The organism is Sphingobium sp. SA916 (assembly GCF_002894065.1).
Classification (GTDB): Bacteria; Pseudomonadota; Alphaproteobacteria; order Sphingomonadales; family Sphingomonadaceae; genus Sphingobium; species Sphingobium fuliginis.
This window is the reverse complement of sequence record NZ_LXYF01000096.1, coordinates 57522-114834: the sequence shown is the minus strand read 5'-3', so window position 1 is coordinate 114834 and position 57313 is coordinate 57522. Positions and strand designations below refer to the sequence as shown.

General features: G+C 64.8%; 48 protein-coding genes (2 of these 48 only partly in view). 26 read left to right on the top strand and 22 right to left on the bottom strand.

From position 1 onward, the window contains the following. The 3 genes from A8G00_RS23625 to A8G00_RS23615 form a co-directional block, all read right to left on the bottom strand. A protein-coding gene (locus A8G00_RS23625) for a TonB-dependent siderophore receptor (RefSeq protein WP_103001861.1) crosses the window boundary here: on the bottom strand, positions 1–1469 show its 5' portion. Its footprint begins 1105 nt before the window's first position; 1469 of the gene's 2574 nt are visible here — the first part of the coding sequence; its start codon is at positions 1467–1469; its stop codon lies beyond the left edge, outside the window. Between the two features lie 259 nt (positions 1470–1728). Continuing rightward, on the bottom strand, positions 1729–3066 hold the full coding sequence (locus tag A8G00_RS23620) for an LLM class flavin-dependent oxidoreductase (protein ID WP_048576877.1): 1338 nt from the start codon (positions 3064–3066) through the stop codon (positions 1729–1731). Between the two features lie 80 nt (positions 3067–3146). Then, a complete protein-coding gene (locus A8G00_RS23615; RefSeq protein ID WP_192832861.1) occupies positions 3147–3716 on the bottom strand; it encodes a hypothetical protein in 570 nt (189 codons plus the stop codon). A 322-nt stretch (positions 3717–4038) separates the two neighbouring features. Here A8G00_RS23615 and A8G00_RS23610 point away from each other — a divergent pair, with 322 nt between their 5' ends. Genes A8G00_RS23610 through A8G00_RS23600 form a run of 3 tightly spaced genes read left to right on the top strand, consistent with a single transcriptional unit; the run spans position 4039 to position 8505 of the window. Continuing rightward, positions 4039–4902, top strand: coding sequence for a TauD/TfdA family dioxygenase (locus A8G00_RS23610; RefSeq protein ID WP_103001860.1), 864 nt, complete (start codon positions 4039–4041; stop codon positions 4900–4902). Between the two features lie 50 nt (positions 4903–4952). Beyond that, complete coding sequence (locus A8G00_RS23605) at positions 4953–5963, top strand: ABC transporter substrate-binding protein (RefSeq protein ID WP_103001859.1); 1011 nt, start codon at positions 4953–4955, stop codon at positions 5961–5963. A 31-nt stretch (positions 5964–5994) separates the two neighbouring features. Further along, complete coding sequence (locus A8G00_RS23600) at positions 5995–8505, top strand: TonB-dependent siderophore receptor (protein ID WP_103001858.1); 2511 nt, start codon at positions 5995–5997, stop codon at positions 8503–8505. A gap of 19 nt (positions 8506–8524) precedes the next feature. Here A8G00_RS23600 and A8G00_RS23595 read toward each other — a convergent pair whose 3' ends face one another. The 5 genes from A8G00_RS23595 to A8G00_RS23575 all read right to left on the bottom strand — a co-directional run bounded on the left by A8G00_RS23595 (position 8525) and on the right by A8G00_RS23575 (position 15952). Beyond that, positions 8525–9943, bottom strand: a complete 1419-nt coding sequence (locus A8G00_RS23595; protein WP_103001872.1) for an efflux transporter outer membrane subunit — start codon at positions 9941–9943, stop codon at positions 8525–8527. 11 nt (positions 9944–9954) lie between these two features. Beyond that, on the bottom strand, positions 9955–13152 hold the full coding sequence (locus tag A8G00_RS23590; RefSeq protein ID WP_103001857.1) for an efflux RND transporter permease subunit: 3198 nt from the start codon (positions 13150–13152) through the stop codon (positions 9955–9957). 211 nt (positions 13153–13363) lie between these two features. After that, positions 13364–14614 (bottom strand): efflux RND transporter periplasmic adaptor subunit, encoded by a 1251-nt coding sequence (locus tag A8G00_RS23585; RefSeq protein WP_103001856.1) that lies wholly within the window; start codon positions 14612–14614, stop codon positions 13364–13366. 4 nt (positions 14615–14618) lie between these two features. Then, positions 14619–14996 (bottom strand): hypothetical protein, encoded by a 378-nt coding sequence (locus tag A8G00_RS23580; protein WP_048576882.1) that lies wholly within the window; start codon positions 14994–14996, stop codon positions 14619–14621. A gap of 347 nt (positions 14997–15343) precedes the next feature. Next, positions 15344–15952 carry a TetR/AcrR family transcriptional regulator gene (locus A8G00_RS23575; RefSeq protein WP_025549485.1) on the bottom strand — a complete coding sequence of 203 codons (609 nt, stop codon included), beginning with the start codon at positions 15950–15952 and terminating at the stop codon, positions 15344–15346. Between the two features lie 100 nt (positions 15953–16052). Here A8G00_RS23575 and A8G00_RS23570 point away from each other — a divergent pair, with 100 nt between their 5' ends. Next, complete coding sequence (locus tag A8G00_RS23570; protein WP_103001855.1) at positions 16053–16949, top strand: LysR family transcriptional regulator; 897 nt, start codon at positions 16053–16055, stop codon at positions 16947–16949. A gap of 129 nt (positions 16950–17078) precedes the next feature. Here A8G00_RS23570 and A8G00_RS23565 read toward each other — a convergent pair whose 3' ends face one another. Further along, complete coding sequence (locus tag A8G00_RS23565; protein ID WP_103001854.1) at positions 17079–17540, bottom strand: MarR family winged helix-turn-helix transcriptional regulator; 462 nt, start codon at positions 17538–17540, stop codon at positions 17079–17081. Positions 17541–17648: 108 nt separating this feature from the next. Here A8G00_RS23565 and hmgA point away from each other — a divergent pair, with 108 nt between their 5' ends. From hmgA to fdhD, 9 genes are all read left to right on the top strand, one after another. Next, positions 17649–18959, top strand: a complete 1311-nt coding sequence (gene hmgA, locus A8G00_RS23560) for a homogentisate 1,2-dioxygenase (RefSeq protein ID WP_103001853.1) — start codon at positions 17649–17651, stop codon at positions 18957–18959. Next, positions 18956–20257, top strand: a complete 1302-nt coding sequence (gene fahA / locus A8G00_RS23555) for a fumarylacetoacetase (protein WP_103001852.1) — start codon at positions 18956–18958, stop codon at positions 20255–20257. Before hmgA ends, fahA begins: the two co-directional genes overlap by 4 nt. Next, entirely contained in the window at positions 20254–20898 is a 645-nt protein-coding gene (gene maiA, locus A8G00_RS23550) for a maleylacetoacetate isomerase (protein WP_103001851.1), read from the top strand. Before fahA ends, maiA begins: the two co-directional genes overlap by 4 nt. Beyond that, positions 20895–21260: a Rieske (2Fe-2S) protein gene (locus tag A8G00_RS23545; RefSeq protein ID WP_099186540.1), complete on the top strand. Its 366-nt coding sequence runs from the start codon at positions 20895–20897 to the stop codon at positions 21258–21260. The genes maiA and A8G00_RS23545 overlap by 4 nt, the downstream gene beginning before the upstream one ends. A gap of 87 nt (positions 21261–21347) precedes the next feature. Then, on the top strand, positions 21348–21815 hold the full coding sequence (locus A8G00_RS23540) for a formate dehydrogenase subunit gamma (RefSeq protein WP_103001850.1): 468 nt from the start codon (positions 21348–21350) through the stop codon (positions 21813–21815). Beyond that, entirely contained in the window at positions 21812–23392 is a 1581-nt protein-coding gene (locus A8G00_RS23535; protein ID WP_103001849.1) for an NADH-quinone oxidoreductase subunit NuoF, read from the top strand. Before A8G00_RS23540 ends, A8G00_RS23535 begins: the two co-directional genes overlap by 4 nt. Next, complete coding sequence (gene fdhF, locus A8G00_RS23530; protein ID WP_103001848.1) at positions 23389–26235, top strand: formate dehydrogenase subunit alpha; 2847 nt, start codon at positions 23389–23391, stop codon at positions 26233–26235. The genes A8G00_RS23535 and fdhF overlap by 4 nt, the downstream gene beginning before the upstream one ends. A 10-nt stretch (positions 26236–26245) precedes the next feature. Beyond that, positions 26246–26482 (top strand): formate dehydrogenase subunit delta, encoded by a 237-nt coding sequence (locus A8G00_RS23525; protein ID WP_061936078.1) that lies wholly within the window; start codon positions 26246–26248, stop codon positions 26480–26482. Then, a complete protein-coding gene (gene fdhD / locus A8G00_RS23520) occupies positions 26479–27288 on the top strand; it encodes a formate dehydrogenase accessory sulfurtransferase FdhD (RefSeq protein WP_103001847.1) in 810 nt (269 codons plus the stop codon). Before A8G00_RS23525 ends, fdhD begins: the two co-directional genes overlap by 4 nt. A gap of 66 nt (positions 27289–27354) precedes the next feature. On the opposite strand, the gene A8G00_RS23515 is transcribed toward fdhD, so the two are convergent. The 5 genes from A8G00_RS23515 to A8G00_RS23495 all read right to left on the bottom strand — a co-directional run bounded on the left by A8G00_RS23515 (position 27355) and on the right by A8G00_RS23495 (position 33467). Then, positions 27355–28923, bottom strand: coding sequence for a DUF4139 domain-containing protein (locus A8G00_RS23515; protein ID WP_103001846.1), 1569 nt, complete (start codon positions 28921–28923; stop codon positions 27355–27357). A gap of 8 nt (positions 28924–28931) precedes the next feature. Continuing rightward, positions 28932–30422: a DUF4139 domain-containing protein gene (locus A8G00_RS23510; protein ID WP_103001871.1), complete on the bottom strand. Its 1491-nt coding sequence runs from the start codon at positions 30420–30422 to the stop codon at positions 28932–28934. Positions 30423–30644: 222 nt separating this feature from the next. Then, positions 30645–32039, bottom strand: coding sequence for an NAD(P)(+) transhydrogenase (Re/Si-specific) subunit beta (locus A8G00_RS23505; RefSeq protein WP_103001845.1), 1395 nt, complete (start codon positions 32037–32039; stop codon positions 30645–30647). Position 32040: 1 nt separating this feature from the next. Next, positions 32041–32331: an NAD(P) transhydrogenase subunit alpha gene (locus A8G00_RS23500; protein WP_025549500.1), complete on the bottom strand. Its 291-nt coding sequence runs from the start codon at positions 32329–32331 to the stop codon at positions 32041–32043. Further along, positions 32328–33467, bottom strand: a complete 1140-nt coding sequence (locus A8G00_RS23495; protein WP_103001870.1) for an NAD(P) transhydrogenase subunit alpha — start codon at positions 33465–33467, stop codon at positions 32328–32330. Before A8G00_RS23495 ends, A8G00_RS23500 begins: the two co-directional genes overlap by 4 nt. Before the next feature lie 223 nt (positions 33468–33690). Between A8G00_RS23495 and A8G00_RS23490 the strand changes: the two genes are divergently transcribed. Together A8G00_RS23490 and A8G00_RS23485 are read left to right on the top strand one after the other, a co-directional pair. After that, on the top strand, positions 33691–34386 hold the full coding sequence (locus A8G00_RS23490) for an FCD domain-containing protein (protein WP_025549502.1): 696 nt from the start codon (positions 33691–33693) through the stop codon (positions 34384–34386). Between the two features lie 90 nt (positions 34387–34476). Then, positions 34477–35061 (top strand): TetR/AcrR family transcriptional regulator, encoded by a 585-nt coding sequence (locus A8G00_RS23485; RefSeq protein ID WP_025549503.1) that lies wholly within the window; start codon positions 34477–34479, stop codon positions 35059–35061. 32 nt (positions 35062–35093) lie between these two features. On the opposite strand, the gene A8G00_RS23480 is transcribed toward A8G00_RS23485, so the two are convergent. Further along, positions 35094–35804 (bottom strand): helix-turn-helix domain-containing protein, encoded by a 711-nt coding sequence (locus A8G00_RS23480; RefSeq protein WP_103001844.1) that lies wholly within the window; start codon positions 35802–35804, stop codon positions 35094–35096. Positions 35805–35951: 147 nt separating this feature from the next. Here A8G00_RS23480 and A8G00_RS23475 point away from each other — a divergent pair, with 147 nt between their 5' ends. Continuing rightward, entirely contained in the window at positions 35952–37685 is a 1734-nt protein-coding gene (locus A8G00_RS23475) for an acyl-CoA dehydrogenase family protein (RefSeq protein ID WP_048576896.1), read from the top strand. 14 nt (positions 37686–37699) lie between these two features. Then, entirely contained in the window at positions 37700–39013 is a 1314-nt protein-coding gene (locus A8G00_RS25830; protein ID WP_301182324.1) for a 3-hydroxyacyl-CoA dehydrogenase NAD-binding domain-containing protein, read from the top strand. A gap of 620 nt (positions 39014–39633) precedes the next feature. On the opposite strand, the gene A8G00_RS23460 is transcribed toward A8G00_RS25830, so the two are convergent. Further along, complete coding sequence (locus A8G00_RS23460) at positions 39634–40533, bottom strand: ArdC family protein (protein WP_103001842.1); 900 nt, start codon at positions 40531–40533, stop codon at positions 39634–39636. Between the two features lie 426 nt (positions 40534–40959). On the opposite strand from A8G00_RS23460, the gene A8G00_RS23455 reads away from it, so the two are divergent. Next, positions 40960–42060, top strand: a complete 1101-nt coding sequence (locus A8G00_RS23455) for an endonuclease NucS domain-containing protein (RefSeq protein ID WP_103001841.1) — start codon at positions 40960–40962, stop codon at positions 42058–42060. Here A8G00_RS23455 and A8G00_RS23450 read toward each other — a convergent pair. Further along, positions 42054–43199 carry a helix-turn-helix transcriptional regulator gene (locus A8G00_RS23450; RefSeq protein ID WP_103001840.1) on the bottom strand — a complete coding sequence of 382 codons (1146 nt, stop codon included), beginning with the start codon at positions 43197–43199 and terminating at the stop codon, positions 42054–42056. The genes A8G00_RS23455 and A8G00_RS23450 overlap by 7 nt on opposite strands. Before the next feature lie 194 nt (positions 43200–43393). Between A8G00_RS23450 and A8G00_RS23445 the strand changes: the two genes are divergently transcribed. From A8G00_RS23445 to A8G00_RS23430, 4 genes are all read left to right on the top strand, one after another. Continuing rightward, on the top strand, positions 43394–43966 hold the full coding sequence (locus tag A8G00_RS23445; RefSeq protein ID WP_103001839.1) for a hypothetical protein: 573 nt from the start codon (positions 43394–43396) through the stop codon (positions 43964–43966). A gap of 78 nt (positions 43967–44044) precedes the next feature. Next, positions 44045–44797 (top strand): hypothetical protein, encoded by a 753-nt coding sequence (locus tag A8G00_RS23440; protein ID WP_103001838.1) that lies wholly within the window; start codon positions 44045–44047, stop codon positions 44795–44797. A gap of 40 nt (positions 44798–44837) precedes the next feature. Then, positions 44838–45257: a hypothetical protein gene (locus A8G00_RS23435; protein WP_089220689.1), complete on the top strand. Its 420-nt coding sequence runs from the start codon at positions 44838–44840 to the stop codon at positions 45255–45257. Positions 45258–45539: 282 nt separating this feature from the next. Then, entirely contained in the window at positions 45540–45728 is a 189-nt protein-coding gene (locus A8G00_RS23430; RefSeq protein WP_015458414.1) for a hypothetical protein, read from the top strand. A gap of 565 nt (positions 45729–46293) precedes the next feature. Here the strand turns inward: A8G00_RS23430 and A8G00_RS23425 are convergent. The 4 genes from A8G00_RS23425 to A8G00_RS23410 all read right to left on the bottom strand — a co-directional run bounded on the left by A8G00_RS23425 (position 46294) and on the right by A8G00_RS23410 (position 51726). Beyond that, on the bottom strand, positions 46294–47778 hold the full coding sequence (locus A8G00_RS23425) for a relaxase/mobilization nuclease domain-containing protein (protein ID WP_103001837.1): 1485 nt from the start codon (positions 47776–47778) through the stop codon (positions 46294–46296). Between the two features lie 9 nt (positions 47779–47787). Next, on the bottom strand, positions 47788–48318 hold the full coding sequence (mobC, locus tag A8G00_RS23420) for a plasmid mobilization relaxosome protein MobC (RefSeq protein ID WP_103001836.1): 531 nt from the start codon (positions 48316–48318) through the stop codon (positions 47788–47790). 538 nt (positions 48319–48856) lie between these two features. Beyond that, positions 48857–51241 carry a type IV secretory system conjugative DNA transfer family protein gene (locus A8G00_RS23415; protein WP_103001835.1) on the bottom strand — a complete coding sequence of 795 codons (2385 nt, stop codon included), beginning with the start codon at positions 51239–51241 and terminating at the stop codon, positions 48857–48859. Further along, a complete protein-coding gene (locus A8G00_RS23410; RefSeq protein WP_103001834.1) occupies positions 51241–51726 on the bottom strand; it encodes a hypothetical protein in 486 nt (161 codons plus the stop codon). Before A8G00_RS23410 ends, A8G00_RS23415 begins: the two co-directional genes overlap by 1 nt. 182 nt (positions 51727–51908) lie before the next feature. Here A8G00_RS23410 and A8G00_RS23405 point away from each other — a divergent pair, with 182 nt between their 5' ends. Next, a complete protein-coding gene (locus tag A8G00_RS23405; RefSeq protein WP_253258080.1) occupies positions 51909–52319 on the top strand; it encodes a hypothetical protein in 411 nt (136 codons plus the stop codon). Positions 52320–52362: 43 nt separating this feature from the next. On the opposite strand, the gene A8G00_RS23400 is transcribed toward A8G00_RS23405, so the two are convergent. Beyond that, positions 52363–52656, bottom strand: coding sequence for a hypothetical protein (locus A8G00_RS23400; protein ID WP_216365661.1), 294 nt, complete (start codon positions 52654–52656; stop codon positions 52363–52365). Positions 52657–53052: 396 nt separating this feature from the next. Here A8G00_RS23400 and A8G00_RS23395 point away from each other — a divergent pair, with 396 nt between their 5' ends. The 3 genes in view from A8G00_RS23395 to A8G00_RS23385 are tightly spaced (at most 49 nt apart) and all read left to right on the top strand, a layout consistent with a single transcriptional unit that may run on beyond the window. Further along, positions 53053–53370: a HigA family addiction module antitoxin gene (locus A8G00_RS23395; protein ID WP_103001832.1), complete on the top strand. Its 318-nt coding sequence runs from the start codon at positions 53053–53055 to the stop codon at positions 53368–53370. Between the two features lie 49 nt (positions 53371–53419). Continuing rightward, positions 53420–55558: a site-specific DNA-methyltransferase gene (locus A8G00_RS23390; protein WP_172451963.1), complete on the top strand. Its 2139-nt coding sequence runs from the start codon at positions 53420–53422 to the stop codon at positions 55556–55558. Continuing rightward, positions 55558–57313, top strand: partial view of a DEAD/DEAH box helicase family protein gene (locus tag A8G00_RS23385; RefSeq protein WP_103001831.1) — the 5' portion only. Its footprint extends 1178 nt past the window's final position; the window shows 1756 of its 2934 coding nt (coding positions 1–1756); the start codon lies at positions 55558–55560; its stop codon lies off the right edge, out of view. Before A8G00_RS23390 ends, A8G00_RS23385 begins: the two co-directional genes overlap by 1 nt.

Below are 57313 nucleotides of genomic sequence, written 5' to 3'. Positions count from 1 at the left end.
GGAAAGCCGTTGGAGCCGACCGGATGCGTGACGAGGAAGGTCGAACCGTCGGCGCGCCGCACCGTCTGGGACGCATAGATGCCCTGCGTATAGGACGCCGCGTCGCCCGCGCCGATCAGGAAGCTCTCGCGCCGATATTCGAAGCCGCCTGCAATGTTGAGCGGGCTGGCAAGGCCGATCTCCAGCGGATAGCTGAGGTCCAGATTGGCGTTCAGCTCGCGCTGCTCCAGCGACCCGTCATAGAAGTCGGTCGGTGAATCCGGCCCCAGCGACGGGTTGAACGTGTCGCTGATATAATATTTGATCCGGTTCTGGCCGTAACCGATGCTGGCGTCATAATGCAGTCCGCCGATTTCGCCCTTATAGCCGCCGACAGCGGAAATGTCCGTATTGGTGCTGCGGAACCGCGGCGTGAAGCCATTGGGAAAGATATTGGCGTCATTCCAGGTCCGCCCATCGGCATTCCATGTCCCATCGGCATTGCGGTCGAGATAATAGAGCGAAATCGACTTGCCGAAGGTGAAGGGACTGCCGGCCGGCCCTGTCGTCGTCACGGCGATCGGACGCCGATAGTTGAAGTCGATGACCTGATCCGAATAGCCGTAATTGCCGAAGAAATAGAGCGCGTCGTCGCCCAGCGGCAGTTCTGCGTTGACGAAGAAGCGATAGGCTTCGGTGTCGGGACTGCCGAACTTTGTCACCGGCTGCTTGACGTCATAGCCCAGCGTTTCCAGAACCACCGCGTCCGGACGCTGTACGGCGCGATTGGTGTCATGGGCGTTGATATATTCGCCGGTCAGGTTGATGAAGCCGCCTTCATTGCCCAGCTTCAATCCCCAATTGCCCGACAACTGGATGTCGCGCCCGTCGCCCTCATAATATTCGCCATAGCGCGCGTTGAGGCTCAGCCCTTCCGCATTGCTCTTCAGCGCGAAGTTGATGACGCCGGCAATCGCGTCCGATCCATATTGGGCGGCGGCGCCGTCGCGCAACACCTCGATCCGCTGGACCGCCGCGCCGGGAATCTGCGACAGGTCGGCGCTCTGCGACCCGGCGGCGAGCGACCCGCCGCTCACCTGCACCAGCGCGGAACGGTGGACGCGCTTGCCGTTGATCAGCACCAGCGTCTCGTCCGGCGGCAGGCCGCGCAACGTCGGCGGCCGGACGAAGGCCGATCCGTCGAACAGCGCGTTGCGCTGAAGGTTGAAGGAGGGAACCAGATTCTTGATCGCGGCCTTGATGTCGCTGGTCGCTTGCGATGCCAGATCGTCGGCGCTGAAGACGTCCACCGGCACGGCGGATTCGCTGACCGTGCGATCCGTCCGGCGCGTACCCGTGACGATGATCGCGTCGCGTTCACTCGCGGCCGCCGCCGCCGCATTGTCGGCGGGCTGCGCCTGCGCGCCTTGGGCAAGCGCCACCGCCGCCAGGGCCACGCCGGCCCCGGCCCAGATTTTCACCGAATGCATGAAGTCCCCCTGCTTATAATTTGTCGCGTGATCCGCGCGGGCGGGACATGGCTTCGGCCCCATCCCTGCGCTGAATTATCTACTATATCGGTAGATTATTGAGGCAATCGAGTTTTCGTCATAGATGGAACGGTGCGGAATATAGGGCGATTTCCGAACGATCGATCCCGCTCCGTTCGCGATCCGACCGGCGGCAAGGGGGAGCGACCTTGCCGCTCTCCTCCGTCAAAGCCCGGCCCGCCCGTCGGCCCGCGGGCGATCAGGCGGCGCTCTTTTCGGCCGCTTTGCTGCTGTAGCGATTGTCCGGCTGGGCTAGGCCCAGATGTTCGCGGAAGGTGGTGCCTTCATATTCGGTGCGGAACAGCCCGCGCGCCTGCAGGATCGGGATCACCCTGTCGACGAACAGGTCGAGCTGCCCGGGCAGCGGCTCGAACACGACGAAGCCGTCGGCGGCGCCGCTTTCGAACCATTGCTGCAACCGGTCGGCAACGGTCTCGGGCGATCCGACGAAGGCGCCGCGCGGCGTCGCCAGCCTTTCGGCCACTTGCCGCAGGGTCAGCTTTTCGGCGCGCACCAATGCCAATATCCGCAACGTCGCGCTCTGCTGGCTATTGATGCCGATATGCTCGACGTCTGGAAAGGGCGCGTCCAGATCATATTGGCGGAAATCATGATCGTTGAAGGTCCGCGACAGGAAGCCAAGGCCGGTATCGATCGATTCCAGCGACGCCAGTTCGCGATAACGCGCCTCCGCATCCTCGTCCGTCTCTCCGACGATCGGGGCGATTCCCGGCAGGATGAACAGTTGGTGCGGATCGCGGCCGAAACCCTTGGCCCGCGCCTTCACATCGGCATAATAGGCCCGGCCCGCCTCCTCGTCCTCGGCATGGGTGAAGATGACCTCCGCCCGCTTCGCCGCGAAATTGCGCCCGTCGTCCGAAGCGCCCGCCTGGAAGATGACCGGCTGGCCCTGCGGCGTCCGCTTGATGTTGAGCGGCCCGCGCACCTGGAAGAACTCGCCCTTGTGGTCCAGCCGGTGGAGCCGCTCCGGATCGACGAACTGGCCGCTTTCCTTGTCCGCGACATGGGCGTCCTCCTCCCAGCTGTCCCACAGGCCCTGGACCACGTCCAGATATTCCCCGGCGATGCGGTAGCGCACGGCATGGGGCGGATGCTCGGTCTTGCTGAAATTGGCGGCGGTATCGCCCAGCCAGGACGTCACGATGTTCCATCCCGCCCGGCCGCCGCTCAGATGGTCGAGCGAGGCGAACTGGCGCGCGACGTTGAACGGCTCGGAATAGCTGACCGTCAGCGTCCCCACCAGCCCGATGCGGGATGTGGTCGCCGCCAGCGCGGACAGGATGGTGATCGGCTCGAAGCGGTTGAGATAATGCGGACTGGACTTCTCCGTGATCGACAGGCTGTCCGCGACGAAGAGGAAATCGAACTTGCCGCGTTCGGCGGTGGCCGCCTGCTTCTGGTAAAAGGCCAGGCTGGTGCTGGCATTGACGTCGCGGCCGGGGTGCCGCCAGTCGTTCCAGGTGCGGCCGACGCCGTGCAGGATGAAGCCGAGCTTGATATGACGGTGCTGGGACATGATCGGTTCTCGCTCAATGATTGGCGCGGACCGGTCTATTATTCCGCCCATCGGCCGACCAACGCATAATGGTCGCCCATTTATCGATTCTGCAAAACCATTGAGCGCGGCTCGTAATTGGGCAGCGACGGCAAATATGCCGGATGCGGCAACTCCCCGGCGCACGGTTCCAGCTTCGCCAACACTGTCCACAGCCACAGCGCATCGTTCGCCGCGCGATGGCGGGCCGGGCAAAGCCGGTCCGCATGCCGCTGCGCCGCGAATATGTCCTCGCTCGTCACCGCCAGCGCGTCGAGGATGGCGGAGACATGCTCGATCGGACGGGCGCTTTCCCGGCCGGCGGCCTTCGCCAGCATATCCCACCAATAACCGTCGATGCCGCTGTCCGCGACAAGGCGCCGACCGCCGACCGCCCGGTCGAGTTCGGCGAAGACCCGATCGGCCGGCATGCCCTCCTGCTCCAGCTGCTCCGGGCTTATGCCGTGCAGGTCCAGCGCTTCCCGCGTCCAGTCCCATGCGCGCCAGTCGGTCAGGGGACGGATCAGCCAGGACCGGGCGCCTTTCGCATCGGCTATTCCGACCTCGATGGGAAAGGACCGGCCATGACGGGGAAGGCAGCTCGCTTCGAAATCGATCGTCACATAATCCATCGGCGCGATCTCCGTTATTCCGGCAATTGCCACGATCCCGACCGGATGTGGCGGCGCTCCTTCCGTTTCGATCTACAGGCTTCGGACAGCGAACAGTTATTTTCTCTGCCCGAAGAACCATGAATGATTGGAATAGGAGGACCGATCAATTGTTCCGCCAAGGCAATGATATTGAACGACCCGTATTTCCACATGGATGAGTATTGCCAATAATATTCGTATATTCAAAGCATGCCGACCAATCATCATAACCGGACGGCGCATCCATCCCTTAGCAATGGTCCTGCACGGAAATCGTCCGGCGACCTTGAAAGGTGATGATATGTCCTCCGCAGCAGCAGATATTCTGGACCGCGCCGATGGGATCATCGGCATCCGCCCCCTGCAACCGACCATCGGCGCCGAAATCGACGGCGTCGATCTCAGTAGGCCGCTTTCCCCCGGACAGCGCGACGCGATCCGCGCCGCCCTGTTGCGCTACAAGGTCGTGTTCTTCCGCGACCAGCCGCTGACCAATGAACAGCATGCCGCCTTCGCCGCGGCCTTCGGCCCGCTCTACACCCATCCCAGCACCACCGCCGATTCCAGGATCGCGCCCATCCACAAGATCGCGGCGGCCGACGCGGCCCGATATGAAAAGCGCATCCATCGGGACGTAAGGCCGGGCGACGCCTATCACAGCGACACGAGCTGGCGGCTGGTGCCGACCTGGGGCGCCGTGCTGCGCGCCGTCACCCTGCCCGATGTCGGCGGGGACACCATCTGGGTCGACGCGCATCTCGCCTATGAAGGGCTGTCGGACGACATCAAGGCGCGGCTGGAGGGGCTGCACGTCACCCATGACTTCCGGGAAGCTCTGGTCGGCGCCGGGCACGACTATCCGATCGTCGCGCATCCCGTCGTGCGCACCCATCGCGAAACCGGGCAGAAGATCCTCTGGGTCAACTATACCCAGCGGCCGCAGATATTGGGCGTGGAACTGGCGGAGAGCCGCGAATTGCTGGAGGAGATCGTCCGGCAATATAAGCGGCCCGAATATCAGGTCCGCTTTTCCTGGCGTCCCAACTCGGTCGCCTTCTGGGACAATCGGGCGGCGGTTCACTATGCCGTGCGCAACTATGGCGATTTCCCGCGCGTGCTGGAACGCATCCTGATCGCGGACGAACCGCTCTACGCGAACCTCTGATCCTTGGCGGGCCGGTTGCGGCTGCCGCCGCCGCCGGTCCCGGAGACGCCATGACGCGCACCATCCTCTCCCGGCGCAGGGTTCTTCCCTGGATCGTCCTCTTCGCCCTGATCGCGCTCGCCGCCATCGGCTTCGCCTCGCTCCGCCCGCATGGCGGGGGCGATCCGGGCCGCCCCGTCCTGAAGATCGGGGATCAGCGCGGCGGCGCGCAGGCGTTGATGCGCGCCGCCGGCGAACTGGACGATCTGCCCTACCGGATCGAATGGGCGCAGTTTCCGGCGGCCTCTCCCTTGCTGGAGGCGCTGGCGGCGGGCGCGATCGATGTGGGGGGCGTCGGCGCTCCGCCCTTCGCCTTCGCTTATGCCGGCGGCGCGAAGATCAAGGCGGTCTTCGCCTATCGTCCGCAGGGCCCCGGCGTTGGCCGCGCCTCCGCCATCGTCGTGCCGAAGGACTCGCCGGTCCGGTCCGTGGCGCAGCTCAAGGGGCGCAAGCTTGCCACCGTGCGCGGTTCGGCCGGGCAGGATCTGGCGCTCCGCCTGATCGAACAAGCGGGCCTTGCGTCGTCCGATGTCCGCTGGACCTATCTCGACAACGGCGCGGCCAAGGCGGCGCTGGAAAGCGGCGCGATCGACGCCTGGTCGACCTGGGGCAGCTATGTCGGCATCGCTGTCATGGAAAATGGCGACCGGGTGCTGGCCGATGCCAGCGGCCTTCCCGCCCAGACGGGTTTCTTTGCGGCATCGGAGTCCGCGATCCACGGCAAGCGGCCGATATTGGCCGATTTCCTGGCGCGGCTGAGTCGGGCGCGGCGCTGGGCGGCGGCGCATCCCGACGCCTTCGCCCGGACGCTGGCGCAGGAGACCGGCCTGCCCTTCAAGGTCGCCCGCTTCTCCATCACCGCCTATATCGGCACGGCGGAACCGATAAACGATGCTCTGGTTCGCGAACAGGCCGAAATCTTTGCCCGTTACCGCCGCGCCGGCATCATCCCCGCGCTGCCCGACATTCGCGGCGCCTATGACCCGTCTTTCAACGCCACGACCCTGGCCCGGCGGGACTGACGCCCTCTTTTTTCATTTCGAAGGATCTCCGATGAAAAGCCTGCTTCTCGCCGGCGCCGCACTTTCCGGCGCCGTCCTTCCATCCTTCGCCGCCGCGCAGGAGCTTGCCGCCGCCGACGATGCGGAAGCCGCCGGATCGGCCATCGTCGTCACCGGCACGCGCCGGGGCGGGGGACGGACGGTGGCGGACAGCCCCGTGCCCATCGACGTCATCAGTCCCCAGGAATTGCAGGCCACCGGCCGCACGGGCCTCAAGGAAGTGCTGGGCAACATCATCCCCTCCCTCACCATGCCGGCGCTGGGCGGCGGCGGCACCTCCGCCAGCGTGCGCCCCATCTCCATCCGGGGCCTGTCGGGCGACTATCTGCTGGTGCTGGTCAATGGCAAGCGGCGGCACACGACCGCGCTCATCAATAACCTTTCGCGCATATCGGGCGGTTCCACCCCCGTCGACATCGACCTCATCCCCACCAACGCCGTGGGCCGGATCGAGGTGCTGCGCGACGGCGCCGCCGCCCAATATGGGTCGGACGCGATTTCCGGCGTCATCAACATCCTGCTGGACGACGCGCCGGAGGGCGGCTCCTTCTCAGCCACCGCCGGGCAGCTTTACGAAAAGGGCGGCGCACTGGTGCAGCAGGGGCTAAGCTACGGCACCCGCATCGGCGGCGACGGCTTCGTCCGCATCGCCGTGGAGGGGAAGTATCACGACCGCGCCGACAGCTCCGCCGAACCTGTGCCCTATGTCTATCCTTTCGTGAACGGCGCCCCGGACCCGCGCGAGGCCCATGCGGATCATCTGATCGCGGGCGGCTATGGCCGGTCCAACCGGGACAAGATCGTCAACGGATCGGTCAACGCCGAACTGCCCCTCGGCGCGCTGACCGCCTACAGCTTTTCCACCCTCAGCTATCGCGACATCGATGACAAGCGCGGCGCGATCTTCCCGGCGACCACCGGCTATGGCGGGCAGGCGAATGTGCAGGGCCAGACATCCCTTCCCGGCCTCTATCCCTCCGGCTTCCAGGCGCGCCGGCGCATCGAGGAATGGGACTGGCAATCCGCCATCGGCCTGCGCGGCGATCTGACGGCAGGCTGGTCGTTCGACCTCTCCACCAGCTATGGGCGCGACCATGTGAAGCTGGGCGCCGAAGGCACTCTCAACCCTTCGCTCGGCCCGTCCAGCCCGACAAGCTTCTTCATGGGCAAGCAGATACAGGACCTCTGGGTCAACAATCTGGAATTCACCCGCGGCTACGACATAGGCACGGCCCGTCCGCTCGACGTGGCCATCGGGTTCGAGCATCGCTGGGAGAAGTTCCGCAACCGCGCGGGGGAGCCGGACAGCTACCGCGACGGCGGCTATGTGATCCCCGCCGACGGAACGCCCTTCGGCAACGCCTATGGCGGGCGGTCGCCATCGCCGGGACTGGTTTCCTTCACCGGAACCTCCCCGGCGGACGAGGCGACGCTCAGCCGCAACAACATCGCCGCCTATGTCGACCTGTCGACCGACCTGACGCCCGGCTGGTTCGTCGGCGTCGCCGGACGCTTCGAACATTATGACGACAGCGCGGGCGACACGGTGTCGGGCAAATTCTCGACCCGTTACGAATTCGCGCCCGGCCTTGCCGTCCGTGGCGGCGTCAACACCGGCTTCCGCGCTCCCTCGCTGGCGCAGGGCGGCTTTTCGACCACGCAGAACACGGCGACGATCATCGGCAATAACCGGGTCAGCACCACATCGAAATTCCTGCCGGTCGGCAGCATCGCCGCGCAGGCGCTGGGCGCCACCCCGCTCAAGCCGGAAAAGTCGCTCAACTACACGGCGGGCCTGTCCTTTGAGCGCGGACCGTTCCGCCTCACCGTCGACGCCTATCAGATCGCGGTGGACGACCGCATCGTCAAGACCGAATTCCTCGGCACGGCGGCCAATGGAGGCGCGGCCATCCGCGCCATCCTGGTCGCCAACGGCATCGACGATGTCGACAGCGCCCAATTCTTCGCCAACGCCATCGACACCCGCACGCGCGGCATCGACGTCGTGACGGAATATACGCTGCGCACCGGCGCGCTCGGCAGTTTCCGCCTGAACGCGGCCTACAGCTATAACCGCACGAAGATCACCCATGTCGTCGACACGCCGCCGGAACTCGCCTCGCTCAACGTCACCCTGTTCGGGCGCCAGGCGCAGCGCGACCTCGTCGCCGCGACCCCGCGCACGAAGCTGGTGCTGACGAACGACTGGTCGCTGGGCCGCCTGCATGCGCTGGCGCGGCTGACCCGCTTCGGCCGCTATGTGGAATCGAGCAATGTCGCGACCGGCGACCGGCGCTTCGGCGCGAAATGGATCGCGGACCTCGATGTCGGCTATGACATCAGCGATCGGCTGACGCTGTCGGTCGGCGCGAACAATCTGTTCGACGTCTATCCCGACCGCCATGGCGTGATCGCCTATGACGGATCGGGCGCCTACGGCAATTTCGCGCCGTTCGGGCTGAGCGGCGGCTTCTATTATGGGCGCGTTTCGGCGCGCTTCTGACCGCCGCCGCGCTGCGGGCTCAACTGCTGGTCCAGCCGCCGCCCAGCGCCCTGAACAGGTCGACCTGGGCGAAGGCCACCGCCCGGTTGGCGGTCGCCAGATCGCTCTCCGCCGCCGCCAGCGTCCGCTGCGCATCCAGCACGGTCAGGAAATCGATCTGCCCCTCCCGCTGCCGGGCAAGGCTGATGCGGGCCGCCCGCCCGGCAGCCTCCCGCGCGGCCTTCAGCGTATCGCGGCGCTCCAGCGCATGGGCATAGACGGACAGCGCCGTCTCGGTTTCCTCCAGCGCCTGCAGCACCGTGCCGTCGAACGCCGCGAGCGACCCGTCGGCATCGGCCCTTGCCGCCGCGATCCTTGCGCGATTGGCTTGGCTGTTGGGGAAGGCCCAGTTGATCAGCGGCCCCAGCAGCCAGCGGAACGGCCCGCCGCCGAAAATATCGCCGCCGCCCACCGCCGTCGTGCCGATCGATCCGCCCAGCGTGATGCGCGGATAAAGGTCCGCCGTCGCCACCCCGATCCGCGCCGTGTCGGCGGCCAACCGCTGCTCGGCGGCCCGCACGTCCGGACGCCGGGCCAGCAGGGCGCGCCCGTCCCCCACCGGTATGGGCTGGCTGAGGCCGGGCGTCGTCTTCTGGTCCTGCACGGGCGCGGGCAGCTCCTGCGGCGTGCGCCCCGTCAGCGTCGCCAGCCGGAACAGCGCGCTGTCCCGGTCGGCGATCAGGCTGGGGATGATCGCCGCCTGCTGGTCGCGCAGCGCCGTCACGCGGATCACGTCCAGCCGGTCCGACCGGCCCACCTCGAACCGCGCATTGGTGATGCGGATGCTGTTGTCGAGCAGCGCCACCGTCTGCCGCGCCACGGCGATCCGCTCCGCCGAACTGGTCGCGTCGACATAGGCGCGCACCGTGTCCGCGACCACCGCCACGCGCACCGCGTCGGCATCGGCCGACGCGGCGTTCACGTCGCCCTTCGCCGCCTCGATGCTGCGCTTCACCCGCCCGAACAGATCGACCTCATAGGCGACGTTCAACCCCGCATCGACGGTCCAGTTCTCGCGGTCGGCCCCCGGCAGCGTCTGCGCCGCCGACGCCCGGCCATAGCTGGGCGAACCGCTCAGGGTCGTCTGCGGCAGCCTGTCGGAACGGGCGCCGCGCAACTGGGCGCGGGCCTTTTCCAGCCGGGCGACGGCCACGCGGATGTCGCTATTGGCCTTCAGCGCGTCCTGCACCAGCCCGTCCAGCACCGGATCGCTGTAGAGCCGCCACCAATGCTCGTCGGCCTGCGCCGTGCTGACTGCTGTGCTGGCCGCCGGACCGGCCGCGCCGATAAAGGCCCCGGCAGCAGCGGTCGGGGTAGCCGGGGCCTTATAGTCCGGCCCTGCGGCGCAAGCGGTCAGGGCCGACGCGCCGAGCAGAAGGGGGAGGAGTGTCTTGATCATCATGCCGTTCCTTATTCGGCGGGTTGCAGCGCGGCGGGGGCCTGACCCTTGCCCTTGCGGGAAAAGCGGTCGCCCAATGCGCGGCACACGACATAGAAAGTGGGGGTGAAGAGCAGGCCGAACGCCGTCACGCCGGTCATCCCGAAGAAGACGGCCGTGCCCAAGGCCTGCCGCAGCTCCGCGCCCGCCCCGCTCGCGATCACCAGCGGCACCGCGCCCAGGATGAAGGCGAAGCTGGTCATCAGGATCGGACGCAGACGGGTCTGCGCTGCCTGAACGGCGGCATCCACCGGCGAAAGTCCCTGTTCCTCCTCCGCCTGCTTGGCGAACTCGACCACCAGGATCGCGTTCTTCGCCGCCAGGGCGATCAGCACGACCAGCCCGATCTGCGTCAGGATATTATTGTCCATGCCCCGCAAATTCACGCCCAGCATGGCCGCGAACAGGCACATCGGCACGATCAGGATGATCGACAGCGGCAGCGTCAGGCTTTCATATTGCGCCGCCAACACCAGGAAGACGAAGAACACCGCCATGGCGAAGACGACGCCCGCCGTATTGCCGGCGATCACCTGCTGATAGGCGACGCCCGTCCATTCCTTGCCATAACCGGCGGGCAGGGTGGAATCGGCCAGCTTCTCCATCGTCGTCAGCGACTGGCCCGAACTGTATCCGGGCGCGGTATCGCCGTCGATCTCCACCGCCGGCAGCAGGTTGTAGCGCACCACGCGATAGGGACCGGTCTTGTCCCTGAAGGTCGAGACGGAACCGATGGGCACCATCTGCCCGCTGTTCGACCGGGTCTTCAGATTGGCGATGTCCGCCACCGTGCCGCGATGGTCGGCATCGGCCTGTGCGGTCACGCGATAGGTGCGCCCCAGCAGGTTGAAGTCGTTGACGAAGGCGGAGCCCAGATAGACCTGCATCGCTTCGAACACGCGCTCCGGCGGCACGCCCAGCAGATCGGCCTTGCGCCGGTCCACATCGGCATAGACGCGGGGCGTGCCGACATCGAACAGCGTATAGACCATGTTGAGTCCGGGCGTCTGGTTCGCCTTGGCGATGAAGTCCTGGGCTTGCCTGTTCAGCCCGGCATAGCCATGATCCTCGCGGTCCTGCACCATCAGGCGGTATCCGCCCGCCGAACCGATGCCCTGGATGAGCGGCGGCGGCACGAGCAGGATGCGGGCCTTGTCATAACCGGCGACGGCCTTGTTCGCCTGCTCCATGATCCCGGCATAGGTGACGCCTTCTTGCCGACGCTCGGCGAAGGTCTTGAACGGGAAGTAGATGGCGGCGCTGTTGGGCGCCTGCGTCTGCGAAGGGCCATGGAAACCGGCGAACATCACCGCGCCGCGCAGCCCCTTGACCGGCAGGATCTTCGCCGCGACCTCCCGCGTCACCTTGTCGGTGCGTTCCAGCGACGCGCCGGAGGGGAGTTGCACGACTGCGAGGAAATAGCCCTGATCCTGCGCGGGGATGAAGCCGCCGGGCGTCACCCAGAACAGGGCGATGGTGGCGGCGATCAGCCCCGAATAGGTCAGCAGCATCTTCTTGGGCCGCGCGACGAGGAAGCGGGTGAGGCGGGCATAGCCAGCGCTCAGCCGGTCGAAGCCGCGATTGAAGCGGTCGGCCGCCTGCCCGGCCAATTGGCGCCAGCGCGGCGCATTGTCCAGATCATGCGCGCCATTTTGGGCATGGGGCTTCGACTTCAGCAACAGCGCCGCCGCCGCCGGAGACAGAGTGAGCGAGAGGATCAGCGAAATGATCGTCGCGGTCGAAATGGTGACGGCGAACTGCTGGTAGAAAGCGCCCGAAATGCCGGTGATGAACAAAGTCGGCACGAACACCGCGCACAGGACGAGGACGATGGCGATCAGCGCCGTGGACACCTCATCCATGGAGACGCGGGCGGCCTCCAGCGGCGACATGCCATGCTCGATATTGCGCTCGACATTCTCGACCACGACGATGGCGTCGTCGACGACGATGCCGATGGCCAGCACCAGCCCGAACAGCGACAGATTGTTCAGCGAATAGCCCAGCCCCGCCAGAATCGCCGCCGTGCCGATCAGCGAGACCGGAATGGCGATGATCGGGATGACCGCCGCGCGCCAGTTCTGGAGGAAGACCAGAATGACGAGCACGACCAGGATCACCGCTTCGAACAGCGTGTGATAGACGGCGTCGATGGACTGGGCGATGAATTCGGTCGGATTGTAGATGACGCTATATTCCAGCCCCTTGGGGAAGCGCTTGGAAAGCTGCTCCATCTCCGCCTTCACCTTCTCCGCCGCGTCCAGCGCGTTGGAGCCGGGGCGCTGCATCGTCGCGATGACGACGGTCGGCTTGTTCGACAGATAGGTGTTGATGCCATAATCCTGCGCGCCCAGCTCGACGCGGGCGACGTCGCCCACCCGGACCTGACGGCCGTCCGCATCGGTGCGGATGACGATGTCCGCGAACTGCTGCGGCTCGGTCAGGCGGCCCTGCATCTCGACGCCAAGCTGGAAGGCTTCACCGCGATCATAAGGGGGCTGGCCGATGGAACCGGCGGAAACCTGCACATTCTGGGCGCGCAGGGCCTGCACGATCTCGCCCGCCGTCAGGTTGAGCGCGGCGGCGCGGTCGGGGTCGATCCAGATGCGCATCGCATAGTCGCGCGATCCGAAAAGCTGCACGTCGCCCACGCCGTCCAGCCGCGCCAGCCGGTCGCGCACCTGCGTCAGCGCATAGTTGGAGATATAATCGCGGTCGAACGTCCCGTCCGGCGACTGGAGGTTCACGACCATCAGGAATTCCGGGGTGGTCTTGCGCGTGACGACGCCCAGCCGCTGTACCTCTTCGGGCAGGCGCGGGATGGCGACGGCGACGCGGTTCTGGACCAGCACCTGCGCAGCGTCCAGATCGGTGCCGACCTTGAAGGTGACGGTGATCGTGACCTTGCCGTCGCCGGTCGACTGGCTGCTTTGGTAGAGCATGTCGTCGACGCCGTTGATTTCCTGCTCGATCGGCGCGGCGACGGTGGACGCGACGGTTTCGGCGGACGCGCCGGGATATTGGGCGGAGACCGTGACCGTGGGCGGCACGATGTCGGGATATTGCGAGACGGGCAGACCGACAAAGGCGATCGCGCCGACCACGGTGATGATCACCGCGATCACGGCGGCAAAGATCGGCCGGTCGATGAAGAAACGGGAGAGGCGCATCGGACGAATTCCTCGATGGCGTGAAAAGGGGTTCGCGATCCGGGGAGCGCGCGTTTCAGCTTGATTTCCTACCTCTGCCTCCGTTCGCCCTGAGCTTGTCGAAGCCTGCCCTGAGCGCCTGCCTTGCAGGCAGTCGAAGGGGGCTTCACTTCTCTTCAAGGAAAAGTGCAGGGCTTCGACAGGTTCAGCCCGAACGGGGAGGGGTGATGCCTTAGCGAGCGAAGGTCGCCTGAGCCGCGATGGGAGCTGCGCTATCCACCGCCGCAACCGGCGCCGGAGCCGCCTTGATCGCCGCCGGCTTCGTCGCGACCTTCGCGCCCGGCATGGCCGCCTGAATGTTCGACACGATCACCCGGTCGCCGGGCGTCAGCCCCGCGCGGATGATGCGCAGCCCGTCCACCACCGGACCCAGCTCCACCGGCTTCGCCGCGACGCTGTCGTCCCGCCCGACCACCAGCACGGTCTTGCGCGCCTGATCGGACTGGATCGCCTCATCCGGCACCAGCAAGGCATTGACCTTGCCGCCATTGGCCAGCCGCATATTGCCGAACAGCCCCGGCGTCAGGAACATGTCCGGATTGTCGAACACGGCCCGCACCCGGATCGTCCCCGAACGCGGGTCAAGCCCGTTGTCGGTGAAGTCCAGCCGCCCCTTGTGCCGATAATCCGCTTCATCCTGCAACCGCACCTCGACCGCGCCGCCAGCGCCCCTGTCGCGCTGCGACTTCAGGTACAGCGCCTCGGACGCGTCGAAGTTGAAGTAAATGGGATCGAGCTTGTTGACCGTCGTCAGCAATGTCGCGCCCGCCCCCTCGCCCGCCGAGACGAGATTGCCGATATCGACCCGCCGGTCCGAAACCCGCCCCGAAATCGGCGCGCGGACCTGCGTGAACTCGACATCCAACGCCCGCTGCCGTTCCCGCGCCTGCGCCCCCGCCAGCGCGGCCTGCGCCGCCTGCAACCGCGACCGGAGCGAGTCCACTTCACTCGCGGAAACCGCCTCGTCCCCCGTCAGACGCTGGACGCGGCTATAATCGTTCTGCGCCAGCAGCAAGGCGCTGCGGGCGCTCGCCGTGCTGGCCTTCGCCTCCGCCAGAGCCGCCAGGAAAGGCCGCTGGTCGATGGTGAAGAGCAGTTGCCCCGCCTTCACATAATCGCCGTCCCTGAAGTGGATCGCCGTCACCGACCCCGACACGCGGGGACGAATCTCGACCGTCTGGCTGGGCGCGAAGCGTCCGACATAATCGTCCCACTGCGTCACCGCGCGGGTCAGCGGGGCGGAGACGCCCACGGTGACCAGCGGGGTGGCGGCGGCCTGCGCCTCGGGCCTGTCGATCAGCTTCCACGTCACGCCGCCCAGGATGGCGAGCGCGATCACGCCCAGCGAAACATGGCGCTTTCGCCAGCGGGCGAGGGGGGTGGCCGACCTGGTGTCGACGTCGATGGGGGTGTGCATGTTCATGGTGTCAGCTCCGGGAACCTTGGAAGCGCCGTTGCGCGCTGATGCTGGCCAGCAATGTTTCGAGCTGGCCCTCGTTGAATCCGGCCTTCAAAAAGGCCTTCAGGAAGGAAGGACGGACCGCATAGCCGCGATGCCAGGCGTCGACCGCCAGACGGCGCAGGCTCTCCAGCCGCGTGTTGGCAAGGCGCGGATTGGCCCGCTCCCCAAATATCCAGCTTTTCACCCGGTCCCAGCGGTCCGGCGCGCGCAGCGACGACAGGCCGTCCCCCCGCGCAAGCTGGATGATCTGCCATTCGACGGGCGCGAAACCGGCGTTCGCCGCCCTTTTGACGCCAATCGCTCCGCCATCTTCGGCCAGCGTGGCAAGTTGCAGAAATGCCATGGCAATTCCCCTGTGCATGACGCGCAACCGGGAATCGGGCCGACGCATCGTCGTCCGCTGCGAGCCATCCCGGCCGAACGTGGAAAAAAACCTCTCCGCCGCGCGACCGGCGGGCCGCGCGTCGAACAATGGAATGATGGTCAGGTCGCGCCGCCCTGTTGGGCTGGTCGCGTCAGGTCGTCAGCGACGACAGGGTTTGAGAAACGTCCGCATCATGTGACCCCTTTTGGAGAGCAGGTCTATTCAATACTGACTGGTATATAATGCGGTGCAGCAGCAGGGTCAACAGGCTTTTTATACCGTTTGGTAATTTTTCGGTATGGAATTCCGGAAAGCCCGGTTTTCCGTCACTTCCCCGGCCAGACGGCCAGCGTCGTCTCCACCAGTTGCTCCAGCAGTTCGCGCGACATCCCCGCGCTCGCATGCACGGCCATGCCCTGCACCACGGCGGTCAGATAGGTGGCCAGCGCCTTCGGCTCGATCGTGTCGGGAAAGTCGCCTTCCTCCCGCGCCCGTTCCAGCCGCGCCACCAGGGCCGCGTCGGAGGAGGCGCGGCGGGCGATGACCTCGTCGCGGATCGACTCGGCCTGCGTGGCGCAGGCGACCGCGCTGATCACGCCCAGGCAGCCATGCGGATCGGTCGTCCCGGTCTGGATCGCCAGCGACCCGCGCAGCAGCCGTTCGGCCACGCCCTTTGCGGTGGGTTCGTCCAGCGCGGACTTGATGTAGCACAGCTTGTCGCGCTCATAGAGGTCGAGCGCCTTGCGGAACAGCGATTCCTTGTTGCCGAAACAGGCGTAGAGGCTGGGCTTGGTGATGCCCATCGCCTCGGTCAGTTCCGCCATGGACGCGCCTTCATAGCCGCGCCGCCAAAAGACGGTCAGCGCGGCACTGAGCGCTTCTTCGGGATCGAACTCCCTCGGGCGTCCCCTCGCTGTCTGAGTCTGTGTTTCCATACCGAGCGGTATATAGTGAGAGTTGCGCCCATCGTCCAGACCCGGCTTCTACGGAGCGCCACTTTGCCCTATCAGCCGGAAAAAAGAGAGCAAAGCGCGCATGCAGACCCGCCTTCTTCAATATTTCCTGGCCCTGGAGAGGGAAGGGCATTTCGCCCGCGCCGCCGCCGCCTGCCATGTCTCGCAACCCACGCTCTCGGCCGGCATTTCCGCGCTGGAGGCGCAACTCGGCAAGCGCCTGATCCAGCGCAACCGCCGCTACGCCGGGCTGACCGAGGAGGGCCGGGCGATCCTCCCCTGGGCGCAGCAGCTTGTCGCGGCGGCGGACAATCTGATGCAGGCGGCGGCGGTCGCCAAGGGCCCCTTGCAGGGCGAATTGCGCCTGGGCGCGATCCCGGCCGCCATGCCCGCCGTCGGCCCGCTGGTGGAGGCGCTGCTGGAGCGGCATCCCGGCCTCAACATCTCGGTCCGGGCGCTGACCTCGCGCCAGATCGAGCGGGAACTCACCGCCTTCGAACTGGACGCGGGCCTTACCTATCTGGATTTCGAACCGCCCTCCCACATGCTGGCCGCCCCCCTTTATGTCGAGCGCTACATGCTGGTGGCGGCGCGGGGCGTGCTGGACGAAAAGCGCCCGCCGGACTGGGAGGATGTGGCCGCCCTGCCGCTGTGCCTGCTCCATCAGGGCATGCAGAACCGGCGCATATTGGACGCCCGGCTGGGCGAGCGTGGCCTCGCGCTGCGCCCGGTGGTGACGGCGGACAGCTATGTCGCCCTGTTCGCGCTGGTGCGGCAGGGGCGGCTCTGCTCCATCGTGCCGGACAGCCATGCGATGCTGCTCGACGGTCTGGACTGGGTGCGCACCTTCGCGCTGCCGGACGCGGAGGAGGGGAGCCGGATCGGCGTGATCGTTTCCGACCGCGCCCCGCTGGGCCCGCTGGCGCAAGCGGTCCTGACCGTGGCGCGGGATATTTCAGGACGGAGCGAGGCGGTTTAAGGAGCGCCCCCACTCCCCGTCATGCTGAACTCCTTTCAGCATCCATTGGGCCTCCCAAGCGGAGCGTTCTGAAAGGCCCCGCCCTGAACCTCAAGTGGACGCATCTCACTGAGGCGATGGGTAAAAGGACTATCCTCTCTCCTCCTCCCTTTCCCCCAACACAATCGCATCGATCCGCCGCAACATGGCGACGAACGCCTCCACCTCCTCCGCACTGAAATGCGAGAATATCCCGCTCTCCAGCTCCAGCGCCCTGGGCGCGATGGCCCCATGCAACCGCCGCCCTTCCTCCGTCAGCGCCAGCAGATGCGACCGCCGGTCCTCCGCATTGGGCAGGCGCTGAACAATCCCCCGCCCGGTCAACGCAATCGCCGCCCGGCTGACCGTCACCTTGTCCATGCGGCTCCGGGCGCAGATCTGCTGCTGCGTAACGCCGCCAAGCTCCGCCACCCAGGCGATGACCCGCCATTCCGCAATGCTGATCCCGAACAGCCTCTCATAACTTTGCGCGATGGTGTCGCTCAGCAACGCCGCCGTGAAGGACAGGCGATAGGGAATGAACTGATCGAGGCGCAGCGTCTTGGCGGTCATCCGCAACTGGTAACATTTGATACTTCATCGGCAAAGCGCTATGATGGTAACAATTGATACCATAGGAGTCGCGCCGAAATGGGAGAGAGCAGGCCATCCGCAGCCGCCATGCTGACAGGCTTCGGCAATCATTTCGCGACGGAGGCGGCGCCCGGCGCCCTACCGGTGGGCCGCAACTCCCCGCAACACGCCCCCTATGGCCTTTACGCCGAACAACTGTCCGGCACCGCCTTCACCGCGCCCCGTTCGGAAAACCGGCGAAGCTGGCTCTATCGCCTGCGCCCAGCGGCCAATCACCCGCCCTACCGCCCCTATGAGGCCGAAACCCTCCTGCGCAGCGGCCCCTTCGACGAAGCCCCCCCGACGCCCAACCGCCTGCGCTGGGACCCCCTGCCGCTCCCCGAAAGACCGGTGGATTTCCTCGACGGCCTCATCAGCTATTGCGGCGCGGGCGACCCGGCGGCGGGCGAGGGCCTGGCCGTCCACCTCTACGCCGCCAACCGCCCGATGGAAAAGCGCGCCTTCACCAATGCCGACGGCGAAATGCTGATCGTGCCGCAGCAGGGCAGGCTGCGCCTCACCACCGAAATGGGCGTGATGGACGTCGCGCCGGAACAGATCGCGCTGATCCCCCGCGGCGTGCGGTTCAGGGTGGACCTGCCCGACGGAACGGCGCGGGGCTATGTCTGCGAAAATTACGGGGCCTTGTTCCGCCTTCCCGACCTCGGCCCCATCGGCGCCAACGGCCTCGCCAACGCCCGCGATTTCGAAACCCCCGCCGCCTGGTTCGAGGATGACGACAGCCCCCACGAAATCGTCCAGAAATTCGCCGGCCGGTTATGGACGACGACGCAGGACCATTCCCCCTTCGACGTGGCGGCCTGGCACGGCAATCTCGCGCCCTGCCGCTACGATCTGCGCCGGTTCAACACGATGAACACGGTCAGCTACGACCATCCCGATCCGTCGATCTTCACCGTGCTGACCTCCCCCAGCGACCGGGCGGGAACCGCCAATTGCGACTTCGTGATCTTCCCGCCGCGCTGGATGGTGGCGGAGGACACATTCCGCCCGCCATGGTTTCACCGCAATGTGATGAGCGAATTCATGGGCCTGATCCACGGCGTCTATGATGCCAAGGCAGGCGGCTTCGCGCCCGGCGGCGCGTCGCTGCACAATTGCATGGCGGGCCACGGACCGGACAAGGCCAGCTATGAAGGCGCGCTGGCCGCCGAGTTGAAACCGCACCGGATCAGCGACACCATGGCCTTCATGTTCGAAAGCCGCTTCGCCTTTCGCCCGACCCGCTTCGCGATGGAAACGCCGCTGGGCCAGTTGGATTATGACGATTGCTGGTCCGGCTTCACCAAGGCGCAATTGCCGCAAGGGGCCGGTTCAAGAGAAGAGGAGGGGGCATGAGCTTCCCGCAGATCGACGAAACCCATAATCCCACCCGGTCGAGCTGGGTCGAGGGAGCCGATGGCCATCCCGACTTCCCGGTCCAGAACCTGCCCTACGGCATTTTCTCGCTCCCCGGCGGCGCGGCGCGGGCGGGCGTCGCGATAGGGGAGCGGATTTTCGACCTGCGCGCCGCCGCCGAAGCGGGCCTGCTTCCCGCCGCGGCCGCCGCCGTCCTGCACGGAACCACCCTCAACGCCCTGATGGCGCTCCCGGCGGCGGACCGGCTGGCGCTGCGCCGCTGGCTCAGCGCCCTCTTCAGCGATGAAGGACAGCGCCACGCCGTCGAACCCCTGCTGCACCGGGCGGCGGATTGCGCGCTGCACCTGCCCGCCGCGATAGGCGATTATACCGACTTCTATGTCGGCATTCACCACGCCACCAATATCGGCAAGCTGTTCCGCCCCGACAATCCGCTGCTGCCCAATTATAAATATGTCCCCATCGGCTATCATGGACGGGCATCCTCCATCCGGCCGTCAGGCGTGCCGGTGATCCGCCCGCAGGGCCAGCGCAAGGCCCCCGATGCCGATGCTCCGGTGGTGGGGCCCAGCCAACGACTGGATTATGAGCTGGAACTGGGCATCTGGATCGGCGCGGGCAATGCGCTGGGGGAGCCTGTGCCGATTGCCGAGGCGGCGAACCATATAGCGGGCTTCTGCCTGCTCAACGACTGGTCGGCGCGCGACTTCCAGGCATGGGAATATGTGCCCCTGGGCCCGTTCCTGGCCAAGAATTTCCAGTCCACCATCTCCCCCTGGGTCGTGACGGCGGAGGCCATGGCCCCCTTCCGCATCGCCCAGCCTCCAAGGCCGCAGGGCGACCCGCAACCCTTGCCCTATTTGTGGGACGAACAGGATCAGGCCCATGGCGCACTGTCCGTCGATCTGGAGGTCCATCTGTCGAGCGCAAACATGCGGGCGCAGGGCCTCGCGCCCGTGCGCCTCTCGCGCGGCCCCGCTTCCTCCATGTACTGGACCGCGCAGCAGATCGTCGCCCATCATGCGTCCAACGGCTGCAACCTCAATCCCGGCGACCTGCTGGGGACGGGCACGCTCTCCGGCCCGACGCCGGACAGCTATGGCAGCCTCATGGAACTGACCGAGGGCGGCAAGACGAAGATCCTCCTGCCGACCGGTGAGGAACGCGCCTTTTTGCAGGATGGCGACGAACTGGCGCTGAAGGCGGTGGCGCGGGCGGACGGCTATGTCCACATCGGCTTCGGGGAATGCCGCGCCCTGATCGAGCCGGCGCGATGAGCGCGCTCACCCTCCACGGCTATTGGCGTTCGACCAGCTCCTATCGCGTGCGGATCGCGCTGAACCTGAAGGGCGTGGCCTATGATCAGGTCACGCACGACCTGCGCACCGGCGCGCAGCGGGAACCGGACTATCGCGCCCTGTCCCCGCAAGGGCTGGTCCCCGCCGTGGAGACGCAGGATTTTGCGTTCACGCAAAGCCCCGCCATTCTGGAGTGGATCGAGGAACGCTGGCCGCAACCGCCCCTGCTGCCGCCCGATGCGGAGGGGCGGGCAATCGTGCGCTCCATGGCGGCGCTGATCGGCTGCGACATCCACCCGCTCAACAATCTGCGCGTCCTTCAGGCGCTGAAGCAGGACTTCGGCGCTGACCAGCCCGCCCTCGACACATGGATCGCCCGCTGGATCACGGACGGCTTCGCCGCGCTGGAGGCATGGGTGACGCGCCATGGCCGGGGTTTCGCCTTTGGCGACCGGCCGGGGCTGGCGGACTGCTATCTGGTGCCGCAACTCTATTCGGCGGAGCGCTTCCATGTCGACCTGTCCGCCTTTCCCGCCCTCGTCGCGGCGGGGGAAAAGGCGCGGGCGCTGGACGCCTTCGCAATGGCCCATCCGTCCGTCCAGGCCGACGCCGATCCATGAGCGAGGACGAACGGCTGACCGCGACCCCGCCGGGCGTGGCCCTGGCTCCGCTCGACAGCATAGCGGACGGCAAGGCGCGCAATTTCGTGATCCAGATGCGCAAGGGCCGCTTCCACGGCTTCGTCCTGCGCATCGGGAACGAAGTCCGCGGTTATGTCGACCGCTGCCCCCATATGGGCCTGCCTCTGGCGCAGAAGCTGGACGATTATCTGACGCCGGACGGCGCCCTGATCGCCTGTAGCTGGCACGGCGCCCTCTTCGCGCCATCCGACGGCGCATGCCGGGGCGGTCCCTGCGCCGGGGCAGCACTGACCCCTTGGCCCGTGACGGTCGAAGACGGAATGATCGTGACGGCGGTTTGATAGATAATCTCTATCAAACATGATCGTCTTCGATTTGACGCCACTCCCGCCAGAGCGCAGCATGGCGCGCAGGAAAGGGCGGAAAAGATGCAGCAGGAAGACGCAACGAGGCTGATAGAGGACTGGACCCGGACCCATGGCCGCACCCGCGACCGCCTGCTCCCGCTGCTGCACATGTTGCAGGAAGAGATAGGCTTTATCGATGATGCAGCCATCCCCGCCATCGCCACCGCACTCAACCTCAGTCGCGCAGACGTTCATGGAGTTGTGACCTTCTACCATGATTTCCGCCGAACCCCCGCCGGCCGGCATGTCGTAAAACTCTGCCGCGCCGAAAGCTGCCAGGCCCGCGGCGCCACGGCAATCGAGAAGGCCGCAACCGATCGGCTGGGCGTCCCCATGGGCGAGACGCGCCCGGACGGACAGGTCACGCTGGAACCCGTCTATTGTCTCGGCCTGTGCGCCGTCGGTCCCAACGCCCTTGTCGACGGAAGGCCGGTCGCGCGGATCGACGTGGCGGCCCTCGACCGGATCGCGCAGGAGATCGCGGCATGAAGCGGGTCTATGTCAGCCGGGACATGGCCTCCGTCGCCCTGGGCGCGGACGAGGTCGCCCGCGCCTTCGAAGCCGCAGGATGCGAGGTGGTGCGCACCGGCAGCCGGGGACTCTTTTCCATCGAGCCTTTGGTCGAGGTCGAAAGCGAGGGGAAGCGGATCGGCTTCGGGCCGGTCGGACCGGCGGACGTCGCGGCCGTGCTGGACGGCAGCCATGAAGCGCGGCTGGGCGACGTGGCGGCCTTGCCCTTCTTCGCCGGGCAGCAACGCTTCACCTTCGCGCGCTGCGGAGTGATCGATCCGCTCAGCCTGAAGGACTATGCCGAACATGGCGGCTGGCGCGGGCTGGAAACGGCGCGCGGCATGACGCCCCAGGCGGTGGTGGATGCGGTGAAGGCATCCGGCCTGCGCGGGCGGGGAGGGGCGGGCTTTCCCACCGGCATCAAATGGCAGACGGTGCTGGATGCGGTTTCGGACGCCAAGTTCATCGTCTGCAATGCCGATGAAGGCGACAGCGGCACCTTTGCCGACCGGATGCTGGTCGAAGGCGATCCCTTCTGCCTGATCGAAGGAATGGCGATAGCCGGTCATGCCGCGGGAGCAAGCCACGGCTATATCTATATCCGCAGCGAATATCCCTTCGCCATCGCCACCATGCGGGAAGCGATCCAACTCTCCGCCGAACGGACCGCGCCTTTCACGCTCGAAGTGCGCGTCGGGGCGGGCGCCTATGTCTGCGGCGAGGAAACCGCGTTGCTTGAAAGCATCGAGGGCAAGCGGGGGCAGGTGCGGGCAAAGCCGCCTCTCCCGGCGCTGGCGGGGCTGTTCGGACGACCGACGGTGATCAACAATCTGCTCAGCCTGGCGGCGGTTCCCTTCATCCTGGCGGAAGGGGCGAAGGCCTATGCGGACGTCGGCTTCGGCCGGTCGCGCGGCACCATCCCGGTGCAGCTTGCGGGCAATGTGAAGCATGGCGGCCTCTATGAGATCGGCTTCGGCATCACGCTGGGCGAACTGGTGAACGACATCGGCGGCGGCACGGCCAGCGGGCGGCCCGTCCGCGCGGTGCAGGTCGGCGGGCCCTTGGGCGCCTATTTCCCGCCCAGCATGTTCGACCTGCCCTTCGATTATGAGGCTTTCACGCAGGCTGGCGGGCTGATCGGCCATGCCGGGATCACCGTGTTCGACGACAGCGTCGACATGGCGCACATGGCCCGCTTCGCGATGGAATTCTGCGCGGTCGAGAGCTGCGGCAAATGCACCCCTTGCCGGCTCGGGTCGACGCGGGGCGTCGAGGTGATGGACCGGATCATCGCGGCGCGGGACAGCGCGACCGTCGTTCAGGCCGGACGCAATTGGGAGGGGTATCTCCAGAAAGCGCTCAATTCTCGCACGCCCGACCGGATCGATACCGGGCTGGAGGCGCAGACGGCGTTGCTGCGCGACCTTTGCGACACGATGAAACATGGCTCGCTCTGCGCGCTGGGCGGTTTCACGCCCTATCCGGTGCTGAGCGCGCTCGATCATTTCCCCGAGGATTTCGGTGCCAAGTCGCCGGTGAAGGAAGCTGCGGAATGAGCTACACGCGCGAAACCGACCATGGAACCCCGCCCGCCATATCGACCGGCAGGAGCGTGACCCTCACCATCGACGGCGATACCGTGACGATGCCGGAAGGCACGTCGATCATGCGGGCGGCCTCGCTGACCGGCTGTTCGATCCCCAGGCTGTGCGCGACCGACAATGTCGAAAGCTTCGGTTCCTGCCGCCTCTGCCTGGTCGAAGTGGAAGGACGCAACGGCTATCCCGCCTCCTGCACCACGCCGATTGCCGAGGGCATGGTGGTGCGGACGCAGAGCGAGCGGCTGAAGCAGTTGCGGCGCGGGGTGATGGAGCTGTACATCTCCGACCATCCGCTCGACTGCCTGACCTGCCCGGCCAATGGCGATTGCGAATTGCAGGAGCAGGCGGGCGCCGTGGGCCTGCGCGACGTCCGCTACGGCTATGACGGCGCGACCAATATGGGGCAGGCGAAGGACCGGTCGAACCCCTATTTCGACTTCGATCCCAGCAAATGCATCGTCTGCTCGCGCTGCGTGCGCGCCTGCGACGAGGTGCAGGGCACATTCGCCCTGACCATCGAAGGGCGGGGCTTCGACTCCAGGGTGTCGCCATCGCAGGGGCAGGATTTCCTCTCGTCCGAATGCGTGTCCTGCGGCGCCTGCGTCCAGGCATGCCCGACCGCGACCCTGACCGAGAAAAAGGTGGTGGAGATCGGCACTCCGGATCGCGCAGTCGTCACCACCTGCGCCTATTGCGGCGTCGGCTGCACCTTCCGCGCGGAGATGCGGGGCGAGGAACTGGTCCGCATGGTGCCGTGGAAGAATGGCAAGGCCAATCGCGGGCATAGCTGCGTCAAGGGCCGCTTCGCCTGGGGCTATGCCCAGCATCGCGACCGTATCCTCAAACCCATGATCCGCGCCTCCGTGAACGAACCCTGGCGCGAAGTGTCGTGGGAGGAGGCCATCGCCCATACCGCCAGCGAATTCAAGCGCATCCAGGCAAAATATGGCACACGCAGCATCGGCGGCATCACGTCCAGCCGCTGCACCAATGAGGAGACCTTCCTCGTCCAGAAGCTGATCCGCCAGGGTTTCGGCAACAATAATGTCGATACCTGCGCGCGGGTCTGCCATTCCCCCACCGGCTATGGGCTGAAGACGACCTTCGGAACCTCGGCGGGCACGCAGGATTTCGACAGCGTGATGCAGGCCGACGTGATCCTTGTCATCGGCGCCAATCCGACCGATGGCCATCCGGTCTTCGCCAGCCGCATGAAGAAACGGCTCAGGCAGGGCGCCAAGCTGATCGTCATCGATCCCCGGCGGATCGATCTGGTGAAGTCGCCCCATGTCGAGGCCGCTCATCACCTGCCGCTCCGGCCCGGCACCAATGTCGCCATGCTGACGGCGCTGGCGCATGTGATCGTGACGGAAAAGCTCTATGACGAGGCGTTCATCCGCGATCGTTGCGATTGGGATGAGTTTGCCGAATGGGCCGATTTCGTTTCCGAACCGCAGCGCTCGCCCGAAGCGGTCGAGCCCCTTACCGGCGTCAAGGCGACGGAGGTCCGCGCCGCCGCCCGGCTTTATGCGACCGGCGGCAATGGCGCGATCTACTATGGCCTGGGCGTTACCGAGCACAGCCAGGGCAGTTCCACCGTCATGGCCATCGCCAATCTCGCCATGGCGACCGGCAATATCGGGCGCGAAGGCGTGGGCGTGAATCCCCTGCGCGGGCAGAATAATGTGCAGGGCGCCTGCGACATGGGCAGCTTCCCGCACGAATTTTCGGGCTATCGCCATGTCTCCGACGATGCGGTGCGCGGCCAGTTCGAACAGGCCTGGGGCGTCACGCTGGATGCGGAGCCGGGGCTGCGCATCCCCAACATGCTCGACGCGGCGACGGACGGCACGTTCAAGGGCATCTTCATCCAGGGCGAGGATATTCTCCAGTCCGATCCCAACACCCATCATGTCGCGGCGGGGCTTGCCGCGATGGAATGCGTCGTCGTGCAGGACCTGTTCCTCAATGAGACGGCCAATTATGCCCATGTCTTCCTGCCCGGATCGACCTTCCTGGAGAAGGATGGAACCTTCACCAACGCCGAACGCCGCATCCAGCGCGTGCGCAGGGTGATGGCGCCGCTCAACGGCCATGCCGATTGGCAGATCGTCCAGTTGGTCGCGCAGGCCATGGGGCTGGGCTGGTCCTATGCGCACCCTTCCGAAATCATGGACGAGATCGCCGCGCTGACGCCCACCTTCGCGGGCGTGCATTATGACCGGCTGGATGCAGAGGGATCGCTGCAATGGCCTGCCAATGATGCAGCGCCCGACGGCACGCCGACCATGCATATCGGCGGTTTCGTGCGGGGGAGGGGCAAGTTCGTCGTCACCGACTATGTGCCGACCGATGAGAAGACCGGGCCGCGCTTCCCGCTGTTGCTGACCACCGGGCGCATCCTCAGCCAATATAATGTCGGCGCGCAGACGCGGCGGACCGCAAACGCGGCCTGGCATCCGGAGGACCGGCTGGAAATCCACCCCAACGATGCCGAAAATCGCGGGATCAGCGATGGCGACTGGGTCTCGCTCAAGAGCAGGGCCGGGGAAACCAGCCTGCGCGCCCTGATCACGGAGCGGGTCGCGCCGGGCGTGGTCTACACCACCTTCCACCATCCCGACACGCAGGCCAATGTCATCACCACCGACTATTCCGACTGGGCCACCAATTGCCCGGAATATAAGGTGACGGCGGTCCAGGTCATGCGTTCCAACGGACCGAGCGACTGGCAGCGCGACTATGCGGAGCAGGCACGGCACAGCAGGCGCATTGCGCCCTTGGAAGCGGCCGAATAGGATCGGGCGCATGAGCGATGAAAATGAAGTCATGTCGACCGAGGACCGCCTGATCTACATGGCGAACCAGATCGCCCGCAATGTCGCGGCGTTGGGCGAGGCGGAAGCTGTCGCCATGACGGCGGACCATATCCGCGCCTTCTGGGATCCGGCGATGAAGCAGCGCATTGCTTTGCTGGCGGCCGCGCGTCCCGGCGCACTGTCTCCCATAGCCGCCGCCGCTGTCGGCCGGGTCGTGGCGCCTTGAGCGCCGCGCCCGAAGATCGGTCCTTCACCTTCAGGCACATAACGCCGGCAGGCCCCATCACCCCGGTGACGCGGGAATTGGCAGAGGAAGTGCCGATCGCCATCGAATTCAACGGCATCGGCTATGCCGTGCTAATGGCCACGCCCGCCGATGTGGAGGAACTGGTGCTGGGTTTCACGCTGGCGGAGCGGTTGATCGGCCGGGAAGATGCGCCGTTCGAGGTGGATGTGCATGCGACCGAACAAGGGATCATTGCCCGGGCGACCCTGCCGGAGGAGCGAACGGAGGCCTTGCTGAGCCGGGTGCGGCATCGCGCCTCGGAATCGTCCTGCGGAATTTGCGGGGTGGAGAATCTGGAACAGGCGATCCGGCCCCTGCCCTCCGTCACGGTTTCGTCACGGGCCGACAAACAGGCGGTTTTTCAGGCGCTGGGGGAATTGAAGGGACATCAACCGCTCAATGCGAGAACCGGCGCGGCCCACGCGGCGGCCCTGGTGGCGGCAGACGGCACGATCCGCCTCGCGAGGGAAGATGTCGGGCGGCATAATGCGTTCGACAAGCTGATAGGCGCGATGTGGCGGCGTGGATGGACATGGGATGGCGGCTTTGCGCTGCTTTCCTCGCGCTGCTCCTATGAATTGGTGGAGAAGGCCGTGCTGGCGGACTGCCCCCTGCTGGTGACGATCTCCGCGCCGACGCGCCTTGCAGCCGAAAGGGCGGCGGGAGCGGGGCTGGCTCTGGTGGCGCTGGCGCGCGCTGACTCCATCCTGTTATACGGGGAGGGGGGGCTGGGCCTGGAGCAGTAAAGGAGCGCAGGGCTTCTGCCGGGATACTGGTTTCGCGGGAATCCGGATGCGCTCCAGAGCCGGACCCTAATGCGGCTGCCCGGCGGATCGGAAGCGCAGGCGGATCGTCCCGTTCGCCGGCACCGTCATGGCCCAAACCTGCTTGCCCGGCTTTTTCGTCAGGCGACCGCTGAAGCCGCTGAATAGCCGTCCGCCGTTCGCTGGAAAGTCGATCTCGAAACGGATGGGGAAGGGATTGGCGTTGCGCACGACAAGGTTGTGATGGAGGATGCCCTTGCCCGCCTCTTCCTGTTCCGGTTCCAGTGTCAGGTTGCTGGCTTGCGCGAAGGACCATTCGACTTCCTCGTCGACGGTCTTGTCGCCTGTGGTGCTTTCCCCGACATACATGCGGCCCCAGGGGCTGTCCTGATAGAGAACCGCGCGTCCCGCCGGAAGGGGATCGCCCAGGCCATCCTTCCTGCCGTTGCGGAAGCGGAACAGCATCCGGGGATCGTCCGGCTCTTCCCACCTCATCTCCGTCCGATAGACTAGGCTGCCCTTCACCTTCTGCTTCACCAGAAACGCCACCTGCTTCTGTGCACGGGCGGCGACGGTGACGGGAACGGGAATGCGGTACAGCTTGAGGTCGCCCAGATTTTCCGCCCTGGCGACCACGGCGACAGGAGCGGGGGCCGACAGCATGCCTTCCTGCCGCCGCTGGGCCGTCACGACAATGTCTTCGCCCGCCATCATCATGGCCATGGGCGGCGGTGCAGGCGGCGGCGGCGGCGTGCCGCTGCCCAGGTCGCTCGTCGTCCCGGCGGGCCAGCAGGCGCTGAACCTGTTCAGATAGCGGGCTTCTTCACGCGCCCTTTCGCCGCTGTCGTCGCGGCTGTCCTCCGAACGGTTCACCCTTCCGGCTATGGCGGAAGCGGTTGCATCGGCAAAGCTGGTGTCGTCCGCGCTCGCCAGCGTCAGCCAGCCGAGCAGGTCCAGCGATTGGCCGTCCGGGGCCAATGTGCCGACATAGGTCGCATCCCAGTCGAAGCCGGTGGCGATATAGGCCAGGGTGATCGTCGCAGGGCCGCCGGGCTGGTCCCTGGTCGTCATGGTCAGCACCGGCTTTGCGGAGAGGGTCGCGGGCGCCCCCCGATAGAGGAGCGTCTGGTGCAGTCCGGAGCAATAGAGCGCCTCCACGCCTCGCATGGTCGTCACCACCAGACGGTCGGCGGCGGATCGCACGGTCGCGCTTTCCTCGACCGTCCTGCCGTTTGCCGGGTCGGTGCGGCGAAGGATCACCCGTTGCCCGGTAAAGGCGTCAACCAGCCCCTTTTGCGACAGCAGCGCCGCGTCGCGATTGCGCTCCCGCGGGGGCGCGCCAAAGAGGATCGCCGATTGCGGCACGATGCCGCTCGCCACCCCCTCGAACCGGATCACGGCTTCGCCCGGCGGCAACATAACCGTGCGCGTCTCCGCGATCAGGGCGAAGGCGCCGGGCTCATCGCGGTCGAGCGGAGCTTCTCCCCGGTCCGGATCGCGGTAGAGCGTGACCGCCACCTTGTCCGGACCGCTGGAGATCACGACCGGCAACTGCGCCCTGGCGGCCAGGGGCGCCCAGAGCGGCAGGATCATCAGCCACAGCCACAGGCGGGGCATGGCCGCGCTTACCAGGGGGTGAGGAAAGTGGCGGTCAGTTCGACCTTGCCATTGGCGGGCACCGGCACCACCCAGCGCCGCAGGTCAGCCGTTTCCTGCACGCCGGGAATGCTCTCCTCCGGCACGCGCAGGTCGCGCCACCACCACCATTGGGACAGGCCGGACTGGACCACGTCGACATTCACAGGCACCGGCTTGGCATTGGTGACGATGTAGCGCATCCGCGTGCGAAAATATTTCTGCGGCCGCTCGACATAGCCTTCCGCCTTTGTGCCGTCGGGATAGGCGACGCGCCAGCGCTCGGTCTTCGTCCATTCGTCCGTCGTGATCGTGTCGCGCTGCTCGACGACCGGCTGCACCTTCACGTCGAAGGCGTCGCCCGTTCGCAGGGCGAGGGTGGAGCCGCCGGGCGTGTGCGGAATGCCGCTTTCCCCGATGAACTGGGCCTGCCCGCGCGCATCCCGCATATAGACGCGAACCGTGCCCGCGGGCAGGGCCGCGCCGATTCCGGTCGCCTTGGCATTGGAGAATTTGAGCACCGATGCGGCGCTTTCCGCCTGGTCCTTGCTTTCCATCCAGTTGCTGCGGAACTCGTAACCGCGTTCCGCCGGCACGCCCGATGCGTCGAGGAAGCTCACCTGCTTGGTCTGGGCATTGGCGATCGTCGTGCGACCCTCGATCGGATAGACATGGAAGTCGCCCAGTTGCTCGCCGCCGCTCTCCGTGCCGGGCCGGTTTCCGCGAGGCTGGGGCCGACCGCCATTATAGCCGCCATAAGATTGCTGCACCTGTCCGACTTCCCCAGCGACCAGCAGGGCGCGGGCGTTGGCGAAAGTGGTGCCGGTGCTGTTGTTGAGCGTGATCCAGCCCTGCATGTCAAGCTTGCCCGCTTTCTCGTCGAACAGGGCGACATAGTCCGATTTCCAGCTCATGCCCGGCGTCAGGTAGCTCAGCGTCACCGGCCTTGCACCGCCCTGCGGCGCATCCAGGGTGACGCTCAGCGTCGGGCGCGCGCGCAGATTGGGCGGAATGGAGGAGAAAATGACCCGCACAGGCAGACCGTCGTCGCGCAGCACCTCGATCCGCTCACCGATCTTCAGCACCACCCCGCCATTGGCCGCGAGCACCATTGCCTGTTCCCGCGTTTCCGCGCCGGTGGCTGGGTTGGTGCGCAGCAGGGTGATCGTCTGGCCCACCGCCTTTTCCATCAGCGATGCGGGCGACAAAAGGTCATAGTCGAAATTCTGCTCGACAATGCCGATGCCTTCTCCCGACAATGTCACCGTTTCCGGGCGAATGCGCGCCGAGACATCGGGAAATTCCTGCCGGGAGCGTCCGGAGGGCAGGGTGATGCGGCGGACGTCCTGCACCAGCGCCAGATCGTTATTATAGATGGTGACGGACAGGTCGCCCTGGGCATTCGGCGCGGAAGGCTGAGCAAAGAGCGCCTGGGGAGCCAGGACCGCAACCGAGATTATCGCAGGACATATCAGACGCATGAAGCCCCCCTCCGCCAATCCTGCAAGACATGCCGCAAAAACAAAGGTCGTTCCAGAGGCATAATCCCGGAACGACCTTTGTCGCCTTTCAAGATGACGGTGGTGCAGGGCGGACAGGACTGCGCCATTCTTCCGCCCCGCTCGCGAAGGCGTCCAGCCCGCACCCGGCCCGCCGCCCTTCCATCCGTTCGGATGCTGCGGAGGGAGGCGCCAGTCCGTCGCTCAATGCAGGCCCGAACCGCCGCCAGCCAGTTCCTTGGCGATGGTGCCGACCATGTCCTTGGCATCGCCGAACAGCATCTGGGTGTTGCTGTTATAGTAGATCGGATTGTCGATCCCGGCGAAGCCCGCATTCATCGAACGCTTGATCACGAAGACCGACTTGGCCCGATCCGCCTCGATGATCGGCATGCCCGCGATCGCGCTCTGCGGATCGTCGCGCGCCGACGGATTGATCGTGTCGTTGGCGCCGATGATCAGCGCCACGTCCGCCTGCGGCAGTTCGGGGTTGATGTCGTCCAGCTCGATCAACTGCTCATAGGGCACATTCGCTTCGGCCAGCAGCACGTTCATATGTCCCGGCATGCGGCCCGCGACCGGATGGATCGCGAACTTCACATCGACGCCCTTCTTGGTCAGCGCCTGATACAGTTCGCTCACCTTGTGCTGCGCCTGCGCCACCGCCATGCCATAGCCCGGAATGATGACGACGCTGCTGGCGTTTTCAAGCTGCAACGCCGCTTCCTCGGCCGAGGCCGAACGGACAACGCGGTCGTCCTTGCCGCCCGCCGCGCCGGCCACGACCTTGCCGAAGCCGCCGAACATGACATTGGCGAAGCTGCGGTTCATCGCCTTGCACATGATGACCGCCAGGATGAAGCCCGACGCACCGTCCAGCGCGCCCGCCACGATCAGCAGCTTGTTCCCCAGGGCAAAGCCCATGGCGCTCGCCGCAAGCCCCGCATAGCTGTTGAGCAGCGCGATCACGGTCGGCATGTCCGCCCCGCCGATCGGGATCACCAGCAATATGCCGAACAGCAGCGCCAGCGCCACGAAGGCGGGGAACAGCCAGGTCTGCGTCGGATCGAGCGCGAGCATCGCGGCGATCACCAGCGCCGCCAGCGCCACGGCGCCGTTCACCACCCGCTGCCCGACGAAGGAGACGGGACGGCTGCCCATGATCTCCTGCAACTTCGCGAAGGCGATGACCGATGCCGTGCAGGTCAGGAAACCCAGCAGCATCTCGAACATCAGCGCCCACATGATGAAGCTGCCGGCATATTCGCCATGGGCGTGCTTGTAATATTCCGCCGCGCCGATCAGGCCCACGGCAAGCGCGCCGAAGGCGTGGGAGATGGCGGTCCGCTGCGGGATCGCCGTCATCGGCATCAGCAGCGCCATCGGGATGCCGGCGGCCGCGCCCGCGACCATGGCGATGAGGATCAGGTTGTAATCGACCACCTCATGCTGGACCAGCGCGCCGACGATGGCGACCAGCATGCCGACTTCGCCCGCGCGCACGCCCCGGCGGGCCGTCGACGGGTGACTCATCCACATCAGCGCCAGGATGAACAGCGACGATGCGATGATCGCCGCAAAGGGTACGAATGCGTTCATCTCACTTCCCCCGCGGCTTGAACATCTTGAGCATGCGGTCGGTGATCATGAAACCGCTGACCAGATTGACCGTGGCGCAGAACACCGCGACGAAGCCCAGCGTCTTCGCCAGCGGCGTCGCGCCTTCCTCGCCCGTGATGCTGATCGCCCCCACGATCACCACCGCTGCGATGGCGTTGGTCAGCGACATCAAAGGCGAATGCAGCAGCGGCGACACCTTCTTGATGAGCTGAAAACCGACGAAGGCCGCCAGGATGAAGACGAACAGATAATCGGGATTAAGCGAACTCATTGCAGTGCCCCCGTCAATTGAAGCAGCCTCTCGCTGACGACTTTCCCGCCCTGCGTCACGCGGATGGCGTTGCCGATCTCCTCGTCCAGCACCGGCGCGTTCCGGTCCTTGTTCCAGAAGGCGGAGAGGAAGTTATAGAGGTTGCGCGCAAACAGGGCCGATGCGTCGGCGGCCAGGCGCGAGGGCACATTCTTGTGCCCGACGATCTTGACCCCATGTCGCTCGACGACTTCGCCCAGCACCGCGCCCTCGACATTGCCGCCCTGCTCGACGGCCAGGTCGACGATCACGCTGCCCGGCTTCATCGACGCGATCTGCGCGTCCGAAATCAGGCGCGGCGCGGGCTTGCCCGGAATCAGCGCGGTGGTGATGACGATGTCCTGCTTGGCGATATGGCCGGACACCAGTTCGGCCTGCGCCTTTTGGTAATCCTCGGACATTTCGGTGGCATAGCCGCCCTTGCCCTCGCCCTCGATGCCCGCGACGCTCTCGACGAAGATCGCCTTGGCGCCCAGGCTCTCGATCTGCTCCTTGGTCGCGGAGCGCACGTCGGTGGCGGAAACCTGCGCGCCCAGCCGCTTCGCGGTCGCGATCGCCTGCAGGCCCGCGACGCCGACGCCCATGATGAACGCCTTTGCCGGCGACACCGTGCCCGCCGCCGTCATCATCATTGGGAAGGACCGGCCATATTCGGCCGCCGCGTCCAGCACCGCCTTGTAGCCGGCAAGGTTGGACTGGGAGGAGAGAATGTCCATCGACTGCGCGCGGGTGATGCGCGGCATGAACTCCATCGCCAGCGCCTCGAAACCGGCGGCGGCATAGGCGTCGACCCGCGCCCGCTCGACAAAGGGGTTGAGGCCCGCGACGATCCACGCGCCGGGCTTGGCGCCCGCGATGCTGGCCGCGTCCGGCCCCTGCACGCCCAGGATGATGTCGGCATCCGCCACAGTAGCGGCGCGATCCGCCACCGTCGCGCCCATGGCGGCATAGTCCGCATCGGATATGGCGGCGGACAGGCCCGCTCCAGCTTCCACCGCGACTTCCGCGCCCAGCGCCTTGAATTTCTTGACCGTTTCCGGCGTGCCGGAAACGCGGCGCTCACCGGGCGCCATCTCTTTCACTATGCCGATCTTCACTGCATCCACCCTCGTCCCATGTTGGCAGGGCTCTGGCGCGGCCAAAAGCCGTCCTATCCTCAGCCCATACTAATATGCCCATTATCGACCCCTATGAATCGCAATACTGCCAAACCGGAAAGAATCAAACAAATAATATGCACATAATAGGACAGGATGTATGAGGAGTGCCCTTTTGCCGGCAAATTCGCTATGGGCGGTCGGACCCCAGACGAGGAGTAAGATGAGCATCCGCAAGCAGAATTCCCGCGAAGGACTGGTGACGGCGGCCGTGGCGAAGCTGCGTGACATGATCGTCGCCCAGCCCCCCGAAGCGCAGATCGGATCCCTGCCCGATCTGGCGAAGGCGCTGGGCGTGGGCATCGTCACCGTGCAGCAGGCGGCGCGCGTGCTGGAGCATGAGGGTTTCCTGAAGGTGCGGCGCGGCCCCGGCGGCGGCTATTACGGCACCCGGCCCGATGCGGAGGGTTTGAGCCAGGCGATTTCCGGCTTCCTGGCGCTGCATCATTCGGCGCATCCGGAGGCCATCGACATCATCACCCTGCTCGACTGCGAACTGATGGCGGCGGCAGCGCGCGCCACGGACGAGGCGCTTCGGCAGGAGCTTGCGGCGCTGGTCAAATCCATCGACGGGCGCAATACGGCGCGGCAGCGCGGCGCATTCGACCAGAGCATGCTGGACATTCTCTACCTGATGGTCGACCGCCCGCTGATGGAACTGCTCTCCCGCGTGGCCGTGCACCATTATGCCGAATATCCGCGCGGGCCGGTCTATGGCGGAAGCGAAGGCAAGCAGCGCTGGAAGCGGGAAAGACGCGCCATCATCGCCGCGATCCTCGACGGCGATCCGGAGCGCGCCCGCTTCGAAGCGCAACGGCGCCGACGGGAGATCATGCGCCAACTCGACGCGGCCATCTGAGAAGGCCGGATCGGGCAAAGATGAAGCGCCGGTCCCTTCATCGGGAACGGAGGCTTCGCGGGCATTTAAGGATGTGCTAGCGCCGCGACGATGACAAAGCCTGTGCCGCCTTCTGGACCGAATGACGAGCCATCGTCGCGCCGCCGCCAGATATTGGAGATCGCCGCCCAGCTATTCGCGAAAAAGGGTTATCGCGGCACCTCCATGCGCGACATCGGCGAGCAGGCGGGCGTGCTGGGCGGTTCGCTTTACCATCATATCAGGTCCAAGGACGCCTTGTTCGTGGAACTGCACAATGCCGCGCTCGACAGGGCGGAAGAACGCATAGCCGCGGCCGTGCGGGCGCAATCCGATCCTTGGGCCCGGCTGTACGCGGCTTGCGCGACATTGTTGGACATCCAGCTTGCCCCCGGCTCCCTCACCACGCCGATGATGAACGACTTTCGGGAAGTGCCGGATGATGTCCGCGAACAGCTGATCGCGCGGCGCGACCGGTTCGAAGGGCTGTTTCGTTCGCTGGTCGAGGAACTGCCGCTGCCGGCCCCTATCGACCGGTCGATCTATCGCAACCTGCTTTTGGCGCAATTGAACGCCACCGCCGACTGGTACCGTCCGGGCAAGCTTGCTCCGGCGGAGATTGCGGCGCAGATCGTCGCCGTCTTTCGGCATGAATGATCCCTGCCCCGCCGGGGGAGGGCGTCCGCGCGCTAAAATTCGATGGAAATCTGCACCTTGAGCTTGCTCACCCCGGCCGCTTCGGCAATGCGCGTCTTCGCCTGATCGATGACCTCCTTCAGCGACCGGGCATAGGCCTCCGCGCCCGATGCGTCGGTTTCCCGAAGCGGCGGACGCCCCCTGCCGTACAGCAGCTGTTGCTCGGACAGGCCGAAGACCGCCGCAAGAATGCGCAGATTTTCCCTTCTCGGGGTCGTCCTGCCTGTCTCCCATCCCCAGATGGTGGGCTTGCTGAACCCCGTCCGCTCGGACAATGCCGTGCGGCTCAGTCCCTTTTCATGCCGCAGCCGGAGCAGGCGTTCGCCCAATCCTTCGGCGGCGGCTTCCTCCGGCGGATCGGCGGCAGGCTCCACATCGTCGCGCCCTGGACTGCGCAGCCTGATCGCGCTTACCGCGCCCTGGGGCAGCGACGTTTCGAAACGACAGCCGAACAGGGTCTCGTTCTGCCAGACGACGCGGGCCACGACCCGGTCGGCATCGGGCAGGGACAGCATGATGCTCTGCCCGATCTCCAGCGTCGACCTGGTTTCTATCAGCATGCCGGCGGTCGAGATGTCGTGGATCACCACATTCGTGCTCGCGCCGTCGGACGTGCCGGGAAGTTCCAGGCGAATGCGCCAACGCGCGGCGTCTCGCCTGTTTTCGGACTCGGGTGGCTGGTCGACGATCGCTGGTATGGGCATTTTCCGACTATTCGCACCGGCGGGTTTCCGGAATGTTAATAAGTCGGTCGTGGACCTTGGGGATTGCCGAATGGCAGGGGATGTGCCGCGATTGACTGTAACAGATGTTTGGTATAGCAGAGGTCCGCGATTTCCAGGAGAGTTCCGATGTTCAGCTATGTTCCCCCGATAGACGATTATCGCTTTCTGTTGACGGAGGTTCTCGGCTTCGACCGGACAATGGCGGACATCGGAAAGGAGGTCGATGCCGACCTGGCGGTGGCCGTCCTGGAGGAAGCGGGCCGGATGTGCGCCGACCGGCTGCACCCGCTCAACCGCCATGGGGATGAGGAGGGAAGCCATCTCGTCGACGGATCGGTGAAGACGCCGGAGGGTTTTGCCGACGCCTGGCGGGACTTCGCGGCTGCGGGCTGGGCGTCGCTATCGGCGGAGCCGGAATATGGCGGGCAGGGGCTGCCCTTCATCCTCCAGCTCTGGCTGGACGAGATGCTGTCGGCGGCGAACCTGTCCTTCGGCCTGTTCCCGGGCCTGACACGCGGCGCGTGCGAGGCGATCATCGCCCATGCCGGCGATTCGCTGAAGGCCACCTATCTGCCGCGCATGGTGAGCGGCGAATGGACCGGCGCCATGGCGCTCACCGAAAGCGGCGCGGGCACGGACCTGGCGCTGCTGAAGACCAAGGCGGCGCCCGGCGCCGACGGCAGCTACGCCGTCACCGGGCAGAAGATCTTCATTTCCTCGGGCGATCATGATTTCGGCGGCAACATCGTCCATCTGGTGCTGGCGCGCCTGCCCGATGCCCCGGCGGGGGTGAAGGGGATCAGCCTGTTCCTGGTGCCCAAATATCTGCCCGACGCCGATGGCGGCTTCACGATCCGCAACGCCATGTCGGTGGGCGCGCTGGAAAAGAAGATGGGCATCCACGCCCAGCCGACCTGCGTGATGAACTATGACGGCGCGACCGGCTGGCTGGTGGGGGAACCGAACAGGGGCCTGGCCGCCATGTTCACCATGATGAATGCCGAGCGTCTGATGGTCGGCATCCAGGGGCTGGGCATTGCCGGCGCAGCCTATCAGCAGGCCGCCGGCTATGCGAAGGAGCGGCTCCAGGGACGCAGCGCCGATGGCGCGCGGGGTCCGGTGGCGATCATCGAACATGCCGATGTGCGGCGCATGCTGCTCAATATCCGGGGTTTCGTGGAGGCCGGACGGGCGTTGGCCGGGTGGACGGCCTTGCAACTCGACCGGGCGCATCATCATCCCGATGCCGCCGAGCGGGCGAAGGCGGATGCCCTGGTCGCGCTGCTGACGCCGGTGGTGAAGGCGGCCTTCACCGACTTCGGCTTCGAAAGCGCGGTGCAGGCGCAGCAGGTGTTCGGCGGGCATGGCTACATCCGCGAATGGGGCATGGAGCAATATGTCCGCGATGCCCGCATCGCCCAGATTTATGAGGGCACCAATGGCGTGCAGGCGATGGATCTGGTCGGACGCAAGCTTCCCATGGCGGGCGGCGCGGTGGTCGATGGCTTTTTCACCCTGGTGGACGCGGATCTGGAAGCTGGGGCGGGGCTGGACATTGCAGCGAAGACGGGCGACGCGCTCACCCTTCTCCGCGGCGTGACCGCGTCGCTGCGCGGCGCGGGGGTCGACGCCGCCGGAGCGGCGGCGGTCGATTATCTGCGCCTTTTCGCGCTGGTCTCCATGGGCTGGATGTGGACGCGCATGGCCACCGCCGCGCGGGGCGATGCGCCGCTGCATGCGGCGAAGCGCGCGCTGGCCGACTATTTCGCGCAACGGATGCTGCCGCAGGCCCAGGGGCTGGCAGCCGGCATCGCGGCGGGTGAGGCCACGATCATGGCGCTTGGCGCCGACGCCTTCTGAACGAAAGGATCATCATGGCCGTCGAGATGACCCGGGCGGGTGCGACCATCGTCCTGCGCCTGTCCAACGGGCCGGTAAATGCCCTTTCGGTGGGCAACGGCTTTGTCGAGGAACTGGGGGCGAAAGTCGGGGAAGCGGCGAGCGATCCCGCCTGCCGCGCCATCGTGATCGCCGGCGCCGGCCCGATGTTCTGTGGCGGCGCCGACATCGGCGATTTCGATGGCGATCCCGAGCAGGTCGACCGGCTGCGGCATCTGATTGCGACGGTCGAGGCTTGCGGCAAGCCGGTGATCATGGCGATCCACGGCATGGCGCTGGGTGGTGGCCTGGAACTGGCCATGGCGGGCCACTACCGCGTTGCCCAGGCGGGAAGCCGCCTTGGCCTGCCCGAAGTGACGCTGGGCCTGCTGCCCGGCGCGGGCGGTACGCAGCGCCTGCCGCGCCTGATCGGGGCAGGCGCAGCGCTCGACATGATGCTGTCGGGCAAGCCCGTGACGGCGGAGCGCGCATTGTCGGCGGGACTCATCGATCAGTTGGTGGACGGCGACGTTGTGGAAGCGGCGCTGGAGGTTGCGCGCAACGTGCCTCCGCTGCGCCGTACGGGCACGCTGCCGGTGCCTGCCGACCTCGCCGGGGCCGTCGCGTCGCGCCGGGCGAAGCTGCGGGCCGGGCTGAGCCAGGCGCCTGCCCGGATCGTCGATTGCGTCGCGGCGCTGTCCGGCGATCTGGCCGCCGGTTTGGCCCTGGAAGCGGCGCTGTTCGGGGAATTGCTGCGCTCCGAGGCCTCTCGCGGCCTGCGTCACGCATTTTTCGGGGAGCGGACTGTGGCGCGCATTCCCGGATTGGCGCCGGAAGTGCGCCCCCGTGACGTCGGTCATGTCGGTGTTGTGGGCGGCGGCCTGATGGGCACGGGCATCGCGCTTGCGCTGTTGAACGCGGGCCTGCCCGTGACGATGGCCGAACTGCGTCCCGAGGCGCTCGCCAAGGCGGAAGCCACCATTTGCAAGACGATCCAGCGCGATGTGGAGAAGGGCAGGATCGGTCAGGACGTGGCCGATGCGCGCATCGCCGCCTTCACGGCTGCGACCGAACTGGAGGCGCTCGCGCATGCCGATCTGGTGATCGAGGCGGTGTTCGAGGATATGGGCGTCAAGAAGCAGGTCTTTTCCGCGCTCGATGCGATCGCCCGGCCGGATGCGATATTGGCGAGCAACACATCGACGCTCGACCTCGACGCCATCGCCGCGCTGGTGGCCGATCCGTCGCGGGTCGTCGGCCTGCATTTCTTCTCGCCCGCTCCAAATCTTCAGATTTGTCGAAACACCTGAAAAATAAAGATAAAAATAGGCCGTTTTGGCCTGTGTAGGTACTGTGCAGAAAAATTTGCGGAATCGCTTCGCAGTCGCGCGCAGAAAAGCCGCTTTCATCTCCCCCAAATTCGCCCATCAAAGCTATCCCGTTTTTGGTTGATTCGAGCGTCGTCGAGCGCCATTTCCCCGACAACGCGGTTATGGCGCGAAGCGCCTATATAGAGGTGAACAGCGGTAGGATCGGACAATGCGGGCAAGGCGCAGACAAGACGAAGAACGGATGAAAGCGCGGGCGCGCCGCGTGATGGCCTTGTGGTCGCGCGGCGTCTCCGATGCGCCTGCGCATTCGCCGCGCGCGGTCGGGCGCAATGCCTCTACGCATTGCCGCCCTTGCTCCTGCTTTCTGTGCAGCGGTCATAAGGACGTGCCCCGCAAGCGGGAGCGCGGTTTCGAGGATTATCGGGGCTGAAAGCTCCTGTCCGGCGCGGCCCCTAAGGCCGCGCCGTCCGCAGTCATTGATGAGCCTCATCGTATGCGATGAGGCTTGGAGGTGGGTCGGGCGGGACAAGGAATAGCCGCCGTCACCATGACGGCGGTTCCGCCAAGTGCCGGAGGGTTTCCCCTCCGGCGTTTTCGTTTCAGGCAGCTTCCTGCAATGCTGCGGGCTGCGGCTGCAAGCTGTGGAGATAGTCGGCGGCGCGCTGCGCATGGGCGGCGGCGCTGAAAATGGCGCGCTTGTCCTCCTTCAGCACCTTGAGCCAGTTGCCAATATAGGCGGCGTGTTCGTCACGGGGTTCTGGCGACAGGCTGAGGTCGGCGCAAAGGAACGCCGCGCCAAGCTCTGCGACAAGTTCCTCCATCGCGTAGCCTTCATCGCCCCAGCGCTTGCGGCCAAAGTCACGCTCCAAGCGGTTCGCGCCTTTCGTCCAGTGGGTCATTTCATGGGCAAGGGTGGCGTAATAGGCTTCGGCCTCGCGGAAGGCTTCAAAGGGCGGCATTTGCACAAAGTCCTGTGCGGGGCTGAAAAACGCGCGGCTGCCGCCGTGGCGAATATCCGCGCGGGTCGCGGCAAAGAAGGCCTCTGCATGCGCGATGCGCTGCACGGTATCGGCGGGACGCTCGGCCTGCGCATAGAAATGCGCGGGCAATCCTTCCACCTGCTCCACGTTAAAGACGGTGTATCCCTTCATAAACGGAATATCGCGCTCGGTTTCCTGCCCGTTCTCGTCGGTTTCGGTCTTGGTGATGGTGTTGGCGTAAACGACAAGATTGCCCTTCTCGCCCTTGCGGACGTTGCCGCCAAGCTCCTGCGCCTGTTTGTAGGTCATCCAGATAGGCGCGTTATATCCACGCTCACAGGCTGCGCCCCACAGCATCAGGACGTTGATTCCACGGTAGGGCTGACCGTTCGCGCGCAGCGGGCGCGTGATGCGCCCTGCGGCATGTTCGGCGTTCCATGGCTGGAACCACGGGCGAACACCGTTTTCCAATGCGGTCACGATTTGGGCGGTTACTCTCTCATAAACATCTTGCTTCATTGCCTTTTCTTCCTTGGCTTATGGGTTGCGCATGCAACCGACTAGCCACGCGGCAATGAGCGGGGATTCAGCCGTCCAGACCGGAAAACGGGGGATGGCGCGGGCCGGAGCGCAGCGACTACACGGCCCCCGTTTTCCGCCTGCAGGGCTTGGTCTTGACGGTGAAGGGCGGCACGCCCCCACAAAGAAAGAAGGAATGCGGACGAAGGCCGCACAGCTTGCGCGTCAGGGAGCGTTACCCGCATGGGACGAAACCACCATGGGGGTTCGGTGGCCCTGCCATAGCGCCCGCCCGCAGGGGACGCCTAGCTTATGGAATTGAAATGCAAGGTGAGAATATTCCCAAGTCTGGGCTATTCTGGGACTCACGATTCCACTTTGTTCCGCTATGAAATTAACAACCTATTGCGAGTAAACACCTGACCCATGCCTATTCGTAATGACATCTGGACTGTCTCCGCCAACCCCCAAGCCCTGCCTGAAACACGGCTCGTGAGCGAACGGGCATTGGAAGACATGATTGTGGCCGCGCCGCGCATTCTCTCGGATGAGTGGATGCTGATTGGTCGGCAGGAATCCACTACGGCGGGACGGCTCGACCTTCTCGCCCTCGCACCAGATGGCGCGCTTATCCTGATTGAACTGAAGCGCGACCGGACGCCGCGCGAAGTGGTTGCGCAGGCGCTCGATTACGCAAGCTGGGTTGAAGTGCTGGAAACCAGCGACATTGCCGCCATTTACGGACGCTTCGCACCGGGGCGCGACCTTGCGGCAGATTTCCTAGCCCGCTTCGGCCAGCCGCTCGACGAAGACACGCTCAACGAAAGTCACCAAATCGTCATCGTCGCCACGCACCTCGATGACAGTAGCGAGCGCATTGTGAAATACCTTGGCGACAAGGGAATTCCTATCAACGTGCTATGTTTTCAGGTCTTCGCTCACGGAGAACAGCAGCTTCTCAGCCGCACATGGCTGGTTGACCCTGTGCAAACGCAGGTCAGCGCAGCAACGCCCGCTGCGACGCGGGGCACGCGCGAGCGCGAACCGTGGAACGGCGAGTTCTACGCCTGTTTCGGACATGGCGGCTCGCGGAGTTGGGATGAAGGTCGCCAGTATGGTTTTATCAGCAGCGGCGGCGGAAGCTGGTACAGTAATACGCTCAATCTGCTCTCGGTCGGCGATAGGGTTTGGGTGAAAGTCCCCGGCCAAGGCTTTGTCGGCGTTGGCGAAGTCACGGGGCCGCGCCAGCCGATTACCGAGTTCACGGTGCAGACACAGGACGGCGAGCGCCCTGCACTTGAGGCGCTGACGGGCGCAACCTACCACCGCGAAAGTGTCGATGACCCCGAGCGTATGGAGTATTTCGTGCCGGTGCGGTGGATGCACGCCGTGCCGCTCGCCGAGGCGGTGAATGAAATCGGCCTGTTCGGCAATCAGAACACGGTGTGCAAGCCCGTCACGCCAAAGTGGCGTCAGACGGTCGAGCGCTTGAAAGAGCGATGGGGTATCGCTCCCCGCAATCAGTGACTTGAAACGGAAGAAACGCTGCGCGCCAGCAAAGCGGCTGCTTCCGCCTGTCGATGAGTTCCGGTCTTGGCCAGAATCCGCTTGAGATGGCTGCGCACGGTGGAAAGCCCGATGCCCATAGTTACCGCGATATCTTCAAGCGATGCTCCCCGCCCAAGGGCGGCGGCAACGGCACCTTCCGTCCGAGTCAAACCAAAGAGTTCGCGCAGCCGCGCCACGGCGATCGGCGCTTCGGGGTCACGGATAAATACCAGTACAGCAGGCCGCTGTTCGCCAAAGGCGGAAGCGGTCGGACGCAAGGGCGCAACCTCTAGCGCCAGCGGCATGCGGTGCGGACGTGGAATTGAGAGCGCCGCGCCGGGCTTGGCGATCCTGCCCCGTGCGGTGTCCATCGCGCCTTGCAACAGAGACAATAGCTTGCCGTGCAAAGCAGGCAAGCGCAGCGCCAGCCTACCGCGAATAACGGCCAGTTCCCCATTCTCGCGGAGCAGCCGCTCCGCCATGCTGCTGGCCTGAATGACGCGACCCGTATCGCTCACCATCAAAACGCCGGTATCCAACCTGTCGAGCGCCTGCAAAGCGGCGGCATGAGATTGGGATACAGACGCGAACCGCTGCCCGAGGCGTAGCGCCCGCTGCAAGTGCGGAAGCACCAGCGCGGCCTGCCGCCGTTCGCGGCGGGTATAAGCTCCCGCACCCTGCGGCCTGTGAATACCGAGAACGCCAATCGCGCCATCCGCTGCGGGGAATACAGCCCCGAGCATGTGATGGATATCCAGATGCCGGAGCCATTCCTGATAAAAGCCGCTGCGCGCCTGTTCCTCGCGCGTGACAAGGTCTTCGTCGGTGATGATGCGCTGCATGCCGTAGGCCACGCTGCGCTCCACCCATAAATCCTTGCGGTGCCAGTCATCCGCCCAAGCCTGCTCCCGCTCCGACACCATGAGGTTTTCCGTGCATTCGAGAAGGTTCACGCGAGCATTGTCGCCGTGAAGCTTAAGAACGGTGCTGGTCGAGCCGAGGGTTTCCGCGATGCGGTTCGCGGTGCCTGACCACAAGGTGTCGTCTATGGCCGCATCGTAAAGATGCGCGATTAGTCCCGAGACGCGGGATGACGCATAGAGTTCTTGCGACGGCATGGCCGTGTAATACCCCCTCAATCATCTGGCAGTGCGGATCAACTTTAGCGCCGCACCAACAACCTCGCATGAACAATAGGGCGGGAAAGGGCTCTGCCGTCCTGCCGTGCCTGATTTCTCCCCTGTTTAGGGGACGAATGGGTCTCCGCGCCACCTTAACCATAGCGTGAAGGATTTTCACGTGCGGAGATGTCATGAGCAAAACCCGTTCCCTCGTCGTGCCGTTGCTGCTCGCGGCGGGGCTTGCCGCCTGCGGCCAGAACGCCGCGACGGCGGAGAATGCCGCTACCGCACAGGGTGCAGATGAAACTGCATCCGGTAACACGCCGGAGGTCGCCGCTGCCTCAAGTGAAGCCGCTGCACCTGCTGCGCCCGAAGCCGTTCCGGCCAAGGCGCAAGTGGCTGCTACCATCGCGGCGCTGCCGCTCAAGCGCGGCTATTACGTTGAAAGCGATACCCCGTGCGGCCAAGCCTCCAACGCGACCACGACGCTGCTGCGCCGTGAAGGCATCGGCGGCGCGCGGGATTTCTGCGAGTTCAAGAAAATCGAGCAAACGGGGCCGAATACCTACCGCGTGACGGAAGCCTGCGGGGATTTGCAGGACAATGCGCCCCCGGAAACCAGCACCTCCATCTATACCCTCACGGGGGATACGGCCTTCACCGCCAAGAGCGAGCACGGCTGGGAGCGCAGCGCCCGCTACTGCGCTCAATCGACTATGCCGCCTGACTGGCGCGCCAACGATATCAGCGACGTGACGGGCTGAGTCTGCCGTCTCCATCCATACCCTGTGAGGAGATACCCGATGCAGCGAAGGGCTGCGCTTTGTTCCGCTCTTATCGGCGTGGCGCTGGTCACGCTCACGCCCGCCTTTGCACAAACCGCCTCCACGCCTGCGGCCAAGATGGACATTGCAGGGGTGCGGATCGGCATGACCGAAGCGGAAGCCCGCGCGGCGCTCAGAGCCTTCGACCCGTCGATGCGGATTATCCGCACCACGACGCGCTATAACTACTCGCCCGGCGAAGGCCGTCCCGAGCAATCGACGCCGGAGTTTTTTGACCGTCTGGAAGTGCGCACCGCCAACGGCGCCGTTGACCTGTTCACGGTCTATTTCGCCAACCCGCCCGGCGAGGCGCGGGTTATCGCTATCGAGCGGCCCAATCTGCCGCACACGCAAACACCGCCGACGCAGCAGCAATTCCGCGCCAGCCTTACCGCCAAATACGGCCAGCCGTCTTTCGTGGGCGAAGGAGAGATTGTCTGGGAAGAAGCGGGCAAGCCGCGCTGCTCGTTCTCCCGCGCGCAAAACCGCCCCCTGGGCGGTGGCCTTACGCGCGAGCGGCTGTTTCCAACGCTGAGTCAGGCGCAGCAATTCCGCACGAGCATCCTGACGCTCCCCGCCGATATATCCACCTGCGGGCAAGTGCTCTCCTACGTTCACGGCACATATGGCCCTGTCACTATCGCCCGCGCTTCGCTGCTCGACATGGGCGCGATTTGGGCGGCGGACATGCGCACCACCGCATGGGTGAACGGCCTCAAGGCCGAAGCCAAACGCAAGGCGGACGCGCAGGCGCAAGCGCCGAAACTCTAGGACGCCGGGTGCGGGAATTTTGAGCCGTAAAGGGATTGATATGGGACTGACCACATTGAGCGGAGCCGTGAGCGGCATCCGTCATTCGACCGAAACGCGGGGCACGGTAGGCCGCAATGGCGGCTCCGTGAAAACCGGACAGGTCATCGCGTTTCGCGTGGGCGAGCGATCCGCGCAAATCAAGCTGGCCGATGTGCCGGATATCCGCGACGGGGATGAGGTAACGCTGGCCGGACGCGAGAAGAACGGCGTGTTCAAGGCGCTCGCCTTGCGCAACGACAAGACGCGCGCCGTCTACAGCATCCCGACGACGGTGGGCTATCTAATGGGCGCGACGCTCCTCGCGCTCGGGGTGATGACGTTGGTGTTCCTGATCGGCGTCGTGTTCATCGCGGGTGGCCTGTGGACGCTCTACGAGGCGTATAACTACACGCAAGCGGCGAACATGCTCAGAGCCTGAGGGGCGGCCCACCGCGCGCAGATGGAAGGCAAGCGTCTGTGCTCCGGCAAAACGAGCTTTGGAGTCTAGATAGAGTGGGCGCTGGCAATCTCCCTGCGGGTCCACCCCCATACGTCCTGTTCATCATGCACCCTGCCAGCGGCCTTGCCTGCTGGGCGCAAGCCCGTGCGGGCTCCTTCTCTTCGTTGCGGTCCTTCGGATGCACCCGGCCATCCCGCTGGCGTCATCGGGGGGCATGAAAGGCCGTAGTGGTTGCGGCCTCAAGCAATAGGGAGACAGCCCATGCGCCTCATCGTCGCCTCCGAACTCGACAACCTGCCGGAAACCGCTCTGCACTCCAAATTCTACCGCGTGCAGCAGGAATTGGCCTTCACCGAACCCGCCACCACCGAGCGCGCGAATGCGCTGGCGTCCCTCGAAAACATCAACCGCGCGATTATCACGCGCCGCGTCAAGGGGCCGGGCTTCTAGCCCGGCCCACAAGAGAAAGCCGCCAGCAGGAAACTGCTGGCGGCTCTTTCATTCCAGTTCGACTATGGGCCCATCGGCTTATTGAATCTCCCACGCAACGAAGGGGGCTTGGATGATGAGGGCGATTGCGGAGCAGACTTGGGCGGCGGTAGAGGTGCCGGTTTCGGCGCAGGCGGCGGTGATGGCTGTGCAAGGAATTTCGACCTAAACCCCGTTCGGGCGAGAAGCGCGCGCAGGCCACGCGCACGGCGGTTTTTCACGTTGCGCTTCTTGGCCGGATTCATGAAACGCGAGAGCGCGCGCCGCACCGTCGGCATGAACGTGGGCACAAGCTCGGGCGGGTCTTCAAACCCATCACTGTCCTTCGCAGTTGCGCCTGCGCCCGCCTGTTCCGGCGACGGCGCAGCGTCCAGATGCAGGAAGCGCGATATTGCAATGGAGATGGCCGCGATGTCGGGAAGCCAGTCGAACAGCCCTCCGGCGGCGGCTTCGCCCTGCTGACCTGTAGCAACCTTTTTCTTCTTTTTCTTGCGGCCCGGTTCTGGTTGCAGGAAACGCGAGCCGCTTACTTTGCTGGCCTTGGCGGCGGTTCCGCCGCGCGCCCCTCCTGCCGTTGCCGTTCTGCCTCGCGGCGGTCTTCTTCGACCTGCGCGAGCAATCGCGCCGCGCGAGCTGAATCTTCCGCATAGCGGATACGCTCGCGCGCAAAGCCTGCCTGCTGGTCGCGCCGCTGCTGGTCGTGGCGCTCTTTCAATTCCTCGATGTGCTCGGCCCTGTCCTGCCGGAGCAATGTGCGCAGGTCAGCGCGCTCGATGGCCTGCCGTTCGCGCAGATGTTTCCATGCGGTATCTCGCTCAAGGCGTTTTTCCGCACCGCGCCCCGGATTGAGGCGGTTTTGCAGGGCTTCGATATAGCCCTCGATGCCGGACAATTTCCCGTTACGGATGAAGCGTTCGCGCTCGGCCTGCTGCTGGCGTCTCAGCCCCTCTATCTTTTCGCGCGCTTCAAGGAAGAGCACATGCCGGAGTTGGCGCAGTTCTGCACTGTGCCATGCGGCGAGTTTGCTCGCCTCGGCCTGTTCGCGCTCGGCCAGCGCCGCCGCAACGGCGGGTGCGAGTTCCGGCGTGCCGGAGTCCTGCTGCTGCGCGTCTGGTGTCTCGCCCTGCGCCTCCGGCGCTGGCGTGAGATCTTCGACCGGCAGGCGCTGCATCTCGAATGCAGGCGGCTCGGCATCCTTCTGCCGGTCGCGCTGCTGGGCTTTGGCTTCGCTGGCGGTGGGAAGCGCATCGCGGTCAACATCCGCCATGAAGGTCCGCGCCTCGGCGGCCTTCATTTTGAGTTCGCGGCTCAGGCTGTAAACGCTGCCCTCCGGCCCGACGAGCACGAAGTCCTTGCTGTCGCCCCGCGCGAGCACGTAGCCTGCTTCTTCCACGGCGGCCTTGAACGCCATGCCGCTGTCACAGGATGATTTGAGCGCCGCGAGCTGCGCGCGCCGCTCTTGGGTGGAAAGGCCGCTGCGTTCGGCCTGTTGATGCTCCGCATGGCTGACATCCGCGCGCGGGAACTCCGGCTGCTTGGCGCGGTCGCGCTTGGCATGTTTCCCCGGTACATGCTCATGGCCGAACTCGCGTTCCAGCGTGAGGCTGGCGCGCTCATGGGCGAGATAGTTATTGCTATCCGAGCGCATGGTCATGGTTTCGAGGTCGGTGCGGCACCAGACGATATGGACGTGCTGGCGGCCTTTCTTTTCATGCAGGACGACGGCGCGGGGTTGGCCGTCCAGCCCGAGTTCTTGCTCCAAAACCTCCACCGCACGCGCCCATTGCTGGGGCGTCATGTCATAGCGGGCGTCGGGGTCGATGTTGACGTGATAGAGGCCCTTCTTGCCGCGCGTACCCTCCGAGAGGGTCTGCCAGTCGCGGAATGTCGCGGCGAGGTCGTCGAGGCCGGAGTGCAGTTCCAGCACCTCCATGCGCTCGTTGGTGTCGGTGCGCAGAAGGTGGGCGGCAAGCTGGCGGGGTCCGGCGCGTGAGCCTCCTTTGATAATCATGCCGCCGCCTCACGGTTTGGGCGGCGGGATGAACTTGGACAATCCCGCAGGCGGGACGGCCTCCGGCGCTGCCGGTGCCGGGATTGGAGCCGGTGCAGGTGTCGCGGCGGCCAGCGGCGACGCTGCCGCTGGCGCGCTATCCGGCTCCTTGCCGAGCGCGTCATAGATGAGGCTGCGGATGCGCGCGAAGTCGGCCAGCGCTTCGCGCAGGTCCGGCAAGACGGTTTCCGCCTCGCCGCCTGTATGCAGGTAGCGGGCAATCTGGTTCAGATTGCTGCCGGTCTTGCCAAGGTGGCCGAGGATTTGACGCAGCGCAGCACTGTCGGCAGGGATGCGACGCTGCGCGCGGGGACCGGCTTCGCCGATGAGCGCCGCACGGGCGAAGGCGGCGGCGGCCATACCCGCCCTGTCGGCGCGGGCGAGAAACGCCGACTTCTCGTCGGGCGTGACGCGGGCATAGATGGTGGCGGTGCGTTGCCGCCGCTCCGACTTGCGCCGCCCGGAAGGGCTGTGCTCTGAGCCGCTATCGCTCAAGCGCATCTCCTTTCTGCCGGACGTATCCGGCGGGGTCGAGGGCGTTCTCCCTCGTCAGGGTGCAGGGGCATGAAAGCCGCCTGCGCGTCGTCCAGAGCGCGCAAGCTCTGGCCGTGGGTGCCGGGACGCGGAAGTCTCCGGCGAGTGGTCGAGGGGTGCGATAACCCCTTGTCTGGTTCCAAGGACGACGTGCCTTGGTGGGGTCCGGGGGCAAAGCCCCGGTCACGGGTCGCAGGGAGCACGAAGGCTCCCCGCACGGGTGCAGGGGTGTGAAACCCCTTGCTCGGGAGGGATGCAACGGGAGGGCGAAGCGCCTTCCTTGCCAAGCCAGCGCCTTCAGGCGCGGGGTGTGGACGGTCAGTCCGCACATGGCTTGCACACTCTCCTAAGCCATAACTTAGGATAGCACGGGACGTGCTGGGGTGTGGGGTAGCGAGCGCTTGCGGCAAGGCGGGATATCGCCGCCTGCATACAATCGTATGCGACTCGCTCAGCGCGGGATGAGCCGCAGCATAGCACGATGGCGGGCAGTGCGGCGATGCTTTCATCCCGCGCGGCCCTCTTCGCCGCCGCCCGTGCCGAGCACCTCGCGGGCCTCGTTGAGCATCTGCGCGAAGCGGGCTGAGCCGCCGGTGTCGGGATGCACCTTCTGCATCAGCCGCTTCCATGCGGCCCGCACCTCGGCGGCGGTTGCGCCTTCCGAAAGGCCGAGAAGGTCGAGCGCTTCCGCGCGCGTCATTTTGCCGTTGGGTTTTGCGGCGCGCTGACGCGCGCCGCCGGACTGGCGGCCCTGCTGGCCGCCGTCCGATTTGCCGCCCCGCACAAAATACGGGTTGTCGTCGTAGGCTAAGGGCGGCTCCCAATAGAGATGCGGATAGACGGCGGCGAGCGACGCGAAGGCGTCGGGGAGCCGCCAGTAATCCACGGGCCGGACGTAATGCGGGCGGTCGGTGGGATTGAGGACAATCGCCACGTCGCGCCCCAAGGCCAGAACCTCGTCGGGCATGAGCAGCGGGCGGCCTGTCTCCCCGTAATTCACGTTCTCGCTATGCCCGCCGCCGCCGGGGCCAAAGTTCTGGCCCTCGCCGTGGCCGACCGTCTGCACGGTCACTTTGCCCAAGGTTTCGGAGAGGTAGTTCGCGCTCTCAAGGTCGTTGACGTTGCAGAACCACTTATAGGCGCAGTTCGAGAGGATGGTGCCCGCTGCCGCCCCGTAGAGGTCTTTGAGCTGGTCGAGGCCCTGCACAATGAGGGTGAAGTCGATGCCGTAGCCCGACATGGTGGCGATATCGCGCGGCAAATCCTCGATGCGCCCCAGCGCCGGAAACTCGTCCATCAAGATCATGCAGCGGTGCGGCGGACGCCCGCCCAGCGGGTAGCGCTTGAAGGTGTGCATGGCCGCCGTGGTCATGAGCCGCAGCCATGTGCGCTGGGTGTCGATGCGGTCGGGCGGGATGACCAGATAGACCGTCACCGCTTCCCGTATCAGGTCGGCCATGTCGAAGGATGATGTGGCGGTGGCGGCTTTGACCTGCGGGTCGGACAGGAATTTTGTGGCCTCCGACAGATTGGACATGATGCCCGAATAGGTTTCCTGCGCGAGGTCGAGATACGGGCTGACCATCTCCCGTATCGCCCCGCCGAAGGCGCTACTTGCCGCCATCGGCACCAGAAACCTCTCCGTGAAATCCCTCCGGCTGAGGCTCACAATCTCCCGCGCGCGGGCGAGCGTCTTTTGCTCGCCCGGCTGGTCGGTAATCCACAAGAGCACGGCGGTCAGGACATTGGCCGCGCTGCCCTGCCAATAGCGGTCTTTGTCGCCGGGAGGCGACGGACAGACCGCGCCCGCGAGCGCCTGCGCCACCGCGACGGCATTGGGGTCGTCGCGCACCAGCACATCCAGCGGATTGAAAGTCGCGGGGGCAAGGCCGCGCTCCTTGAATGTGTCCGCCAGTTCTCCCCACGGGTTGATGACGTGGACGGCGCTATTGAGCACACCACGCCGGATGCGCGCCGTGATGGCGGCGTTTTCGCCCTTGGGGTCGATCACAATCGCCGAGCCGCCATAGCGCAGGAGCGTCGGCACGATAACGCGGGTGCCCTTGCCCGTGCGGGTGCGCGCGACAATCAGCGTATGATGTTCGGGCGTCGAGAGCACGGGCGCGCCCGTCTGCTGCTCTATCGGGATGGCTAAAAGCTCCGGCGCGCTGCTTTTGCCGAAGAACACGCCCCGATGGCCGTCGTAGGGGTCGGCAAGGCTATTGCGCACCTCCGCATAGCGGGCGGAGCCGTAGTTTTCGGACAGGGTGGGTTTTGGCTTCGGTTTACGCCGTTTGTCCTTCACGAGCCAAATCAGTCCGACAACGCCCACGAGCACGGCCAGCGGGCCGAACAGGCTGGCGAACAGCCTGCCGAGAAGGTCCATGCCCTCTCGGAACAGGCCCACGGCCATGTCCTTGGCAATCCCTGCAAGATCGGTGACGTAGTTCCAAGGCGTCGGCTCTTTGGGCGGGTCGTATTGCGCCCGCAGCGCCGCCATGCGCGCGCGGGCGATGCTGTCGGCGGCGCTGCTCAGCATGAGGTCTTGGCCCGTGCCGATGCCCTGCCATTTCCGGCGCAGGGCGGTTTCCGCTGCTTGCAGTTCAGCGGCGCGGCTGCGCCATGCCGCCGCGCCAATCTCGCCCGCCTTGTGGCGATACTCTCCTTCGGCAAGCTCTACGCGGATATCGGCCAGCGACGCAGCATCGCGGTCAAAGACACGCTGCTGCGCGGGCGGGAGCACCAGCCCGCGCGGCTCGCCGCCCTGCCGGAATATCGGGTTATCTTTCTGCCAGCTTGGCGCAGCCTCTTGCGCGGTGGCAGGCCAAGACGACGCGGCAAGCGCCAGCGACAAGGCGACGGCCCGCAAGGGCTTCGTCGCCGCGCGCATCAGAACGGCCCTCCTTCAGCGGGCGGCGTCCCGTTCGCCGCCGCGCCGGTCGTCACCGCCAGTTCCGGCGCGCCCTCTGCGGCGCAGAGGGCATTCCAGAGGTCCGCATAGTGCGGATGGCTGGTTGGGTCGGTTACGATGGTATGCAGCAGATTTTCGAGGTGATTGCTGACAATCTGCGCGAGCAAGCGCGACGGCGGCGCAGGATTCCGCCCGACTCGGGCCGAATCGAGTTTCTCGATGTGCGCGAGAAGCGCGAGTAATCCCGGTTGCACCTCCACCGTCACCGGCATGGCCTCGCCCGCATCATTCATCGCGGCGGAAAGCACGTCTTCCAAGCTGCATACATCGGTATGCGCGGCGAAGCGGGATTTGAGAGCGGCGAGTTTCGGGTGCGGCGGCTCATCAGGCGTATCGCCCGCGCCGCGTTCCCAAGCGCTTAGCGCCTCATCTCCGGTTGGTGCGCTTGGTTTGTCCTCCGGCATGTGGCCCCCGTTAGTAAACATACGCCTGTATGTTTGTGCAGAGCGGCAACCCGTCCCGGTAAATCTTTGCAAAGTCCTGCATCGTGGACAGGGCATTGCAGATGTACTTGCGCACAAACGTCTTTCCCCTTCACAATCTAAAGAGACAGGGGGCGCGTCAAGCTTACCATACAGAGGCGCGCATGCGCAGATGCCTCTACGGCATCGCACGGGTAGAGCGCCTCCGGATTGGGGGAGATGTGAAATGGCTGTCTTGCGGCACTGATTTCATCGTGGCGGACGTGATCCGCTGGCGCGAGCCGGTCTGGAAACCGCAGCCGCGCCATTCCAAGAAAAGGCCGGTCATCACCGGCCATCGCGTCATCACGGGTCAAATCGTCAAGATTGACCGGGGCGGCTGGGTGCATATTGAAGTGACGGCCTGCACGGTCGAGCCTGCGCCGCAATGGCTGCGCCCGCTCTATCCGCTCAAACGCGGCGAAGCGATACGCCGTCAGCGCGGGAAAATCGGCCAAGGCAAGGTAGACCGTCTGCATTGGAGTGATGAAACCGCGCGCGCCGCGATTGTCGGCTCGCGGTTCGTCAAGGTCTAACGCTGCGAGGGCGCGGCAATGCCGCGCCCCGCCGCAGATCGGCCTACCACCACGAGTCATAGAATACGGTCTTGCCCTCGGCGATGGCCGCGCGGGCGGTGGCGATGAACATCAAGTCGTCCTCGCTTTCGCTGCCGTCGGATTCGCCGAAGAAGAAACCGCTGGTTGGCGGCAAATGCCCAGCGCGCACGTCCGCTTCCAGACGGTCGAGGTCTTCTGCCGTCAGGGCGAGCGTGATGCAGTTGAACGTATCCGCGCCGCCCCTTCTCGAAGTAGAGGCTTTCCATCCAGCCGTGCAGGTTCGGATGCTTGCGCCAGTAGTGGATTTCAGCGGCATCTTCGACCTTGAAGCCGAAGGGCGTTGCCGGTTTCTCGCGGGTCACAAGTGCATACATATCCAGTCCCATTTTATTGCTCCTTTTGTTTGGTGTTGTTCGTCCCGAAGGACGCGGCACCTCGGAGCGGCGGGGCCAAGCTGCTGCCGTCATGGGCAACACGGCCCGAAGGGGTGGTGCGGGCAGCCCATTGACGGCAAAGCGCCCGACGCCAGTAACGCGGCATGACTGAGGGCGGAACAACACCGCAGGAGCAAATGCGGAGATGGATGTGCCGTTGTGCCGGATGCCGGACACGGCTCACGCTTCAAAGGTTATGTAAAGCGTGTCTTTACAGGCAACGATCCGTCCGATAGGCTGACAGCCGATTCAAGGGGCAATTCAACCGGATACCGCACATGCCAAATCAGGCCGATGTTCGGCTAAAGGAACCCGCCCATCCGGGCGGATTCGTGAAGCATGAAGTGCTGAAACCGCACGGTCTGTCCGTGACGGATGCCGCCGAAGTGCTCGGCGTCACACGGCCCGCGCTATCTGCGCTGCTCAACGAGCGGGCGCACCTGTCGCCGGAAATGGCGCTCCGGATCGAGAAGGCGTTTGGCGTCTCCATGGAGACGCTGATGCGAATGCAGAACAGCTACGACATAGCCCAAGCGCGCAAGCGGGCGGGAGATATCAAGGTCGAGCGATATGCGGAAAAACCGCGCGATTCCTAGCCGAAGCGGCTGTAACCACGCGCAAAAGACTGAGTCGAAGGGGTTGTTAATGAAAAGTTTGCTCGAACAGTTGCCGTCCATTGTGGCCGAAGGGAAGCGCGAGGCCGAACGTGTCATGGAGCGCGCAGAGAGCAACTATAGACTCGGCTTGCAAACACGCGAATTGGTCATCCCGTCGCGGGATAGCAACTGGAAGGATTTACTTCGCAGTCCATTCCGCAATGAATTGAACGAAAATCCAAGTCGACTAATTTACGGCGATAATCTTCTTGCAATGGCAGCACTTTTGGCTGGTGATAGGGAGCGCCCTTCACTTCGTGGGCAAGTCGATCTTATTTATATTGATCCACCATTTGATAGTCGGGCGGATTACAGGACGTCTATTCAATTACCCGGGGCTGATATCGATAGTCGCCCGACACCAATGGAGCAATTCGCTTATTCGGACACGTGGGCCGATGGTACAATCTCATATCTTGCCCACATGACGCCGCGCCTGTACTTAATGCGAGAAATGCTTAAAGAGACAGGCTCTCTATATGTTCACTTAGGACCAAATATATCTCATTACGTTAAGATTGTCATCGATGACATTTTTGGTCAGTGGCTATTTAGGAATGAAATAGTTTGGAGAAGAAGTAATTCCCACAACAAAACCACTGAGCAGTACGGACCCATACATGACGTGATTCTTTTTTACTCAAAGTCCGAGAAGTTTGAGTTTCATCCGGGAAAGCGCCCCTTCTCACGCGGATATATCGAGTCCAGATTTAAGTATCGTGATCATCGCGGAATTTATCAACCAAACTACCTCACTGGCCCGGGAGTGCGTAGTGGTGACAGCGGGAAGCCGTGGCATGGCTACGACCCTACGCGAGCACGACGTCACTGGGCCATACCATCTAAAACAATCGAGTTGCTGGATATTGATGTTAAAGGGCTGACAACTCAGCAAGTTCTTGATGAGTGCCTTAAGGCAGACCTTCTGGTTATACCCAAAAAAGAAGGGGGTCAGCCTATGTATAAGCAATATTTGACAGACGGAGTTCCTTATCAGGACATTTGGGCATACCAAGCAAATACTCAAGGAACCCTATACAATTCCGAAGAATGCATCGATCAGGATGTCAAGTGGCTTGAGCAGGAAAAAGAAAAAACAGGATACGATACTCAAAAGCCGGAGGGCTTGATCCGCAGAGTTATTGAGACCTCAACAAGTGAGGGCGGCCTTGTAGCTGATTTCTTTTCCGGATCTGGAACGACCGCAGCGGTTGCAGAAAAGATGGGCAGACGCTGGATTACGTCTGATCTCGGTAAGCCCGCGTGTATGGTCACTAGAAAGCGCCTTATCGATCAGGATGCGAAACCGTTCCTTTACCAGCACATCGGCGACTATCAGGTCGAGCAGATGCGCTCGACGATGGGTGCGAAGTTCCGCATCGGCGACCTCGCCGAAATCGTCCTCGGCCTTTTCGGCGCGCTGCCGCTGCCTGTCGAAGAAAACCCGAACAAGAACATGGGCCGGATTCAGGGGAGCAAGACGCTTGTTCTGGCCGATAGCCCGAACAAGATGACGGGCCTTGCCACGTTGCGCCGCGCCATTGAAATCCGCGATAACCTCATGGGCGGATGGGATAAGGTGGTGGTTCTTGGCTGGAACTTCTCGCCGACTATCGGACACGATATCGAGGCGCTGGGTCAAGGCGACCGGCTCGAAGTGCTGGTCATCCCGCCCGACCTTCTCGACCGGCTCAAAAAGAAGGGGCACAAGCTCAAGGCAGACGAAGTGCGCTTCTCGTCGCTGCAATACCTCAAGCTCGGCGCGGTTACGCGAACGCCGGAGGGGGATGGCGAGTCCCTTTCCGTCGAGATTGCCAATTATGTGTTGTTGTCGCCTGAGGCATTGAACTTAGACGAAGCCAATCGCGACAAGCTGCAAAAGGTCATCAACGCCGATCCGATGGCGTTGATCGAATATTGGAGCGTCGATCCGGACTATGACGGCGAGGTCTTCCGCTCTGTTTGGCAGGACTATCGCGGCAACATCGATAACGATAACGACCCTTACCGCGTCATCCGAACGGCGCGGCTCACCGGCCTCCCCAAAAAGAATGGCCCGCGCCGTATCTGTGTGCGCGTGGTCGATGTGTTCGGCTTCGAGGCCGAAGCAACGGTTGAGGTGGCGTGATGGCGAGCATCGACGATTTTTCGCTTGCTAAGGGCCTGACAGCCAAAGCCGAGGAAGCCTGCGTCGGTCTGGAAACCGGCGAGGCACCGATCCTCGATCAGGTTTCGGAAATAACGGCGGAACTGCTCAAGTGGTGGTTTCAGGCCGAGTTTCAGGACGCGCGGTCCTTCAACTTCCATCCCGGCCAGCGGCAGGCCCTGCTCAATGTCATCTACGCCCATGAAGTGCTGGGAATTTCGACGTTGCCGGAACTTTACCAGATTGCCGCGCCGGATGTGTTGCTGGCGAGCACGCGGGATTCCGAAACCATCCGCGCACCAAAAAACGCCTATCCCAAATACTGCCTTAAGATGGCGACCGGCACCGGCAAGACATGGGTGCTGCAAGCCCTTATGGTCTGGCAGGTTCTCAATGCCAATCGCGCGCCGGATGATGCCCGCTTTACCAAGAATTTCCTCGTCGTCGCGCCCGGTTTGATCGTTTACGACCGACTGCTTGACGCCTTCATGGGCAAGGAGCGGCACGGCAAGCGCGATTTTTCGATCTCCGACCTCTCCATCTTCCAAGAACTGTTCATTCCGGACGCCTATCGCGATGAGGTCTTCCGCTTTGTCCAAGGCGCTGTTTGCCCGAAGGAAGAAATTGGCCGCAAGGTTACGGCGGGCGGGATCATCGCCATTTCCAACTGGCATGTGCTTTCGGAGGAAGGCGAACCGCTTGAGGACGAAGAAATCGAGTCACCGGGCCAGACGGCTGACCCCAAGACCGTTGTGCAAAGTATCCTTCCGCTGACGCCGGGAACGAGTCAGGGCAATGACCTGAACGTGTTGAATCGACGTTATGAGAGAGGCGGCATTCTTTCCTATCTGAAAGACCTGCCCGCCCTCATGGTCTTCAACGACGAGGCGCACCATATCCATGAGTTCAAGCGCGAAGGTGAAGTAACGGAGGTTGAATGGCAAAAAAGCCTCAACCTGATCGCCGAGCCGAAGGGCCGCCGCTTTGTTCAGGTGGACTTCTCCGCGACCCCCTATAATGAGGTCGGCACTGGCCGGAACAGTCGAAAGTCCTTCTTCCCGCACATCGTCGTGGATTTCGACCTGAAAACGGCTATGCGGGCCGGGCTGGTCAAATCCCTTGTGCTCGACAAGCGCTCAGAGATTGGCGCGCTCAGTCATGAAGAGTTGGATTTCAAGGCTGACCGCGACGAAAACGGCAATCCGATGCTGTCCGAAGGGCAGCGGATCATGCTCCGCGCGGGCCTGACGAAGCTCCGAAAGCTCGAAGCCGATTTCGAGGGTCTCGATCCCGACAAGCACCCGAAGATGTTGGTGGTTTGCGAAGATACCACAGTGACGCCCCTTGTCGCCGAGTTCATGCAGCTTGAAGGGCTGGCCGACGATGAGGTGCTGAGGGTCGATTCCAACCGCAAGGGCGAATTGAAGCCCGACGAATGGAAGGTGCTGCGCGAACGCCTGTTCGACGTGGACCGGCATAAATCGCCGCGCGTCATCGTCAGCGTGCTCATGCTGCGCGAAGGCTTCGACGTGAACAACATCTGCGTGATCGTTCCGCTACGCGCGTCGAGCGCCGGAATCCTGCTCGAACAGACCATCGGTCGCGGCCTGCGCCTAATGTGGCGCGGCAACGAATACGATGACATCAAGCGGGAGAACCGCCAGCTTATCCGCAGCGGCAAAACGCCTTCCAACATGATCGACATTCTGTCTATCGTCGAGCATCCGGCCTTCCAGA

Excerpts from the sequence above, each read along its gene's own strand:
- A8G00_RS23620 (WP_048576877.1), bottom strand. The coding sequence starts at position 3,066 with ATGTCCCAGCACCGTCATATCAAGCTCGGCTTCATCCTGCACGGCGTC.
- A8G00_RS23615 (WP_192832861.1), bottom strand. The coding sequence starts at position 3,716 with ATGGATTATGTGACGATCGATTTCGAAGCGAGCTGCCTTCCCCGTCAT.
- A8G00_RS23610 (WP_103001860.1), top strand. The coding sequence starts at position 4,039 with ATGTCCTCCGCAGCAGCAGATATTCTGGACCGCGCCGATGGGATCATC.
- A8G00_RS23605 (WP_103001859.1), top strand. The coding sequence starts at position 4,953 with ATGACGCGCACCATCCTCTCCCGGCGCAGGGTTCTTCCCTGGATCGTC.
- A8G00_RS23600 (WP_103001858.1), top strand. The coding sequence starts at position 5,995 with ATGAAAAGCCTGCTTCTCGCCGGCGCCGCACTTTCCGGCGCCGTCCTT.
- A8G00_RS23595 (WP_103001872.1), bottom strand. The coding sequence starts at position 9,943 with ATGATCAAGACACTCCTCCCCCTTCTGCTCGGCGCGTCGGCCCTGACC.
- A8G00_RS23590 (WP_103001857.1), bottom strand. The coding sequence starts at position 13,152 with ATGCGCCTCTCCCGTTTCTTCATCGACCGGCCGATCTTTGCCGCCGTG.
- A8G00_RS23585 (WP_103001856.1), bottom strand. The coding sequence starts at position 14,614 with ATGAACATGCACACCCCCATCGACGTCGACACCAGGTCGGCCACCCCC.
- A8G00_RS23580 (WP_048576882.1), bottom strand. The coding sequence starts at position 14,996 with ATGGCATTTCTGCAACTTGCCACGCTGGCCGAAGATGGCGGAGCGATT.
- A8G00_RS23575 (WP_025549485.1), bottom strand. The coding sequence starts at position 15,952 with ATGGAAACACAGACTCAGACAGCGAGGGGACGCCCGAGGGAGTTCGAT.
- A8G00_RS23570 (WP_103001855.1), top strand. The coding sequence starts at position 16,053 with ATGCAGACCCGCCTTCTTCAATATTTCCTGGCCCTGGAGAGGGAAGGG.
- A8G00_RS23565 (WP_103001854.1), bottom strand. The coding sequence starts at position 17,540 with ATGACCGCCAAGACGCTGCGCCTCGATCAGTTCATTCCCTATCGCCTG.
- hmgA (WP_103001853.1), top strand. The coding sequence starts at position 17,649 with ATGCTGACAGGCTTCGGCAATCATTTCGCGACGGAGGCGGCGCCCGGC.
- fahA (WP_103001852.1), top strand. The coding sequence starts at position 18,956 with ATGAGCTTCCCGCAGATCGACGAAACCCATAATCCCACCCGGTCGAGC.
- maiA (WP_103001851.1), top strand. The coding sequence starts at position 20,254 with ATGAGCGCGCTCACCCTCCACGGCTATTGGCGTTCGACCAGCTCCTAT.
- A8G00_RS23545 (WP_099186540.1), top strand. The coding sequence starts at position 20,895 with ATGAGCGAGGACGAACGGCTGACCGCGACCCCGCCGGGCGTGGCCCTG.
- A8G00_RS23540 (WP_103001850.1), top strand. The coding sequence starts at position 21,348 with ATGCAGCAGGAAGACGCAACGAGGCTGATAGAGGACTGGACCCGGACC.
- A8G00_RS23535 (WP_103001849.1), top strand. The coding sequence starts at position 21,812 with ATGAAGCGGGTCTATGTCAGCCGGGACATGGCCTCCGTCGCCCTGGGC.
- fdhF (WP_103001848.1), top strand. The coding sequence starts at position 23,389 with ATGAGCTACACGCGCGAAACCGACCATGGAACCCCGCCCGCCATATCG.
- A8G00_RS23525 (WP_061936078.1), top strand. The coding sequence starts at position 26,246 with ATGAGCGATGAAAATGAAGTCATGTCGACCGAGGACCGCCTGATCTAC.
- A8G00_RS23515 (WP_103001846.1), bottom strand. The coding sequence starts at position 28,923 with ATGCCCCGCCTGTGGCTGTGGCTGATGATCCTGCCGCTCTGGGCGCCC.
- A8G00_RS23510 (WP_103001871.1), bottom strand. The coding sequence starts at position 30,422 with ATGCGTCTGATATGTCCTGCGATAATCTCGGTTGCGGTCCTGGCTCCC.
- A8G00_RS23505 (WP_103001845.1), bottom strand. The coding sequence starts at position 32,039 with ATGAACGCATTCGTACCCTTTGCGGCGATCATCGCATCGTCGCTGTTC.
- A8G00_RS23500 (WP_025549500.1), bottom strand. The coding sequence starts at position 32,331 with ATGAGTTCGCTTAATCCCGATTATCTGTTCGTCTTCATCCTGGCGGCC.
- A8G00_RS23490 (WP_025549502.1), top strand. The coding sequence starts at position 33,691 with ATGAGCATCCGCAAGCAGAATTCCCGCGAAGGACTGGTGACGGCGGCC.
- A8G00_RS23485 (WP_025549503.1), top strand. The coding sequence starts at position 34,477 with ATGACAAAGCCTGTGCCGCCTTCTGGACCGAATGACGAGCCATCGTCG.
- A8G00_RS23480 (WP_103001844.1), bottom strand. The coding sequence starts at position 35,804 with ATGCCCATACCAGCGATCGTCGACCAGCCACCCGAGTCCGAAAACAGG.
- A8G00_RS23475 (WP_048576896.1), top strand. The coding sequence starts at position 35,952 with ATGTTCAGCTATGTTCCCCCGATAGACGATTATCGCTTTCTGTTGACG.
- A8G00_RS25830 (WP_301182324.1), top strand. The coding sequence starts at position 37,700 with ATGGCCGTCGAGATGACCCGGGCGGGTGCGACCATCGTCCTGCGCCTG.
- A8G00_RS23460 (WP_103001842.1), bottom strand. The coding sequence starts at position 40,533 with ATGAAGCAAGATGTTTATGAGAGAGTAACCGCCCAAATCGTGACCGCA.
- A8G00_RS23455 (WP_103001841.1), top strand. The coding sequence starts at position 40,960 with ATGCCTATTCGTAATGACATCTGGACTGTCTCCGCCAACCCCCAAGCC.
- A8G00_RS23450 (WP_103001840.1), bottom strand. The coding sequence starts at position 43,199 with ATGCCGTCGCAAGAACTCTATGCGTCATCCCGCGTCTCGGGACTAATC.
- A8G00_RS23445 (WP_103001839.1), top strand. The coding sequence starts at position 43,394 with ATGAGCAAAACCCGTTCCCTCGTCGTGCCGTTGCTGCTCGCGGCGGGG.
- A8G00_RS23435 (WP_089220689.1), top strand. The coding sequence starts at position 44,838 with ATGGGACTGACCACATTGAGCGGAGCCGTGAGCGGCATCCGTCATTCG.
- A8G00_RS23430 (WP_015458414.1), top strand. The coding sequence starts at position 45,540 with ATGCGCCTCATCGTCGCCTCCGAACTCGACAACCTGCCGGAAACCGCT.
- A8G00_RS23425 (WP_103001837.1), bottom strand. The coding sequence starts at position 47,778 with ATGATTATCAAAGGAGGCTCACGCGCCGGACCCCGCCAGCTTGCCGCC.
- mobC (WP_103001836.1), bottom strand. The coding sequence starts at position 48,318 with ATGCGCTTGAGCGATAGCGGCTCAGAGCACAGCCCTTCCGGGCGGCGC.
- A8G00_RS23415 (WP_103001835.1), bottom strand. The coding sequence starts at position 51,241 with ATGCGCGCGGCGACGAAGCCCTTGCGGGCCGTCGCCTTGTCGCTGGCG.
- A8G00_RS23410 (WP_103001834.1), bottom strand. The coding sequence starts at position 51,726 with ATGCCGGAGGACAAACCAAGCGCACCAACCGGAGATGAGGCGCTAAGC.
- A8G00_RS23405 (WP_253258080.1), top strand. The coding sequence starts at position 51,909 with ATGCGCAGATGCCTCTACGGCATCGCACGGGTAGAGCGCCTCCGGATT.
- A8G00_RS23400 (WP_216365661.1), bottom strand. The coding sequence starts at position 52,656 with ATGCCGCTGAAATCCACTACTGGCGCAAGCATCCGAACCTGCACGGCT.
- A8G00_RS23395 (WP_103001832.1), top strand. The coding sequence starts at position 53,053 with ATGCCAAATCAGGCCGATGTTCGGCTAAAGGAACCCGCCCATCCGGGC.
- A8G00_RS23390 (WP_172451963.1), top strand. The coding sequence starts at position 53,420 with ATGAAAAGTTTGCTCGAACAGTTGCCGTCCATTGTGGCCGAAGGGAAG.